Below are 55,005 nucleotides of genomic sequence, written 5' to 3' on the forward strand. Positions count from 1 at the left end.
CAGCTGATGACGCATCCTGTGACAGGGCGGCCGGTGGCTGTCGCTTAAGCTGTATTTTCTCTTGTCGCTGCGATTTGCGCGGCGCTTCTGTCGGCGGTATGACGATTGTTTTAATACTCTGCTAATACCGTATCTTTTTTTCTAAAGACAATCTGCTATGTTTGCTCATTTTATATTTGCCCTTTTACGTGCTGCGCCATCATTACAAGTTAAGCGTGCTTTTTTGTCAGCTTTATCAATCGTCTCGTTTGACTCTCAGTCACGCTCACAGACAGTAATATCACTGACAATAATAACGTTGGTCATGACCATGAGCGGTTGTGATCACGCGCAACCTGTATCCAAGCCGTCATCTGCCGAGTCCAAACCATCTGCTAATAGCCTTAAAGCTGATGCCTCACAGCGGGTAGTCAGTCCGGATTGGGGCAATGCTGCAACCCTGACGGCAATGGGTTATCCTCCTGTAGCGACGGGCGATGTACGTCTATGGGACAGATGGGTCGACACGCCTAGTCTGCCACCAGATATTGTCGATTTAGGTGGCCGCTATCAGCCGAATGCCGAGCTGGTCGCACAGTTGCCAATAGATATGGTGATTGATAATCCATTTTATGTGCATGCGCGCCGTTTGTATGGTGATGTACCTACCGAGTCGGTGATGTTTTCGGCCAGTGGCAAGGTGGCGACGTGGGCGGATTATACTGAGCCGACGCGTACATTGGGCAGATTGATTGGGCAGCCTGCCGCCGCTGAGGCTTATATCAAACAAAGCAAGCAAGACATAGAGCAGGCTGGCGCTCAGCTGCAAGCCCGCTATCCTCACGTAAATAAGTTTGCCGTTGTACAGTTTTCTGATGCCAATAACGTGCGCATGTATGTCAATAACAGTCTGTTTAAGCCTGCATTTGCCGCAATGGGCAAAGAGCTTGTGGTCTTAGGTGAGGGCAATAATTACGGTTTTGTATCTAAGCGGGTCGGTGATTTGGCGGCGCTCGATGATGATGTGTGTTTGCTGATTGTGGATCCATTAAGCCCCATTACCCGCGCTGAGATGAAGGACAGTCTGATTTGGCAGCGCTTGGGCTATGGTCAGACGCGCTGTATAGGAGAGCTGACGCCTATTTGGATCTATGGCGGGATGTCATCGTTGGTCAGTTTGGCCAATCAAATATCAACCGTACAATTACAAGGCGGGGCAGCATCATGAGTACGAGCAGCAAGCGCGCCAGCAGCACTTACACAGAGGTAAGTGACACAACACCTAGCAAACCGCAGCAGATACCGCCCAACCCCGTTAGCACTCATGCGCACTTTGGGCGATTATGGGTGCTGTTTGCAGTTCTATGTGCTTTGGTCATGGCTAGCAGTTGGGCGCTGATTGCGCGTGATTGGCACAGGCCATTGATGGACTTGTTTTTGCCCAGTATGCAGCTGGACATGGGCAGCATGGTGGTACAGTTGACTTTGTTGGCCAGCTCATTGGTCGCGTTATTGGCTGGCGGGCTGTTGGGGGCAGTCAGTATCTTATTACAGCAATTGGTCAAAAACCCGCTGGCGTCAGATACCACCCTCGGCGTCGGTGCCGGTGCGCAGCTGGCGATATTGCTGGTGAGTCTGTTTATACCGAGTCTGGCAATCTACGGCGGCATGTATGTGGCGTTTGTAGGGGCGCTGATTAGCATGGGTTTGGTATTTGCGCTGGCGGCCGCCAGTCGTTTTAATGCGCTGATTTTGGTATTGGCAGGTTTGGTGGTCAATATCTTGTTGGCCGCATTTGCCAATGTCTTATTGTTGTTTTTTGCTGAGCGTAGTAATGGCACATTGTCATGGGCGGCAGGATTTTTGACGCAAAACAGCTGGCATACTACAGCGCTATTGTCCTGGGCGGCAGTGGGGTTTGTGATGGCTTGCTTACCTCTGCTAAAGCCGCTTGGCATGATGAGCTTGGATGACTGGCAAGCCAAGCGATTGGGCGTGCCTGTACAAGGTATTCGCGCGCTGGTGGTGCTACTGGTGGCGCTGGTCACAGCGCTGGTGGTCAGCGAAGTGGGTCTGGTGGGTTTTGTAGGCTTGGGCGCAGCAAGCATCGTCAACGCTTTGGGCATTACTGCTATTGGTAAACGATTGCTCGCAGCTTTTGGCTTTGGGGCACTGTTGTTACTACTGACCAATCATGCCGCGCTCCTGCTTGAACCTATCATAGCAATGCCGATTCCTGCAGGGGCTATGACGGGCATACTGGGTGCACCATTGATTATTTGGCTCATTTTGCGCCAGCGTCATGAGCGGCTCGAGACGGTGTCTGCGCCCATGGTCAATCGCACACAAACCCCTGTGCATCTATGGCGCTGGGTGCTTGGAGTGGTAGGTTTGCTGCTTATCATCTCGCTGGTGGTACAAGATATCAAGGGCTGGACGCTGCTCAGTACGGATTGGGCCATCACTCAGCAATACCGTCTGCCACGCAGTCTCAGTGCGGCTGCGACCGGACTGATGCTGGCGGTGGCGGGGGTGTTGCTGCAAACACTCACGCGTAATCCGATGGCCAGCCCTGAGGTACTCGGTGTCAGCTCAGGCGCCGCACTTGGCGTCATTGGTGGGTTCTTTTGCTTACCGCTGCTGGGGTTGTCAGCAGGTGCAGGTACTCTGCTAGCGGCTGGCCTGATGGGTGCTCTTATAGTACTGTTGCTGGTGATTTGGCTAGCGCGGAAAGTCAGCTCAGGTTATCTGCTCTTGGTGGGGGTCGGTATCGCCGCGATGATGGATGGGGTCATGCACATGGTCAAGCTCTCAGGCGACCCGCGGCTTGAGGCGATGCTCAGCTGGCTGTCAGGGACGACCTATAGTGCCCAGCCCAATACCGTTTGGTATCTGATGGGGATAGCGCTGGTTTTGTTTGTGCTGAGTTTATTGATTATCAAACCGCTTAGAGTCTTGGGGTTGGGGGCTAGCATAGCACGCAATCTAGGTGTGGCAGTCAATCCTGTGACGCTCGCGCTTTTGATATTGGTGGCGGCGCTTAGTACGGCAAGTACGCTTGCGGTCGGGCCACTTAGTTTTGTGGGGCTGATGGTGCCCCATGTCGCGACTTCTCTAGGGGCGGTAAAACTGGAGCATCAATTGCCCTTAGCCGCCATTTTGGGCGCTGGTGTGATGGTGCTAGCTGATTGGTTTGGGCGTTATGTGATATTTCCTTATGAGCTGCCAGCAGGTACGATCGCTGCGCTGATTGGCGGGACGTATTTCTTGTGGCTGATTGGCAAAGTGCCGATGACTGCGCGTTAAGAATACAATTAACCTATTTCAAAATAGGTACAGCTCTACTGGCATTCATGAATTTCTGAGGAAAACTGAATTGAAGACACGCCCTAACACTTTTAAATGTCTTTACTGAGCATTTGTTCCATACGTATACTGAGTTATATTTGCCAAAAACTTTACTAAAGTTGCCCAAATTAACTGTTCCCCGTAAGCACGGGGATTAACCGTACGCTTAGTAGGGTCTTTAGGGTATTACTAGTAAACATCTGATAATCAGAACTGTCTTTAGACAATAAAAAACCCTTATAAGCTTATGCTTGTAAGGGTTTTTCGTTTTTCAATATGTGGTGGGCCCAGTAGGACTTGAACCTACGACCAAAGGATTATGAGTCCACGTATAAACGTATCACTCAGTTTACCGCACCTTACTTTACAATCTTGTTATGTAAGCAACATCAAGGCCTTAGCGGTATCGCTCGCTAAATAGTATCATTTAGTTTATGGCATCTTACCGCATCATTGATTACTATATGATTACTTTTATCAAAATAGATTAGTAATCACATGGAAGCCAAACTCACAACAGCCAAAATCGAAAAACTAGCGCCAGGGGACAAACAATACTTTGTATGGGACACACGCTTTAAGGGTCTTGGTCTGCGCATATCGCCAGGCGGTAGCAAGGCCTTTATCTATCAAGGTAGGGTTGGCGGTGCCGGTACGCCTAAGCGCATCACCTTAGGTAAATTCCCAGTCATGTCACTGCAAGACGCTATCGACAAAGCATCTGATATCAGTAAGCAGCTAGCGGCCGGCATTGATCCCAATCGTACCAAAGCAGACAATATTGCAAAGAATAAAGCGTTTGCGCGGGACCAGGTACGCAAGCAATTAACATTTGGTGATCTCTTTACGCGCTACATTGATGTGCATAAATCTGAGTGGTCAAAGACTTATCTTAATGATCATTATGCTGCAGCGCGGCCGTATCTAACAGACAAGCCGTATATGGCTCAGCCAATTGGTAATATATGGGATGTGTCGCTTGCTGAGCTTACGCCTGATTTTGTAGAGTCGTGGATCAGAAAAGAGAATGAGACGCGCGCAACCACTATGGCCAAAAACTTTCGTATGTTCAAAGCGTGTGCGAATTGGGCGGAGGACACAGACAAGTATGCTGAGCTGATACCTCATAAGACTTATAACAGCCGTAAGGTTAATAAGTCGGTGCAAAGTGTGCGCGCGCATAAAGGCGCACTGCAGAAGCAACAGCTTAAAACGTGGTTTGATGTCGTTGATCAGATTGATGATGTGCAAAGAGCGGCACTTATCTGCATGTTGATGAATGGATCTCGGCCAGGTGAGATGCTGCAGCTTAAATGGACTGATATAGATTTTGAGTGGGACACAATCAAAATTATCGATAAAGTGGACCAGTGGGAGCGCGTCATACCGCTGACGCCGTACACCAAGCAGACTATTAAAAGCTTGCCGCGTGTGAATGAATTTGTTTTTGGAAATAAAGTAAGGCAGGAAGGGTATATTGAAATAACTAAGAAGTATCGCACGCTATTAATAGAGAACGGCCTGCCAAGCTTGCCGCCTAAAGCGATGCGTAAATCATTTAGGACACTATCCGAGTGGGTAGATGTACCGCGGGGAGTAGTAAATCAAGTGATGGGCCATCGTCCAAGTGCCATTGACGAAAAGCACTATGTTGACCGTCCGATTGACTTATTAAGAATGTGGCATGGAAGGATTGAGCAGTTCATACTAAAAGAGGCCGGCATAAATACCGACCATCTTTATGATTAAAGGTCCAACAAGTTGCGTATATCGCGCATACGCCAGTAAGGTTTGCCGCTAATGTACTTTGGCGCCAGTGGCCCCGTGCTTTGACTGCACCAGTTGCGCACGGTTGCTGCGCTGTAACCTAACATACTGGCGCAGCGGATATGGTCAACATGCGGGGCGCCGGCATAAATAGCGGTATGCACCAGTTTTTCACCATCGTAGCGTAGATTGTCATAAGCCCACTTGACGAGCTCACGACCGCGTTTACCTGATGCGTCTAATGCTTCGATATCGATGTCGGTTTCAATCGTTGCCATGGCTTCCAATCTCCTTAAAGTCATTACGCGGGTAAACGAGATACTTGCAGTCTAATGTCTCAAAAATTTCATCTTCGCCTACAAAATGAATAGATGTTTTTTGAGCCCCCGCTCTAAGCCATTTGCATAATTCAGACTTAGAGCTTACAGAACTTGGAACAGATCTATTTTGAGTGGATTTATCCATCTTATAGCCACCGTGTAGCTTTCGTCTGAGACCTGTAGATCTGTACATTTTTTGACGGCCTTTACGTGTTGGCTGTTTACTTTCTGAGTGATTAAGAATTTCAATAAATATATCTAGATCATTAGGTGAGTCACTGCCTTTAGCGACACTACCAAACACCCATACGCGTTTAATCTTTAAAAATTCTTCATTGCACAGTGGTGTAGGATAAATTCCATTAACACTGCGAACTTTATTAATAATATTATTTAGATTTTTTATTGCTGTTGCACGTTTCACTTTTCAGCCCCCTCTCAATTTCCGCATAGACATCAGTCATATTTACCGGCATCCAATACAGTACGTCATCGTAAAATCTTTCACCATCATCTAAATCGCCAAAGCCTTTAGTTATCCGTCCTGCATAGTATTGTGACTGGTACACACGGCACTGACCGTCAACTAATCTGCAAATAATACAGTCTTGTTCGTGCGTTGGTAAGTGATCGCTTGGCTTAGTCCAGCCATTTAGCAATTGATGCTCAGCGCCTATTCTAAAAATCTTCATTGCGAACAAGTATAGCGCTCTCATGCTCATTGGATTAACCGCATAATCATCTGCTATTTCAATAACTCGTTTTTCGGTAATCACAATTAATCCTCCAACTTATGGCCACACGTAGGACATACGCTTGGCAATCCCAAATCAATTTCTAGCAGCTCAGCGGCTAGGGCGGTCATTTCTTCTTCGGTGTATTTCATGATTATTCCTTAAGCTATTTCAAACAAATCAGGCTGAGCCATGATTGCTGGTTTATTTTTTGGCTTGGCACTTACAGCCGATAGTTCAGGGCAGAACGTCTTGCGGCAATACTCAAACGTTTCTTCAATTGATAAGCGACTGCCGATGAGCGTTAGTAATTGTTCACTTGTAATCTGTACTATGCCCACCGCGCATTCGCCATTAATATAGACACTTAGAAACAGATGACGACTGCCCAAATGAATCGCTACTCTTTCGATTTGGTATTTACTAATCTTACGAGTTAGCCAGCATGATTTTTCATGCTCATTACCTATATTGCTGAAATACCCTTTGGTGATTTGGCACTCATAAACAACACCGCCTGGCATCGTCATTTGTTTTTCAAAAGAGCTTTTCATGGTTACTCCTTAATATTAGGTGTTTGAACAAGTAGCTATCCTCTCAAGCTGTCCCTGTGTCGTCGCCTTGGTGCGCCCGTACTCGGACACGTATTTTATGAGCCATCACCTCACCAACTAGCTGATACAGGTTTGTTCAAACGATTGATGGTTGGTCGGTATTAACCCTGCGCTCCAATTTCTTCAGCGACCACATCCAGCGTATCGTTAAGCATTTTGATATCGCCTTGGTCAAAGTCTTGCTGCTTATCAGCTATCAGACCACGCATACGCTCAACATCATCCAGTGACTCACACGCTTTGACGTGCTTCATGATGCTGTCGTATTCATCTGCTAAGATGATCGACTGCTTTTGATCAGCCAGTGCTTGGCGTAGCTCGTTAACGTCTTCATCTCTGATGTTGATGGTTTCGTTGTTAACCATTGCCGCAATCTCTGCTCCGATTGGCTTAACCTGCTTAACATCAGTTATTTGCTCAATCGTGGCTAACAGCTCGCTGGTGTCGTAATACTCAATCACTGGCGCGGTGGCGGTTGGCTGTTTTTTGACGCGGTTGAGTAGGGCGGATGCTCCGGCGTTTTTCGCTTTAGGTGTGACATTGCGCGGTGCTTCTTCACGCGCTGCTAGCTCGTCAGGGGTATAAACACCTAATATCACATCAGGACAGTACAGACGGCTAAAGCGCTTAGCTGCAAGGTAGGCAAGCTGTTGGCGCGGGTCAGCAGCCCACAGCGGTGAGTTGCGGACATGGCCCACTTGCGCCATGGTTAGTGATAATTCGGTCGGCTCGTCATCACCGATGAATGTGGCGCGGCAGATGACGCCAACGTCAGTAGATTTGTCATCTTTGCCTTTGACCTTTGACCAGTCACCAAAATAATCAAACTTGATGCGGTCGGTGATCGGTGCTCGGTTATTGATAACAGCGATAACCAGCTGCGCCTCATAGCCTAGCGTACCGTTAACCAAGTGCGTCTTTTGTGCTACTGCGTATGGGTCCATACCCCAGCGTAGCGACTGACCGACGATAGCAAAGCAGTCACCTACATTGCCTTTTAGGTGTTTTGGCACAGTGCAACTACCGCTTGCCATGACTTCCGCTAAGCGGTGGCACTTATTAAACAGCGAGTCGTCTAGCGTGATTTGCTGCGGTGAGTATTGCTGATCTTCCATTACTGCGATTTCTTGAGTGTTCATAGTGTTATCCCTTGTTTAAAAAATTAATTATTTGACTCGCATCACGCGGCTTTCGCTTTGCTTGGTGTAGCGCTCAGCAAGCTCTGGCATGTCTGTTTTAAAAGACTTGCTATCAAAGCGGTTACTTACCTGCGTCTTGTAGGTAGCGACCACTTCACCGTCGATGGCCAATGTCTCGTTATTCTGAATCTGACAAATCAGGTCGGTCTGGGCGGCAGTGATAGCGGCTTTCAGCTCTTTTTCTTGCGCCTTTAGTGACTCGTAGTGCTCAAACACCTTGGCGGTCTCGCTGTCAGGCTCGACATCAAGCGTCGTATCAGGGTCATGGCGCGGGTATTTGTCCTTGGCGTTTTGCAGCGTGGTAGCGTCAGGCTCAACTCCAGCTAGTACATTGTTGTGCCAAAAGTCGTGCGCGGTTTCAAACAACACGTCGATCAGCTCTTGATTGCGCTCAATGCGGTATTGGCGATATTTGTTGCCGCCGATCAGCACAGCCATGTGGCAGACTTGGGTGTCGGTCACGCCCATGTACCACTGAGCCTGGCACTGATACTGGTCCGGTACCTCATCGCTATCTTCATCGCCCCAGTTTTTACCGACGTACTCAGATGCGGTCTTAATCTCGACAATCTGATCAGTGGTCAGTTTGCCGTCCTTGTAGCGGACATTGCCTGCTATATCACGATTGACCACGGCGCGGTCGATGTTGGCCACAGCGAATGTATGGACCGGATGGCGCATCATAAAATTGACGTTTTGCACCTTAAGGCCGCTGCGCTTGGCAAACTCACGCGCTACCACGTCCTCAAGCACCGTGCCCCAGTAAGCAAACTCGTTGCTATCCTCGCTCACTGGCTGCGTCTTGGACTGGTACACGTCGTAAGCGGTGGCGTAGGGCGATACGCCCAAAATGGCGGCGATGTCGCTACCGCCGATGCCTGATTGACGTAGCTCAAGCCATTCATCGCGCGATAGATTGCTGGTCTTGATCGCGTTGCCGTCTGGCTGTTCAAATTTGATTGCGGTTCCCATGACTATTCCCCTGAAAAGTTATTGATTATGTCGTCACGCAAATTAATCATTTCGTCATTGCGGTTGAGCGAGTGAACATAAATGTATGGCTCCCTCAAGTTATGACCATTGGATTCAAGGTAGGCATCTGCACCAGCGCGAGTGAGGCAGGCGGTCTGAAAAACAGGTATCAGTCCTATTAGTTTGCGCTCATAGTTGTACTTAATCCCATCAACTATCACCGTGACCTCAGCATAACCCTGAGATATTTCAGATATAGCATCAGAAAGACCTTCATCTTCTACCTCTGCGCAATCATCAACATCAATCCATGTTGTCTGAACCTCAATGCCGTTGTAACAATCATCATCAACCGGAATAGGGCGTTTTGAATAGACGCAATACAACGGGTGATTGGTGCCTGCGTTGTCTTGCGTTTTAAGGTTATTCGCCAGCTCAGATAAATTTAACTTGCTCATTACTCTCTCCCGTATGCTTTTGCGATAAATTGGTTGGCGTGTTTTGCCATTTGGTATTCTTCAGACGCGTAATAAGCGTCATTCTTGTATTGCTGATCAGTAGCAAGCGAAACTTCCAGTTTGTGCAGAGCAATAGCGTTCTTATCGTTTTTTACATCAACGTCAAGTGCACAGCCTGTTATTGATGCTAGGAGTACAATTATTAGAAACTTATTCATAAACCAGTACCTCCCTATGCATGGTCGTTGTGATAGGATTCAGCCATTGCAGCTTCAGCCCAACCAAAGGTGTTATGCTTGTTAAAAATTTCTATAACCAAGTCTTCTAAATCCATGCTCGACGTATCAATCAAGTTGCCATCGGCGTCGGAATATTCAGCATTGATGTTTTCAATTTCGACTTCATCGCGCACACCATCCCAACCTAGTTCAACATTCAACTCCAAATAGTCATCGTTGATATAAACTGTTAGGCTGACATCACGACCGCCGTAGCTGATGCTTGGCTTTGAGCTGTTGTAACTTTCTATCTTTGTTTTTGCAGTAATCTGTGCCATAATCCTTTCACTCCTTGTTGAGTAAAGCCCTGCGTTCTTGGTTGGATGTTCAGGGCTTTTTGTTGCCTAAAATTTGGTAATTCGACTAACTCGGTATTAGCTGATGAATTAATATTACTACCAAAAGTAGTATTATGCAACTAAAAATAGTATATATAACTACCTAAAGTAGTGAATACTTTTAATTCAAAGGTTTGCAAGCACAAAAAAACCCGCTCTAGGCGGGTTAGATAGTGATTGATAAAAGTAGTGCCTGGTGCTATCGTTAAATTTACTCTACTCAATTATTAAGGTGGTAGCCTATGAAGCTTTGGTCAGCACTTCTTATCTCTATGTTTATGATGGCACCAATGATGGAGGCGAATGCTCGCAACTATCCTTGCTCTAAAAGCATGGGCGGTGTATCGCACTGTAAAGATGGTAAGTTCGTTTGTAAGAATGGCAAGATTAGTCAGTCTAAGAAGGTTTGTAGTGGTTAAGAGGAGCTTAGATATCATGCTAGAAAAATTATGCTGGGTCATGTTATATGGCGTTCGTGGTTCTATTTATGCAATACCTTTGATGTTGCTCTCGCTTGCGTTTACTTTTATCAATAATAATCTGCTATCACCTACTGAGGGCAGCTATTTTGTATTTATAACTAATTACCTATCGAATGGTCTGATGTATCTTTCATTAAGCGCGTTGGCTGCCGCAGCCATAGTATGGATAGCGACTTGGATACGGGATTATTGGACAGGGTATTTACCAAATTGGATCAGAAGAGAGTTGTATTGAAGAGAAACTCGTTAAGGACGGGTTGGGTGTAGGGTAGGTAATGAAAAACCCACCGTGGGGTGGGTTCTAGTTTTTACTACACTGAAATCTCAGTACACTCTTCTACTGAAATCTCTCGTAATCTACTAATAGCACTGTCATATACTTTGTCATCATCTCTTTTATCAACAGCCCATACGATTAGGACAACGGTTTGGCATCGCACCTCATAAACTAAACGATAGCCTGCACGTCTTAATTTAATCTTATAACAATTGAATAGCTTGCCGCGCAGTCTATTGCTATCAATAACTGGATTAAGAACTATACTGCTAAGCTTTCTTTGAAAAATTCTCCGAATACTATGATCTATTTTGTTCCATTCTTTAAGAGATTCTTTAGTTAGTAAAACCTTATAGACTTGATTACGTTCTCGGTCTTCACACATGCAGTTCTTCTCCATTCACCTCAGGAGTTAGATTGCTTGCCATGCGAGCCTCAACAAGCTCAATCAAATCATCATCATTTTCTTCATAGTAGACAAAATCTTCAGGAATATTGCTTATAGGAATGTTTATGCAAAAGACCTCAATATCGTCTGCTGCTATTTGGAAGTCTATGTCATCATGATCTAAAATAGCATTGTTGATCTCTTTATTTAACTCTATCGTTTCTTCAAGTGTCCAATGTTTGTTTGAAATTATAAGTTGTAGAGATTTAGTTCTAAACTCAATATCTAACGGTAAGGAGTATTTAAGCTTAATTGTTTTGACAACAAGCTCTAAGACTTTTTGATAAACAGATAGGTCGCCATTTTGTTTGAGGTACCAATCTATTCGCGACTGAATATTAGAGTAAATAAAATCACGCTCTTTAATATCATAGAAATCAAGAACTTTTATAAAGTCGCCACTGTTATCAAGATACATAGTACTATCTTCTATATACCGTAAAACATCTTCTTTACTTATTTTAAACTCTTTTCTCAGCAACAATTTTTCAGAATACTGCTTTAACAAAGGCCATCTACCAATTGATTTAGCAGCTCTAACCTGTGTTTGCCCAAACATTTGGTTGTAACCATTTTGTTTAATAGCTTTATCTAGAGTGATAAAAGCAAGCTCAAGTTGATTAGTATAAATATAATAGTCAGCGCGCGCGGCAGCCCCCTGTGAAGGGTCATTGCGTTCTAATGCTTTGACGGCTCTATCAAGTCTTTTTAATTTGAATACATCAAAGGTTTTTTTACCCTCTTGGGCAAACATAGTGTTAATAAACTCTACGTCACTTTGCGGCTGCAAGCTCATATTGCTTCCTATAGCTAAGTATTTCTTAATACTTCATATGATATATAAATAAGCAGTTGACAGCAATCGTTTATAAGTAAGCAGTTAGTACCTTCATACTTCACTACACGCCCTCAACCCAGCCTCTACAGCCTCGCTCAAATCAGCACCTTCCTTAATGCTATAAGGCACATTCGGCTCCATACCATCGCGCTTCAGAGCGTCGGCAGCGGCTTTATTGAGCGGTGTACCGATAGATGAGTCTTTACTGTAGCCCGCAGGCTCAAAGTACACCTCAATACCGGTAGGGTAATAGACACACGATATCTCGCCTGATGTCGTAAACGGGTATGGCGTATCATGATCAGCACCCCAAAATACCTCGTGCACCACAGTATGGCCCGAGACAAACTTGTCACTATCTTCTTGGGCGGGAGTGCAAGCGACTATAAATACTGCAGCGGCACCAATTAACCACCTGGACAAATCGATTCGCATGGCACACCATCCTTGTCACGATCTAGTCTAGTGTTGCCGCATTTAAGGGCTTGTTTGGCTTGCTCACAACTAGTCATCTGCCCACAGGTGCGCGGTAGGCTCTTGCACTGCGAACCACCAGAGCCTTTAGCAAATAGCGGATGGTCAACCTCTACAGGCTCTTTTAGAACATTATTGCCCTGGAATGGGTTATCGACAGTATTGACGGCCGCATTGGATGAAAGCGCGAAGATAGATAATGCTGCAGTTAGTAATAATTTTTTCATGGTTACTTCCTTGTGTTATAAATTATAAACCACCACTAGAACGGGTTTATAATGTTATGATATAACATATATGATTTATTAAAGGTTAGTGTTATGCCAGTAGAAAATAAAGCCGATGCTGTTGCATTACCAAAAATTCAACTTGAAATCATTAATGAAATCGCTGAAACGCTTGCTATGCTAGGAGCACCTAGCGGCTTAATAGCCTGTATTGGATCTTGGGGTGATACTTTACCCCAAGATGAAATACTAGAGATGTGGCGTGACTGGAACCGACTTGCCAAACAAAAAGAGTGGGTTATTGAACCCGCTGTTTTTGCTTAATACCTTACTTCTACATCAATTGTATCTACGCAGGATTGCGCGGTGCTATGGCTATTTACTGTATGCCAGCCTTTGTCTATGAGTTTCACATCACTCAACTCATTAATAGGCATACAGCGCCAATTTGATTTAGCATTTGGTATTATCGCGCCTGAACTACTCTCGCCTCCAAATTGATAAAATAAGGCTTGTTTCCTACCGTTTTTTGTACCAATAACGTGAGGACTCATTTCACGATGATAGCCTTGATACGTGGCAGATATCGATGATTTACCGATAATCGCCTGCTTAATAACTTCGTAATCATTACTCACTATTACTCTCCTTGTCAGCCAGTCTCAAGCGTGCTGGCTTTACGCATAAAAACAGGTGAATCAATGAAGCTAAACACTATGGTCTTCGTGAAAGACAGACTCTATGAAAACTCTACCCAGCTTTATTTAGAAGACTTCAGCTTTGATGGCGATGAGTTTTTCGTACCAATGGGCAACCGCAAACAACCAATAGGTTATTTAAGATTCAAACTTACTGAGAAAGCAAAATGCTTTGAATTACAATCATTAGAGAGCCTAGATTATCCCAACCCGAATCCACAACTTTCGTTATCAGGTGTCGCATACTCTCGGCAGGCAGCTCTCGAAGCGCATCAAGCATTGTCTGCTTACGCTCGTTAGGTAAGTCAGACGATAGGATTATCGACTCTAAAAGCACTTTAAACTGCTCAGTTTCGAACTTTACAGTTACCGTACCCAGTATGGCGGACAAGCCGCCATCATCTGCAAGAAAGTCCATACCGATATGGGTTATAGAAGATCGGCTAGGTTGAGCGGAATGATCTCCAATCGACCTAGAAACCAAAACACTCTTTTCAGAAATCAACTTATGCGCCTCAAGGTAGGCTAAGTTAGCGATAAACTTACGATAAATATCCGTTCCGAACTCGTACCTTCCATCCATCTCTACGGATGCAGGGTACACCTCACTAAGTTCCGTCAAAATCGCTAACTGCATTTCTCTATCTAAAAGCATAACTACATCCTTGTATCAATCCCAATCCAGCGCCTCAGAATACACGCACCAACCAACGGGCAGGGTAGTTACCGGCTTGGTGTGTTTTATGAAATGGAGGATCCAGTAGTATTCGCAAGGTTTCATAAGCGCCTCTGATTCCGATTTCTATAACGAACATACTTGCTATCAACTATCCCTACCAGCTGGCACTCGCTCATCGGTATTATTTTCTGATCGGGCCATTCAGGGTTAAGCGGTTTTAAGTACATTTCTTCAGGACTGTCACCAAGCACAAGCTGCTTAAACGTGGCTTGTTTATCGTCATTACAGTGGATAACGATTAAGTCGCCATCCACCAATTCCCATGGTGTTATCTCTGGCTCAACGTAAATAATCTCATCGGGCTTAAACTCAGGCCACATACTACGTCCCTGGATAATCAATCCAAACGCCTTATCAGACAGGTGCGTAGGCCTAGGGATCCATTCAAGAACATCATCTAACGTTGTAGGCAGAACGTCACAAAAACTACCAGCGGCCACCCAACTGATTACTGGCAACATTCCATTCATACCATAATCAACTGAAACTCTTTGTGTATCTTTGGGGTCGCTAGAGTTGGGAACTTCTGTGCTTCTGCCACTTTGCATGGCCCTTATTTCGGCTTTTAACTCATTGACGATAGAGTTATTTTTTGAAAGCTCGCCATATTCAAGATAAGCCGCTGTTACTCCAAGAGCTTCACTAATTTTTTGCATTCCTTTATTTCTAGGTTTAGCAAAACCTTCACAGTATCTACGAATCATTTCGTAGCTGATTTTTGTTTTACTACTTAACCCATTCTTGTCCAGACTCTTGGCATTCATCAAATCTGTGAGTCTTTTTGCAAACTCAGGATGTTTAATCTCTAATTCACTCATTTTATTCCTACCCCTAGTAGTAATTTACATTCTAGGTCATATATCTCCTTGCGTCATCACTATTAAAAGTAGTATATTACTACTTAAAGTAGTAATGGGAAAAAGATATGACTTCAAAAACAGCTTTAGAAAAGGCATTCGATATCCTGGGAAATCCTGCCCAGCTTGCTTATGCGCTAAATATTACCCCCTGGGCCGTTTACAAATGGAATGTCAGTCGTCCGCCTAAAGAACGATGCCTAGATATTCAAGAACTTACCGATAACCAAGTAACTGCTGAGCAGTTACGTCCTGATGTTAATTGGGATTATGAGCGCGCGCAGCGGGAAACAAAACAACAACCAGAGGAAGCATAACCATGATAACCAAATCTATATGTCAATTATCAGACGAACAGCTTGCATGGTCACGCAATATGCAAACGCAGGTCTTGCAAGCCATTGATAAGAATGGTCAGTCAGAACTTGCAAAAGCAATTGGAATTGACAGTAGCACTGTGTCACGCCTTAAAGAGCACCACCTTGCAAACCTTTGCAAGATGCTTGCATCGCTTGGGCTCAAGGTTGTACCTGCAAATATGAAGTGCTATGACGCGGCCAAGATCGACATCTTATTTCGTTTGGCCAAAGACAACTTTCAGCGTTTAGAAGAAGTTGATGATTTCTTTCATGATGATGCCAAGGCTCAGATTGCAGAGGGCACTTATCGCCCAAGAGGTGCTCTATGACCTGCGACGACTGCCCAAACCAAACAGACGGCAAGTGCTGTCATCAATCAATCAGACCCATCCCAGCCTTGATATTTAGCGATGCAACCATGGCAACGCTTAAGGCTCAGTACAACCAGTATTACGGACAAGGAGTAAGTAATGCGAAGTGAACACGCAGCACACTTATCGCTGATTCAAGAGACAGCGGAAGAAAAACGAAGAAGAGTGAGGGAGAGAAACATGAAAACCATCGAGGAAGAAAATCAGCGCAAACGTGATATCAACGCTCAGTTTTGGCACAGCATGAAAGAAATCATTTTTATGATCACATGCGCGGCCATCGCCATTTACACACTAATCCATTTTGCGGGGTAGGTCATGAAAACAGAAATGCACTTTACCAACCTGAGCCGCTACCCAAAAACATGCGGTACGCCAGACGACATCATCGAAGCGGTTAAACGCGAGCGCGGATTTATCGACTTAGACGACCCAGAGCAGCGCCGCAAGTACAGCTCATTAGACTCTCGGATCGGCTTTAACCCCAGAGCCAGCATCGAGCGCACAGAGGGCATCAAGAGAGCCAAGATTGAGCACAAACAGGCGCTAAAAAACCTCAAGCAAGGCACTACCAAGACGCGGGTCAAAAAAACCGTAGGCAGACCGAAAACAGCTACAGAGATGCCGACTGCTAAAGGCCAAAAGGTTTTAGAGATATTGCGAGATAAGGGTTTTTACGATGTGTCTGATTGGAGTCTATCGCAAGTCTATCTAAGCAACATTATCGGTCAGGTGCGTGAGCTGGGTCACAAGGTAGATGTGATTACAGGCAAGAACAGAAGGGCTGTCCGCTACGTGATGGACGAGCAATAAAAAACCCCAATCAGTTGCACCTGATCGGGGTTTCAACAAACTTAACAAGAAATTGGAGTATAGCAATATGGGAAACGCAGCGCAAGAAAATCAGAGGCACGCAATGAATGAAACGGGCTTTACGCAGGTAGACAACAAGATATTCGACGCACAGCCGTATTTATCCCCTGCGGCTTTCGGTGTGCTTATGCGGGTGGTCAGAATGATTGAGGGTTACAGAGGCAATGAGGAAGCAGCCTTATCAAACACTTTTCTTCAAAAAAACTGTCGTATGAGCAAAAACACCGTGTCAAAAGCAGTGTCCGAATTGGTGGAATTTGGTTTTTTAAACCAAGACGCTCAGCAAAGAAAGACCGCTATTTACTCTTTGAACTATAAGAATATCGCTAAATTTGATGCCAAAAAACTGGGTCAAAATTTAGCATCCCAAAATTTAGCATCCCAAAATTTGACCATTAGATTCCCAAAATCTGACCTAGTTAGCTCCCAAAATTTGGGAAGTAATAAAGAAAACATAAAGAAAACTTCTTTAAAGAAAACTATAGAAAAAAATAAACCAAAAAAAGCAGTGTCTAAATTTTACTCACCTGAAAAACCTAAATCGGTATCTGATCAGATTTGGAGCGATCTATTAGCTCACAGAGCAGCTAAAAAAACCTCGAGCACCAAGACAGCTTGGACAACAATTTTTAATGCTTTGGAAAAAGCTCAACAAGCAACCGGTCACAGTCTAGATCAAATCATTACTTACTGGATCAGCAGAGACTGGAAGGGGTTTAACGCCGATTGGTATTTAAACGCACAGCCAAACCAAAATCAGACACAGCAAACAAATTATCAGGGGAATAACAATGCAAACCATCAATCAGCTAACAGCCAGCATCAGCAATTCGACACAAGCACCACATCAGGCTATGCAGCCAAGCTCGATGCAGATGCAGCAGCCTACTATGCAGAGCAAGCAGCAAGAGCCCAGCAGTCAGCTGACGGAAGCACTGAGAATGCTTTTTAAGCAGTGGAAAGCTTGGTTCAAAAACAAAATGAAAACCCGTGATGATGATTTTGATTGGTCATTCGATATGGTTTTAGTTTGGGCTCGTTACCTCACCAAGAAAAAAATTACCCAGTCTGAATTCAACAGAGCCAGTGAATTATCGTTTGATCAAGACTGGGTGCCAAGCAATGCCAAAGAGTTTTTGGCCTTGGTACGGACACAGCAAACCAGTGAATACCCCTCAGCACAGGAAGCATTTGATAACGCTTGCTGCCAATGCGGACTCATCGAAGACCAGTATGTCAAACGCAAATGGGCCCATGCAGTCGTGTTAGAGGTGGCAAACCGTATCGGCTGGGGAAAGCTTAAAAACGCTAATGAGTATTTTCTAAAGACATTCACGAGTGTGTATGAGCAAGTAATCAGCGAGCATCAAAACGGCGCCATGTTTGTTATTCCTGAGTCGCACCAGGTCGAATACAGCCACACGGCATTACAGCCTGATAGCCCAATGGCAGCCAAGGTCGATAATTTTTTAAAACAGTTTAAGCGCAAGCATGGGGAGGCGATATGAGACAGATCACAATGTGCACAGAAAAAGACGGCAAGCTGTCCGGCGAGGTCTTAGATGACGGCACGTACTGGCAGATACCAGCGTTTGAGTATAGCGGCAAGCACAAAGAGGCTGCGCTGCTAGAAAGGCTAGATATCGTACAGATTGAAGCGCAGATGGAAGCAGAGATGGCAAGGGGTGAGGTATGAATAAGAACGTACAAGCGCTAGGTCGCATGAAGTCAGGGAAGATGAACAACACTGAGAAAGCCTATGCTCAGCACTTGGAGCTACTCAAGCGAGCGGGTGAGGTCTCTTATTACTCATTCGACGGCATCAATTTACGATTGGCTGATAACACGTTTTATAAACCTGATTTTTTAGTGATGCGCTCAGATGGTCAGCTAGAGATACATGAGGTCAAAGGGTTTTGGACTGATGACGCGCTTGTGAAGATCAAGGTTGCTGCTGACAAATTCCCATTTAAGTTTATCGCAGTCATGAAGCAGACAAAAAAGAATGGCGGTGGTTGGGATATTCGAGAGTTTTAAATATATAAAAAAGTATATCGATAAATTAAATTGAGGACTCAAAATGACCAAACTATTAGCTAAAAGATTCGGCACCAGTCCACGCTTAGAATTACTCAGCGGTGAATGGCTGAAGCAAGGCATGGGTGCCAAGACCGTGAAATTTGATATTGGGCAGGGTGGATTGCCTCCTGAAGTGAACTGGGAGGATAAGGCCGCAGCTATTGCATTGATTAAAAGCAAAACAGGTAAGGCGTTAGCTTCACTCTTAGTATGGGGCGATAACGAACGGTACGACTGGTCAGAGTCGTTTGATGATGTGGTTAACCACTTAGCAGCCAACATGATTAAATACTGCGTAGAGGACGGCAGAGACGCACCAAAGAGCAAGTACACGCTTAATGAGCTGGCATACAAGATGGCACGCATGACACTTCACTTTGAACTATACAATTTATGGCCATTATATTCAGTCGAGGGGCGATTGCTTTTTAGTGGTATTGATATGTCAGCGAGCTCATACAGTCAGATTTGGTCAAAGTATCAGGACAAGATGCTGCATGATATTGAGTATCTTATGAGGTTTATTAACAACGATGTGGCTAATTATCGTTATAACTTAAACGACAAAGAATTAAGTGAGTAAATATTATGCAGATTTATAAAATACAAGAGCAGACCGATGCCGCTAAATCCTTAATATTTGGAAGAAATAAAGAAGCATAACTATAGTTGGTTTTCTCTATATGTTATTATAGTGTTTTTTTATGTTAAGGGATTGTTTGTGAAAAAGATACCTCTTTTAATCGTCGCTTTACTAGTCATAGTAGCTGGCTATTTATACGCATCACCTTATTTAGCACTTAATAGTATAAAAAATGCTGCTCAAGAACGAGATGCTGATAAAATTTCGAGTTACATTGATTTTCCAAGTGTGAAGCAAGGGGTTAAAGATCAGCTCAAAGCTAAGGTTGCCAGAGAGATGATTACATCAGATAGTAATGATGGTTTCGAAGCGCTAGGGTCAATGTTCGCCACAGCAATGATAGACCCAATAGTTGATGGCTGGGTCACCCCGGATGGAATAGCGGCCATCATGGTTGAGGATGAAAAAAACAGCTCTAAAAATGCTACTAGCGGAAAAGACAAATCTAATGATGTGGAGTATGAAACTAGTTACGATTCTTTTAATGTTTTTCATGTCGATATCGGTGAGATAGAAAAAAATGACGGCATAAGAGTTACTATGCATCGTGATGGTTTGAGCTGGAAGGTAACCGGTATAGATTTACCAATGGACGATTTCTAACATGTTTTATAGATACTTGACCCTTGATAACAGTTAGTGCTATATTTACTAAACTGGCGTTTGTAGTATTTAATGCCAACCCATTCAGGCGATTAGTTGATACTAACCGCCTTTTTTATTGCCTGAGATTTGCCCTTGAATTATGCATGTTTTGACTTCATATATGGCATGCATTTTAATTTTAAACAAGGAGCAGTGAATGAGTATTGAAATTAGCGGTACAGCTAAAGTAATGATTGATGATAAAGTGTTTGAGGTAATTGATTTCGACGTTGAGACCGATGTTCATGACCCTGATAGATCTATGGGTCCAGAATTTGTCCATATTTTTACTGGGTATGCTGATGGGAATGAAGTTGAATGGCATGTGTATGAATACCCAGTAGGTGATGTAAATCATGTAGAGTATCAAGGTGATTATGAGCTAGTTGAGGCACCTGAATTTATATCAGTAGTAGAATAAGAATACTTTAGTAAAAAAATAAATTTTGCAAAAGCCGCTTATTAAATAGGCGGCTTTTTTATTGCCTACGATTTGCCCATTATGATTTTTCGTGACGGGCTTTTTTACATCCAAAATTTAGCAGGGATGCTATGTGCGATCTAACCAACCAGCAAGCCTATGATTATTATCATGAGGTCACAGAGTCGTGCGCCAAAGCTTATTGGCTACAGTTTCTACGAGACAGAGCTAATAGAGGCGTGGAAGGTGCTCAAGGTTTTGTAGATAAGATTGAATTTTGTCTAGCATCTTGTAATAACAAATATTGACTCAAAATAAGTAAAACCAATAATGTAAATGAGGATTTATAATGATTTTGATACAAGAAGAGTTTGACACAATGGCCCTACAGCTTGCTGAATACTTAGCAGCCTATTATTCAAAAGCGATGGGCAAAAATCATCATCGTAATGTCATAAAAGATGCTAACAAGTGGTCTGTAGCTTGGTATCAAGATGAAATTAATCGTCAGAGCGACTTATGTGATCTTATTAATAATAAGAAAGTCTCGCAGGAAGATTTTGACGAAATCGTTTTAAGATTTTTTAAAGCTTTAATTCCTAATTTTAACAATCAAAACGAAACAAAAGACAAAAAATTAACTCTAACTTCAAGCTCTTGTTCAAGAGTTTTGGAACATGCTAGAGGTCTTGCTGTAGCTTGGTATCAATATGAAGACGAACGCCAAACTAGTTTTCAAGATTTATTAGCTCAGCTAGATGGAGAAGTTGAACTAGCCGAGCCGAAGAAACAAAGCTATGGCAGTGCTCTTCCAAGAACTTTCTAATAGAATAAATAACTTATACGAATGAGAAGCCCACTATTTGGTGGGTTTTTTATTGTTCAGAATAAGTGCCTATAGCTCAGCGGTTAGAGCAGAGAACTCATAATTCTTTGGTCGTAGGTTCAAGTCCTGCTAGGCGCACCATATTTTATTAACCCCTTTTGCCTCCCTTGATTGGACGAGGCATTTTTTAATTAAGACTGGCAGTGAGACGCGCTGTCGCCAATTGCAGAGGTTTACATGTAGATAAGCAAAGGCTTTGACATGCGCCTAAATACAAGCACTCACGTTGACCCCAAGCTTGGAAATATGAAGCGGCTTATTCCCGTCCCAAGCTTATATAAACCCGTCAAGATGGCGGGTTTACTTTATTTTATACACGCTACTCGCAAAAGCGCTAAGCGCACTTATCACGCTCGACCAGAGCTCATAGTAGGTCTATCGGTCATGTGTGAACCCAATAGGAGTGCGCGCTTCATCTGGATCATGCTTTGGCACTGCCTGTAATAAAAAGTTTAGTTGGTTGCAGTGCTGAATTAGACGTGTTGAACCACCAGTTTCAGTTGTCCCATGAAAGATGATTAGGTTTGGTCTGTTGAACTCAATAGCGCTGACATAGAAGGTTACTGAGCTGCCAAATGATGCGGCTAGAATCATAACCTCCTGCTCATCATCAAGACTAGACTCAAAATCTTTTACATGGCGAATAATAGAGTCTTCAATCTGAATTACTGGATTATTAGCGCGATGTGCATCTTCTCGAACTTTTGCAGTAACCTGATTCATTCTAGCGTTACTAGCTCTAAGTGTATCGTTAAATTCATCATAGTTAATCATAGGTTTGTCTTTTAAGTGATGGGTTGAGTGTATATTTTATAGCGAACGGAGAGAGAGGTTAAAGGATATATTATGTCACAACAAAGACCGGTACCTCCTAATGATATGCCTTCTTTTTTAGCAGCCCCAGAGATACACGAATGGCTACATGCCACCATACTTAACCCTGATCATGAGTGGTTTAACGAAGATCATCGGCACCTAATGGAATATTCAGTAACTGAAATAGCGTTTATGTGGGCCCAAGGCGAGTACATCAAAGCTGGTAAGCAGATATTAGGCCAGTGCGAAAAAGTAATGATGATGGCGGGCGGTTGGAAAAAGACACGTCAGGAAATGTGGTTTGAAGACACGTTGGGTGATGTGCCTGAGTACCTAGTCACGCTTGATGCCAATTATTGCCGTGATTGTACAGACGCTGAGTTTGCCGCACTGGTTGAGCATGAGATTTACCACATGAGACATAAACCAGATATGTTTGGTGACCCATCATTCAAAGCGGACGGTAGACCACAGCTCGAATTGATTGCTCACGATGTTGAGGAATTTTTCGGAGTCGTCAGACGATATGGCGGTGATGAAGCGGTAAGACGAATGGCTAAACTGCAAGATTGTGAGCCGCAAATAAAATACTAATTACCTTTACTTAGCGATACGAGAGAGCATTTATGGCGACCCTTAACAATAAGGTTAAGGCCTTTATTGTACAAGGGCTTGCTACCTATATGACCCCATCCGAAGTAGTGGAAGCTGTCAATCAAGAATTTGACGGGCTGAAAGTTACAAGACAGCAGGTATCAAACTACGATCCGAGTAAAGCAGCTGCAGTTAATTTGTCCCAAAAGTGGCGGGACCTATTCAAGCAATTCCGCGATGACTTTAATAACGATATTCAGGCGATACCGATTGCTAATAAAGCGTATCGATTGAATATGCTTGACCGTATGGCACGTGATGCTGAGAAGTCAAAGAATAGGCCATTAGCAGCGGCACTAGCAGAGCAGGCAGCCAAAGAAATGGGCGAAGTGTTTACCAATAAGCAGAAATTGGATCATCAGTCGAGTGACAAAAGCATGACGCCGACAATCAACAACTTCAACGGTGACGCTCAAGCAGCAAGCCAAGCGTATCAGGATATTATGGGTGGTAAATAATGCCTATCCCTTTTGCATTTGATTTTAAAAATCCTGATTACGCGCAAGTATTCGAGTGGCGCATTGAGCGATTACAGCGCATTAGACAGCAGCCCGACCAAATACCAGCGCTCAAAGCGTTTTATCGTGACAATCCCGCGCAATTTATTATTGATTGGGGCGTGACTTATGACCCGCGCAACATTGAGCGCGGCTTACCATCATATATACCGTTTCTGTTGTTCCCAAAGCAAGAAGAGTGGATTCATTGGCTGATGGACGGTTGGAGGTTGCAAAAACCGTCAATTACGGAGAAAACGCGGGATATGGGTATGTCATGGCTCATGATGGGATTGTCGTGCTCACTAGGCTTACATAATCACGGCTTATCAGTCGGTGTTGGTAGCCGTAAAGAAGAATACGTTGACCTTATCGGCAGTCCTAAAGCTTTGTTTGAGAAAGGCCGTATGTTTTTGAGTGGTCTGCCTCCTGAATTTCGCGGCGGCTGGATTAGAGAAAAACACAGCCCCTTTAAGCGCATCATATTTCCCGAAACTGGCAGTGTGATTACTGGCGAGGCAGGTGATGGCATTGGTCGTGGTGATAGGGCGTCATTGTATTTTGTTGATGAGGCCGCTTTCTTAGAGCGCCCGCATTTAGTTGATGCTTCATTGTCTGCAACGACAAACAGCCGTAACGACATATCAACACCCAACGGTATGAGCAATTCATTTGCACAGCGTAGGCATAGCGGCAAAATCCGCGTGTTTACGTTTCATTGGCGCGACGACCCACGCAAAGATGACGAATGGTACGACAAGCAGCTTGATGAGCTAGACGCGGTAACAGTCGCTCAGGAGATTGATATTGATTACGCTGCATCGGTTGAGGGAGTGTTGATACCGTCTGCATGGGTGCAATCTGCTATTGATGCTCATAAAAAGCTGGGTATTACTATCAGTGGTAGCAAAATAATGGCGCTCGATGTGGCAGACGAAGGCATTGATAAAAATTCTATTGCTGGTCGTCATGGCGTATTGCTCAATTACTTAGATACTTGGAGCGGTAAAGGCTCAGATATTTTTGCCACGTCTAAAAAGGCAGTCGAGGCGACCGCTGACAGTCAATCGGAATACTTTTTGTATGATGCTGACGGACTGGGTGCGGGTGTGAAAGGTGATGCTAGGGTGGTTAATGAGCAGCGCACAGGACTGCCTGATGTTGACGCGCACCCCTTTAGGGGTTCGGCAGGTATCTATAAGCCTGAGCGTGAAGATATTGTTGGCAAAAAGAACAGTGACGCTTTTGATAACTTCAAAGCTCAAGCGGGGTGGGCATTACGCAAGCGCTTCTTATTGACACATAGGGCGGTCGCTGAAGGTATGGATTTTGAGCCAAGCGATATCATCAGTATTGATAGCACGCTTGAGGAGTTATCGACTTTGACTACCGAGCTATCACAGCCAACCTACTCAAAAAATAATGCGGGCAAAATACTGATCAACAAAAAACCAAAGGGCACGCCTTCACCGAACCGATTTGATGCGGTGATGATGGTGTTTGCCGACAATATGGTTGAGAAGAAATCCAATAAACGACATAGAGCCACTGCTGGCAAACGGACGTATAGATGAACGATATAACTGAAAAGCCGCGTTACCGTGTCACAGCAGGTAAGGCGCTAAGCCAAGAGCAAGCAACAGACCTACGCGGCAAGACTTTTTACCGCTACCTGATTCGTACTGATACTGACGAGATTCTTAAAAAGGCCGGTATCAGTCGTCATGCGCTTAAGACGTTGCTGACTGATCCGGATATTGATCAAGCGATTGATAGACGCGAGGAAGAGTTAAGCAATGCTACTTATACGATTACACCGAGCGAGGGTAGTGTTGCTGAGTTTATATATGGCCAACTAGACCTACACCTTGGAACAATCTTGCAAGGCTCATCTCTTAGCAAGTGGTATGGCTATGATGTGATTGAAATGTTGTGGGGTAACGATAGTAAGGGGCGTAATGCGGTCACCTCGATGATGTCAAAACCCATTCAGTGGTTTGAGCCATTATCAGGCGGTGCACTGCAATGGTTTCCGAACGATGGGAGTCAGCCGGTCATGATTAGCGATCAGGCTGACTTTTACTATCGTTATCTATACCAGCAGCATAAGCCGACCTATCTAAACCCTAAAGGTAAATCGTTATTAAGCCGTGTTTACTGGCTGCATTACTTCAAAACCAATGGTTGGCGCTTTTGGTCTAAGTTCTTGGAACGTTTCGGTTCACCTTTGCTGATTGGTAAGACTGATGCAAGCAGTAAAGAAGATGCGCAGGACTTTGCTAATGCGCTATTAGCAGCACATAACTCAGGTGTCGTCACTGTCGGCATTGATGAAGATGTAAAACCAGTTACAGGTGGCAGTAACGGCGAGGCGTTTGTTAGCTACGATAACGTTGTTAAGCAAAGCATTACTACTTACTTGTTAGGTCAGACGCTTACCAGTGGTACGGACAAGGGCGGTACTTACGGTCAAGGTGTTGTGCATCAAGAACAGCAAGAGATTATCTTTAGCAGCGACCGTAAGCACGCGCTTAAAGCTGTCCAACGGTTTATCGATGTTATCTGTACCGCTAACGGTTTCGAAGCGCCTGAGTTCAAATGGGTGGCTAAGAAGTTTATTAATCAGGAGCAGTTAGACGCGGACAAGAAAGCGCATGACATGGGTGTTCGTTTTACCAAGTCGTACTTTGTTGATGAGCACGGATATGACGAGCAGCATATCTCACACATGGATTATGGTGATGGTCAAGGCGCTATTAAGTTGCCAGCATCCTCACAAGCCAATCGTTATACGTCAATGGCTAGCAAAACATGGCTGCCATTTAAGGCAGCTGATGGCGACAGTGGATTTACTGATGAACAGCAAGAGCTTGAAAAAGTCGCAGATGATGCGCTTGAATTGAGCGTACAGCCGTTTGATACTGATGCGGTACTATCTGCTATAAGCAACGCTACTGACGCTGATAGCTTACGTGAGTCGCTATTTAACCTATGTGGCGAGGGATTGGCTGATAGTGCTTTTACTCAGCTGGTTAATACTTCGTTAGCGGTCGCTGATTTACATGGTTTTGCTGATGAGTCGAGTGAGGAGTGATATGGCTGATTACAAGATAGGCGATTTATTAGTAGGTAGGTATAACCCTGATTTTAAGGCTGTGGTCGTAGGTTTTAATAGTGAGGGGTTGGTTCGCATATCACTCAGGCTATTGGATGCACAGAGGTGCATGGAGCACACAGAAAGAGAGATTGACCTTCTTTATGCTGTAGTACCGAGCGAGGTATAAACATGACCGTAACAGCAGCATTTGACGTAAAGTTTATCGAAGCCATTGCTTACGCGCTTAATCGTAACGTGGTCTTACCAGATGAATACTACGACCGCATGACACCTGTACAGCGTCAGCAAGCGGTATCTATCGCAGGGCTAGGGCAGACTGAGCAGATTAAGCATGTTATGGGCTTAGTTAATGACCAACTCGACAGTGGCGGCACGTTTGCAGACTTTCAAAAGGCAGTCAAAGACGGTGACATTGATATTAATCTTCCAAGACATCGGCTCGATAATATCTTTAGAACGAATATCCAAGGCGCTTATGGGCGTGGTCGATGGTATCAGCAGCAACAGAATAAAGATGAACGCCCGTATTTGATGCGTGACGGTATCAATGATATTAGACAGCGCCCAGCCCACAAGGTACTAGATGGCGTGATCAGACATATTGATGATCCGTTCTGGCAACAGCACTATGCGCCTGACGGTTATCGCTGCCGGTGCATAATGCGTTCGCTTACTGAATCTCAGGCCCAAGCAAAAGGTATAACGACTGATGAGGATTTGCCAAACGTACCAAATGATAAAGACTGGATTGGTGGCACACCAGCACAATACGCCAATCGCATGAATAAGCTAGTCAACGATAAGATAGCTGAACTCGCTATCACGTACTACAAGCAATCAGATGCGATATTGGCAGCGAGACAGCGTATTGAGGCGGCTATTACGGTGATGTTGGCACAGCCGGTACCAGAGCTTGCTTTGATGATTGATGAAGCTAAAGAGCTGATTGAGGAAGAGAATGCGTAGAGCACTCCTAACTTAAACTTTAGTAACCTCAAGTTTAAGTTATAATAAAACTTAAATTTAAATTATTCAGGTGAACTATGTACCGTTATACGATTAGAGATGGTTTTATTAAGATTGGGAAAGATTTAGAGAAGTCTATTGAAGCTTATTACGATATTGAAAAATATGAGAGCCTTGCTGATTCAATTGGTTATTCTACATTACAAGATTCTTTCGTAATTGATGACTCGTCTGAGCATCATGATCAGGACTACTCTATTGCTATTAATAAATTTACTGGTAATGCAAACTCAAAAGAAATTCATCTAACATTTGAGTCAGATTATGTAGTTGAAATTCAAGCTTATGATGATGTGAAGATAATCTTTGTAGATGACGTAATCACAGTTTACAAGCTTCTAGGTGAGCTGCTACCTACGCAGAATCTCATTAAAGCTAGACACGATAATCTAGATATATAATTTTAGAAAACACATCTAACAGAAATAAAAACCGCCCATTGAGGCGGTTTTTTAATGGGTGAAATATGAACTTACAAGCAAAGATTAAGCGCGATATTGATAGTCATGCGCTCATGAGCTGCACAGGGCTTGAGCATCAGCTTGCGTCTATCGACTTCAAGGCGCTATCACGCTATGACGACGACGACAGCGAAGCGGCTTACACAGTCGAAAACGGCGTAGCGACTATCGATGTGCGCGGTCTGCTAGTACCTGAAACCTCAAGCGACTATCGCTCATGGGGTGTGACAGGCTATGCAAACTTAGCGGACTACATACAGCAAGCCAATGATGACTACACAGTGACTAGCATTGTCTTAGACATTGATAGTGGCGGTGGCTATGTCGCAGGCCTTGACGGTATCACTGAGACTATCTACCAGTCTGCAAAACCAATTGAAACGTTTGTTAGTGGTGATATGTATTCAGCCGCTTACTGGTTAGGTGCTAGCACAAGCAAGGTTACAGCGTCTAAGCAATCAGGCATTGGTAGCATCGGTGTTTATGTGGTCCACACTGAAGAGAGTGGATGGCTTGAACGCTATGGCGAAAAGGTTTCGTTGTTCCGATCAGGCAAGTGGAAGGCAGCGTTCAACTCATTCATGCCACTGACAGACGATGAAAAGCAGCGCCTACAAGAAGGCGTCGATGAATCAGCCAGTATCTTTTTTAATCATGTAGCAGCACAGCGCAATGTTGATGCTAAAACAATCAAGGGCTGGGAAGGGGATGTATTCACCGCCACGAAAGCCAAAGAACTAGGTCTAATTGATGCGATTGCCGATAGCGTAGCAGTGTCAAGCAGTACCAATCAGAGCAATACAAATCCAAAAACCGAGGGGGAATCAATGGATTTACAAGAGGCGCAAGCCAAAATTAAAGAGCTAGAGGCATCCGAAGCTCAAGCCAAGCAAGAAGCTGCTGACGCAAAAGCCGAGGCGCAGGCCGCTAAGGACGCACTAGCAGAATCGCAAGCATCAACACGCCAAGCAGCTATCGACAAGTTAGCCGCCGATACTGGTCGTGAGTTTACTGATGAGCAAGTAACCGCGTTTAAAGCGATGGACGATGCACAGTTTGCTGTTGCAGAGTTTATGGCTCAACCAGTTACGCCCAAAGCACCTAAGCTACCTGACGGTCTTGATAAGGCCCAAGCAACAAATGGCCGTGAAGGTGGCGAGAGTAAAATTCTAGCAGCTGTTGAAGCAGCTAAAGCACAAGGAGTTAAATAATGGCCGCAACCACATTTACAACCCAGCATCCTTTACCAGTGGACATCATGCCAACGACTGACAGTGTTGTGCCGACAGCTGCCACCGCTTATAAAAAAGGCGATCTACTTGTAGTTGCTGCGGATACTAACGTCGCAACACATAGCGCGACTGGCGCAGATTGGCACGTTATCTGCCTTGCTGACGTGACAGCTGAGCAGGCCACTGAAAAGTTATCAATGGGCGTAGAAATGCCCGTATATGTCGCAGGTAAATTTGATGTGTCACAAGTCAAAATTGATGGCACAGCGCTTGATGCAACGCAAACATTGACTGCACGAGCTTACGCTAACCGAAACACTAAAATTACGCTTAGCGTAGTCAAATAAGGAGATTTATAGATGGCAACATTTACATTTGATAATGGCGATACGATTGATACCGCCAGTTTTGAGGAATTGGCTGCGGTCTACGACTTTAGCAATCCAGTAAGTAGCTTTTTTCGTGACCGTTACTTTCCAGATGCGGTCTACCTGAACAACGAAGACAAAGTGCCTGTAGGCGATATCAAGACCTACGTTCCGCTAGCCCCTGCGGTTGTGCCGACTGCACAAGGCCGCGTTATCAAAGATAAAGTACAGGCCAAGGTGGATTATATCCCAGCGCCTTACTTTAAGCCTGCGATGACGGTTGAGCCACTGAGCAAGATTGATGCCAAACTACAAAAATTGCTGCAAAATATGCGCGTCATTGCTGCCAATGCGGCAGGTGTGCCGCCAACCATGCAAGACGAGTGGGAAATGGCGGCGGCTCACTCTTACTTTACTATCCGCAAGTCTTTAAATGCCCGTATTGCTTTGATGTGCCGTGATGCGTTGCTATACGGCAAGGTGGTGGTGCAAGGTGATGATAACGCGGGTGTGACTGTTGATTTTGGCCGTCATGAAGACCTGACCTACAGTCCAACAGTTGCATGGGACCAAACTGGTGCTGATCCATATCAAGACATCAAGAATATGGTTAAGAACCTGCTTGAGCACGGTAAGCGCCGCGCCGTTGATGCTGTCATGCCAAGCCGCGTCTTTGATGCATTGAGCGACAATGATAAGTTTAACGACAAGTTCACTGCTGCTCGTGGCGATAATGCTACTCGCGTATTTGGTGGGACGTTTGGCGGCCGTGAAGAAGCCGTGCTACAGGGTACGGTTGATGGCATCAACTTCTGGACTTACGACGCTGAGTTTGAAAAAGACGACGAAACAAGCGAAATGATGATCCCAGAAGATGGTTTTTGGTTGATTGCTGAAGTCAATAACCCACTGTACTTCTGCATGATTAAACACCGCAAAAACCCTGCTAAATTGGCAATGGAGCTAATGCCGTACCATGTATTTAGCGATGATCCATCGGTCGATAAGTTTATTGCCGATTCAAGCCCATTGCCAGTGACCATCAACAAAAATGGCGCTTGCGGCGGTACTGGTTTTATCACTCTTTAATGCCAACTAACTTTAATAACCCTGTCTAATCGCAGGGTTTTTTTTGGAGCAAATTATGTCTAAGTATATTGCAAAACAATCGATAGGCCGTTTTAAAACTGGCGAAGTGGTTGAAGGTTTGACCGAGGATCGTGCCGAATTTTTATTAGGTAAAGGCGCCATCGTAGAAGCTGAAGCCGTTGAAGGCGAAGATATTGATACTGGCGAAGGTGGTGAAATCGTCGAGCTAGAAAAGCTAACTAAAGCCGAACTCACAGCTTTACTCGATGAAGAAAAAATCGAGTACAACGACTCAGATACCAAAGCTGAGCTAATCGCACGCTTTCCAAAGGAGTAACCCATGTACGCGACTCATGACGATTTAATAAGCCGCTTTGGTGCGCTTGCTATAGCTGAGCTTGAGTCGATGCATAACGACGGCTTGCTTGCAGTCACCAATGCGCTATCAGACGCATCAGAAAAGATGAATAGTTACTTATCGATACGCTATCAAACGCCACTCAATAAAACTGAGCATCTAAAGCTAGTCTGCGCTGATATTGCTCGCTATCTGCTTTATATGAACGAGCCGACCGATGAAGTTGAGGCACGTTACAAAGAAGCGCTTAAGTGGCTGCAAGACGTGGGCGCAGGCCGTGCTAATGTCACTTTCGCTGAGCCGTTGACAGCCGAGGAGCAGCAAAGCACTTACGTTAAGCCAGCAGTGCCTATCGGTGACAGTTATCGCGGTCAAGTGTTTGGTGATGACGTGTTTGCCAGAATGCCTAGCATTAAGTGAGGTGAGTCATGTTTGATGCAGAGCTATCAGGCGGTGATGAGATAATCAGACGGCTAGGTGATTTGCATTTTGATAGTGCCAAGATGCAAAAGTTTAGCCGTTTGGCTGGCGCTGAGATGGTCTATCAAACTGAGGAGCGTTTTGCTAATCAGCATGATCTACAGCGTCAGCCGTGGATACCATCACAAAGGGCTATTGCGGACAACGGTAAAACACTGCGTGATACTGGTCGGCTTATGGGGTCGCTGACCTATGTTGCGTTACCTGATGGCGTGACGTGGGGCACAAACGTGGTTTACGCTCGCATGATGCACTATGGCGGTACTAAGGCGCTATTTCCTCACCTGTGGGGTGATATAACTGCTAGACCGTACTTAGGTATGAATGCGGACGATAAAGCCAGTGTGTTGAACATTATCAATCGAATTATGGACGAGGACTTATGAGTAATTATTTTGCAGTAGGTCTTGGCCTAATCGAGCATTTAGAAGCAAAAGCCGATGAGTGGGGTGTTAAGCACATTGGTACAGTCGCTAGTATCAACAAGATTAATAAAAACATCACACCTGCGCTTTATGTCGTCAATACTGGCAACAACCCTATGCCAAACGCGCACATAGATAGCCGTGACGTGCAGCAGTGGACGGTTGTTGTCGCTGTTAGCAATCAAGCAGCACAAGATGACGTTAAAGCACTCATGGAGTCGTCAGGCGAGCTTGTGAGCAAAGTTATCAATCATGTGCAGGGTTATCAGCTAGACGACTATCACGACGCACTAGAGCGCACTAGCACAAGCGGACGGCCTGATTACTTTAGTACGTTTGCACTATATCCACTCACTTTTCAAACCACTATTACGCCATAGGAGATATGAGTCATGGCAGATAAACAACAATCACACGCTTTTGTCGGCAACGGCAAAGTGTATTTTACCGCCGTAAAAAATGGCGTAGAAGGCAAGCCCTTTTGGGTTGGTGTCGCAAACGCTGCATCATTCTCGCACTCAGTCGAAAATGAGAGCGAGCTTAAAGAGTACCACTCAGGCAAAAACCAAACTTGGGATAAACTTGACGGTGACAAATCAACCACGTTTAGCGTTACGCTAAATGAGCGCCGCCAGGCAGCCATGCAAGCAGCACTGCAAGCGACCGTTACCGAAGTCACTACTGGTACGGCAACAGGCGAAGAACACGCCGTTTCAGAAGTTGGCGATATTATCTTTTTGAAACATAAAAACGTGACTGAGATCACATCGTTTAAAGATAGCACAACAGACACGGCGCTCGATTTGGTCGAAGGTATCGACTACACGATTGATAAAAAATACGGCACGATTGAGCTGCTAGAAAAACAGACGCTCACATCGCCGCTAATCGTGACATATAGCTACGGCACTGCTACGGTTATGAAGCCGATGACTGATGATGTTGATTACTATCGCATTCGTGTTGATGGTCTAAACAAGGTCGGCCAAAAAGATAAGCAGGTCGTGACGGCGTACCGCGCTAAGCTATCACCTGCTGATACACTTGATCTAATCAGCGACGACTTTAGCGAGATGACGCTTGAAGCTGATTTGCTGTACGACGAAGCCGAAGAAGCGACGTATGAGATTGTGAAGCTGTAACGTATGGGTCGGTCGGAAATCCGACTGACCTATTTTTATTTAATTAAGCGACTGCTAGGCGGTTGCTTACTCAAATAAAAAGGATTGATTATGCGTGCTAATACACAAACCAAGCTGACAAATACAGCGACCAATGAGGTCATCGTCTTATCTGATAGCCTTTATCCCGAGGGTGAACACGACTGGTCGGCTATTGTATCAAACACCAAGTATGCGCTTGACGGTACGATGATTGTCGAGCAGTCAGTAAGGCAAGCTGGCAGACCGTATGTGATGCAAGCGCCTGATGGTCATGGCGTACTCAGTCGAGAAACGGTTAATGCGCTTAAATCTGAGCGTGACAAGCTAGGCGCTACGTTTTGGCTAGATTATCTAGCAGATGGGGCGGTAAAGCGTGTAAAAGTGATATTTGACACGACAGCGGAGGCGATTGAGGCGAGACCAATCAAAGGCAGCACAAGCCCAAAACTGACTGATTATTATAACGTAACGCTGAGATTTTTAGAGATACCGAATACATAATATTAAGACTTTATTCAGCCCTATATTTAGGGCTTTTTTAATGCCTAAAATTTGACGGATGACGACATGGCAATTACTCAAAATGATTTAGAAATCCTCAAATCCGAGGTGATGAATGACACAGACGAAGGCGGCGGCCTGCCGACTGCTGAAGCGGTAATTGATGGCGTGTCAAACAACCTATTTCCCGATGTGTCAGACATTGACCGCCTGCTGGGGCGTGTGCGTCTGCGTAAAGTGTCGCTCGCAGTCAAGACGGCCAATGCTGAGCTATTGCAAGCCACTCGTATGCTGTTTACTGAGCTGCCGGATAACGAAAATATTAGCGTGTTTGCGTTTAAAGCCACTGATTTTGCAGATAGACGCTCAGATGCTCAAAACAAAATTGAGTCATATCTAGCGTTTGGCACCAAATGGGCGGGGCATTTACTAGAGACGCAGCTCGCAGGTCAGCGCGTGATCCAAATCTCATTGGACGCAAAAGACCCGATACCATCTGTCAGTCAGCCGCTTGTGCTTGTACAAAACGAGGGGCAATCAGACGAGTTTTATCAGTATATTAGGCCACTAAAAATCGAGACGACTGAACGCCGTTTTCAGCGCAATGCAGACACGACTGTAACACGTACAGTAGCGACTATTGAGTTTGGTGATACGCTAAACAAAACATTTAACGGTCTGACTGTGCAAGAGTTTTACCAAAACGCTAGCACAAGTCGCCGCGCCATTCTGCGCGAGGCTCGTGTTGCTGATGCTGCTAAATACTACAGTGCTAGTAAGCTCGCTGAGCCAGTAACGGCAATGACCAGCCGTCAGGTGCGACTAAATAGCATCTATACGCAGGTTGTGCCAAGTACGCAGGTTGAGACGCCCATTTTGCAGCGTGACCCTGCTAATCAGGTAGCAACCCAGGCGCGTGGTGACGGTGTTATTAGCATCAATCAGTCGGTCAGTGTGGCACCAAACACAGCATTTAGCCTGCCAAGTGGAATATCAGTCGGCACTTTAAGTCTAACAGTAGGTGGGCTGACACTGACCGACCGTGACGGAGAGCTGGTAAACACTCAGGGGGAAGCATACGCATCTATCAAATACGGTATCGGCCAAATCACATGGTATGACAACGCACCGAGCGGCCAGTACGCAATCACAGGTAGCTATAAACCTGCTAGTGAGTTTGTGCGAGTAGCGCAGACCGATTATCAAGTTGTCGATGACAATGCAGGCTATAACTATGTGCGAGAGCTAGGCGCTGAGCCAGTGCCAAACAGCCTAAAAATCACTTATACAGTAGGCGGTAATAACTATCTCGTACATGACGATGGACGCGGCAATCTAATCGACGATGACGGCAATGGTCGCGGTACGGTACAAGGCAAAACAGTATTGCTGACGACTGCGGCAATCCCTGATGCGGCTAGTTATATTATCTATAGTTTTGGCGTTGACCTAGACACAGTTAAGTATGGCGAGCAAGCGCTGGCACCTGCTTATCACGCGGCTATTATCGAAGACGAGGTGGTCGGCGATATTACTATCACATGGGGCGAAAATAAAACCGCAACCATGAGTGATGGTGTTATCACAGGCGACGCTACAGGCACGTATGATGGTCGAGAGATACATATCGCACCTAATGAAACAGTCGCTAAAGATACAGTGTTCACAGTGACTTATAACAAACTGCTTGACTCTATGGCATCGCCTATTAATGCCATTTATCAGCCGAACTCTGCTGACGGCACATTTACCGCCACTATTGACATGGGCGGTGCTATAGACGGTGATATTTGGCTTAGAGCAGAGCTTTATGACGGCAGTAACGCTCAGGTCGCCTTTAATATTTCTAGTATGGGCACTGCTTTGGAATTGCTGAGGTTAGGCAGTGTTGCTTATCCCACATACACAACCATCATGCACAGAAGCGGAAATATGATAACGCCTAAGACAGGACTGTCTTGGTACGATGCCGATAACGGCGCAGGTGGCCGCTGGAAGGTATTTTTAGTGAGCAGTAACTTGGATAAAGCGGCAGGTATAGCTACGTTTACCATCAAAGTATCACGAAGAAAAACGGTTACCGATGTTGTCATGGCAGGCGGTTTAAATAAAAAACCACTATTTACAACCACGAGCCAAGACGAAAACCTAAATATCAGCACTGCGCAGATTTACGGTAGCGCCAAGGTTGGATCGACCACGGAAGCTGCCACCTTTGACATGACTGCTGATAAATTATTGATAGCGCCACCGATTGAGTCAAAAACACCAGTTGTCAGTGGATCGGTGTTTGTCGATGCGCTCGGCTATAGTTTGCATGATGACAACGGTAGAGTAAAAGACGGCGATGATGTTGTCGGTGATATTAACTTAGAGTCAGGCGTTATTGAGCTGACGACATGGCAAGCAGGGCAAGTTAATACCGTCAATCTCAAATCAATGCTACGCGAAAACGACCCTGTACCGCTTGCTAATCTGATTTTTAGAACGCCAGTGGCACCACTAAAAGAAGCATCGCTACAGATCAGTGCCGAGCTAGCAGATGGTACGCCTATATCACTATCGACTGACGAGCAGGGCGCTATCACCGGTCATGCGTTTGCTCATGGCGAGGTTGATTTTAAGGCAGGTGTTGTCGCGCTGTACTTTTATGAAAAACTAAGAGTCAGTGACAACCCCGATGTAGTTAATGAGCCGTGGTATGACATTAATAATATATATACTGAGTCAGCGACAGGTAACACGCAATTTATCAACCGTCCAGTCTATGTCAAACCCGACTCTATCCGCTATAACGCGATTGCTTACAGCTACTTACCACTTGATAAAGAGCTAATCGGTCTTGATCCAGTACGCTTGCCAAGCGATGGTCGCGTGCCGTTTGTCCGCAAAGGCGACAGTATTGCGATTACTGAGCTAAAAACAATGGAGCTGCCAACCAATGCGCCTAATGATAGCTTTGATTTAGGTTTTGAGCGCTTATCTGATGTATCGGTCGTTGACACCAACGGCTTAAAAGTGGATAGCGACTACCTCAATGTCGATTTAGATGCAGGTACTTTGCAGCTCAACGATATGTTTGATATGTCGTTTTATACCGCGCCATTAACCGCTAAATATCGCATCATGGATATTGCGCTGGTCATTGAAACTGATATATCAGGTCGTGTCACGTTATCAACGCCCATCACGCATGATTACAGTACATCAGCCGTCTTTAGCTCGATGCTATTAGCTGGCGATATGCAAGCGCGAGCGTATAACGTGTTCGGTCAAAAGTCATGGGGTGGTGTTTGGAGTGATAGCTTAATAGGCAATGCTACAACATCACAGCTACAGATTACTAATAATCCTATCGTGGTGACTAACCGTGATGCGATTGAGGAGCGTTGGGCGCTCGTGTTTACGAGTAGCACAACATTCCGCATTATTGGTGAGACTGTTGGCGAGATTGGTAGTGGCGATGTTAATGCACTGACTACACCGATTAACCCGATGACAAGCCAGCCCTATTTTACTATCCCGATTGCAGCATGGGGGCTTGGCTGGTCGGCTAATAACGTCGTGCGATTTAATACTGCGGCTGCCAAATACCCTATATGGATAGGTAACGCGATACAGCAGCACCAAGGCAGCAGTAAAGACAATTACGACTTTACCATTGGTTATCATGCCAACATTGACCGCGACAGAGGTGAGCAATGATATACGAGTCAGAGGCGCTAAACGCGATGGCGCACGGCATCGCAGCGCGATTGAATGAGGGCGCTAACTCAACACTTGCGATTTATGCAGGTGACATTTTAGCGGCTGAGATTGTGCTAACAAATCCTGCTGAGCAGTCCATTGTGGGAGGAGTGATTACATTTAAAGTCCCGCCGCAGGTCATTGCGGTGGCGTCAGGCGTGCCAACGACCGCTAAGATTTTGACAGCAGCAGGCGCAACGATAGCTACGCTTGATGCAGCAACCGAGCTTGTGCTTGATAAAGATAAAATCTATATGGGCGGCTACGTTGGGTTAACATCTATGACATTGCAGGTGACGGCATGACAGAGCGTTTGGCTTTTTGTACTCCGTTTTGGGGTCGATATGGAGAGGGGCGTAAGGAAATTATATCCGACCTCGCTGTTAGTAGTAACAACACGTTGTTTTTCGAGACAACAGGGGGCGCGGTCTATGACAGTTATCTACTAGCAAAAACCGGAGATAACACTAGATTTTTGGACGCAAAAAATTTAACAGAGTTTGGTTCGGAGTCTTTTTGCGTCGAAGGCTGGTTTTCTTCAAACGCACCTGCTACGAGTGGTTTTGTACGATATTTTTTTCGCATTGCGGATAAAAGCATAAATAATTATCTCGTGGGCTTGGTAGTAGGCGTAAACTCAAACGGCCTATTTTTGGCTTACGGAACAGGCAGTGCTGACGTCACCAGTCAGACTGCCGTAAAAATGCCACATACAGACGTATGGTTTCATGTGGCGGTAACATACGACTCAAGTAGTAAGACTATTAATTTTTACAAAGACGGTGTCCTAATTAGTACGAGGGGAAGCGTCAGTATGCGTGTTTTCGATGCGTCAGTTTATATCGGACACGACCCATTGAATACTGTGCGGAGCTGGCTTGGCGGTATCCAAGATATTTGCGTAACGACAGGAACGAGTAAATACACTGGAGACTTTACGCCGCCGCCTGCTCAAGCTGCAACCGCCGAGGGCACTGTCTTGCGCGCAGATAATGGCAATCCCCCAGCGAGTGTCTTTTTACGCAATCAAAGCAGTCTTGTGACAAGAAGGGTTGAAGCAAACGCAACTGGGGAATGGGGTGCGGTTGTGCTCAAGGGTGTTTATGATATTAGTTATATAGCGGACGGCCTAAAACCCGAAATACACAGCCCATACATATTAGAATAGAGGTGCAACTTGTACACGCCGCCGTCATTATTGCAAACTGTAACACTTGAGTCTCAAACATCACCACCAGACTTGTCTATCAGTGTAATACTAGGGCAGTTATCAGATAGTGTTGAAATAGACATCGCAGCGACCGCAAGCGTTAGCGGCATTATCGCAGTAAGTATAGCTGTGGTTGAGCCTTTGCCCGTTGATATAGCAGTAAACGCAAGCGGCAAGGCGCGCGGGAATGTGTCAGCAGTAGGCACAGCGCAGGAGTATGTCACTGGCGTAACCGCGGCTGCTACGGCGAGCGTGGGCGGTGCCGTTAGTGTAAGCGGTTACTATGATGCCAATGTGTTTCGCGGTGCGATGCAGCACGTATCGAGCAGTGTGCAGCAATCAAAGCTAGGTGGCGTGAGTGCAAGCGGTGGCTTTGAGAGCGTAAGCATCACAAGCATACCGAGCGCTGTTGAGCGTGAGAGCGCAAAGCTGCAAGGCATAGCGCAAACACACAGATTTGAAGCAGACGCGCAGTTACAATCTAGCGCAACCACAAAAGCTGAAGCAGCGCAGTTTGTCTATACTAAAAACAAACAAGCCTTTGAAAACAAAAGGTTTATTGGAAATAATCGGTCGCTTAAAAACGAGCAATCAAAACTGGTTGGCGAACGTGACTGGCTCGGTTTTGAGGCGATGGCGTATCGTCAGATTGAGCGCGCGTTATCAAGCGATTACTCAAAGCTTATCGCTGATAAAGCATCAGAGTTGTTTGAGCAAGGCAGATTTGCTGAGATCGTACTGCAATCACTGGCTGAGACTGCAAGGCTGCCAAGAACTCTAGCAACCTGCTACCCACCACCTTTAGCCGAACCAATTATACTACGAGCGCAAACAACCCCACCGTTGTTTGATGTTATCCTGCAAGTACCGACTTGTAGTGAGCGCGACATAACCAAAATCACAATAGCGGCCAGTGGTAGTGTTAGTGGTGTCATTAACGCGCAAGTAACCGCTGCTGAGGGCAGCAATGGCGACTATACAAAAGGAGTTATATTTGTGACGAACAGTGTGTCATTAACGCGCACCGATGATGGGCGTGAGGTTAAGCTACTTGGCTTTAGCGTAGGTATTGATAGTAATAGCTATACATGGTCATTTAGCGCTACTGTACCGCTGTCTGAGCTATCAAAAGTCGATACGGCACACGAGCAGCGCATAGGCGTGGACTTTACGTGTAACGGCAATCTGTGGCGATTTATACTAGACAGTTGCGAGGACTCTATCCAGTTTGGTGAGAGTAGCTTAACGATCAAAGGTAAGTCACGCGCCATGCTGTTAGCGCACCCATACGCGACACAGCGCGGATTTAAGTTTGACACTGCTATGAGCGCAAGACAGATAGCTGATGCTGAATTAAACCGCAATGGCGTAGCGTCAGGCTTTACATTGGATTGGCAGCTCGCAGGTGTCAATGGGTGGCAAGTACCAGCCAACACTTACAGCTACTCAAATCGCACGCCTATCAACTCATTACAATGGATAGCCGAGGCAGCCGGCGGCTTTATCAATGCTGATATGAGTGCTGATATATTGCACGTATTAGCGCAATATCCAGTGCCAAGTTGGGAATGGGCAGCACAAGCGCCTAGCGTTGAATTACCCATATCACTAATCACCAGTCGCAGTCGTGGACGTATTAATAAACCTGCATACAATGGCGTGACTATCTACGGTGAGAATGATAATGGTATCGGCGCTTTAATCAAGCGTACAGGCACAAGCGGAGGTTATCAGCCGCCGATGGTCACAAGCGACTTAATGACCGATACAGCAGCCGCTATTAGTCGCGGCAAGATGATACTGAGCGACACAGGTGATATTGGCAACATTGGTATCTCAATGCCGCTAGTTGCCGATATTGGCGTATTGAAACCATCAACGCTAATCGGCGTTAATGATGGTGAGCAATGGGTCGGTATGGTTAGAGGCACGACAATCACCGGTCGTCTATCTAGCAATCGAGCGTTAGAGATTGACCAGAGTATCGATGTTGAAAGGCATTTTGATAAGGAGATTGTGTGATGGCAAGCGGCAACCTATGGCAATTATTTAAAGGCATCACTGAGCAAGGTGCAAAACAGCTTGCAACTGTCATTGATAGGCAAGGCTCAAACTATACCGTCACCATGCAGGGTGGTGGAAATACGATTGTGCAATCAAACGCGGCTTACGAGCTGCAATCCAAGGTCTTTATCAGGGACGGTCAGATTGTAGCGCAAGCACCTAATTTAACTTATACAGAGATTGACGTATGACAGACATTAAAAAAGACGATAGCGTTAAAACCATCAAAGTAGCAGGGCAAGAGATTGCAATCAATCGCGTAAAGGTTAAAAACCTACATGAAGTAACGCGAGCATTTACGCCTTTTGTTGCTGAGTTTGAGCGCATTGTAAAAGCCAAAAAGGGTATGCCAGAGAGCGAATTAATGGCGCTTATCGGTACGTTCACAGATGAAACGGTTATCTTAGCCTCAACACTGACAGACCAACCGCCGAGCTTTTATAGAGAGCTTGAGCCGTTAGAGATGCTGCAAGTGATGCAGGAGGTCGTCGCCCACAGTGGCGATTTTTTTATGCGTCAGATTTTCATGCCCCTAAAACAACTGGGGGCGCAACTGGCATTACTTGGTACGACAGCTTACTACCATTCTACCGCCTCGGACTCCGAGAAGCCGACGTCTTAGATATGGCGTTTGGCGAATGGTGGGGCTTATCTAAAGCGCTGGCTAAAGATAAGCAGCAAAGCATCAAAGATATGGCCATTGCTATGCGAGTGGCGCAAGCAGATGCGAAAGGCTGGAAAGAGTTTATGAAAGACTAGCGTAACAATGGCTAATCAACTAAAATTGAGTAAATATAATTTTGGTGATTGGTTATGAAAAAGCTATTAGCGGTAGGTTTGGCCTTGGCGCTGGGCGGTTGTGGCGGCGGTTATGACAGTTTACCGCCACAGGTGAGCGACGGCAATGGTGGTACGATCGGCGCGGGCGGCACCTTTCCTACAGATAAAGGCGACTGGAAGTATCGTAGCGTTAGTAATGAGGATGGTGTTTTTTCATTATCTGCCCGTATTTATGCTACTAATACCTATACTGTGCCAAAATACCCAAATCTTAAACAGCGCTCATGGATTGAGTTAGAAAAACGAAAAATGGCTGATGATACGATATCAAAAAGATTCACTATTTTTGCGCCTGAGCAAGTTAAATGTACGCCAAGCTGCGACATTAGAATCAGGTTTGATGGTGGGATATCAACTTACAGTTTTGAGCAAAGAGTTGATGGAGTGCTAAGCCCAATCAATGAGCAGTTATCAGCTGAGCTATTTGACAAAACTACGCAATCTAATAGAGCTACTGTTTATCTGCCTATTGTGGGGTTATCAGATGAAGTAGAGTCTGAGTTTAACCTGAGAGGTTATGACGAAGATAAAATGAAATTTACTGACGAGTAGTGAATTAAACAAACTTAATTAAATACCCTTGCTAGAAATAGTGAGGGTTTTTTTATACCCACAATTTGAGGTGCGCCACATGGCAGGAGATTTAGATTTTAGCGTACAGCTACGCGTGCTCAATGAGCAATTTAACAACGGCATCAATCAGGCGCGTGACAGATTTACGCAATACGCGCAGTCGGTGCAGCGCAATGTAGCTCAGATGAATACTGATACAGAACGCGCATCTACTATGCTCGCAGGCCTCAACAATGTCAGCTCTGACAGATTGACGGCTGAGATACGTGCAACGGCCGACCAGCTCAGACAAATGGGCGCAGGTGCTAACTTGTCAGGCGAGCAGGTCGAGGCCGCTATGCAGGCATCGGCTCTGCAGGTCACGCGATTAGGCAGGCAGTTAGAGGTTGCGCGGTCTGAGGCGTTACGATTAAGTCAGACCAACGCAAGCCCCGCTGATATTGAGTCGGCGGCAGCCAATGTCGATAGACTAGAGCAAGAGTTAAATCAGGCTCGCAGCGCAAGTGTCAGCCTAGCCAATGAGCTGTCAGGCGCGATGAATAGAGCGTCTAATACAGCAGATGGGGCGCGTAACTCAATCTATCGCATGGCTAACGTGCGAGTGCCTGAAACGATACGCGGTGAGATTAACCAGCTCAACCGAGCCTTAACTGATTTTACTAACAACAGTGGCCGTCCTGCTGCTGAGATTGAGCGCGTTACACGGGCAACACAAGAGCAGATCAGACGGCTTGAGGCTGAGCTAAACGGTCTTGATGACACTCAGGATAGAGTAAACCAAGGCTCGCAGCGCTTTACTGGCGGCATCAATGGCGTGCGTAGTGCCATGGGTAGCTTGCAAGGTATGCTTGCAGCGGCTGGTCTTGGTATTGGTGTTGCTGAAATCATCGAAACATCGGACGCATTTAAAACGCTTGAGGCACGTATTAAGCTCGCCACAGGTGAGGGTGCCGCGTTTATCACAGGCTTTGATGGCGTTAAGCAGATTGCTAACGAGACCTTTAGTAGCGTGGAAAACACGGGCGAATTGTTTGCACGTATCACGCAGTCTGCTGAGGCGCTGGGGCTTGCTCAATCCGAGGTGCTAGGTGTCACAAAAACCATTAACGAGGCTATTAAGCTATCAGGCGGTAGTGCTGACGCGGCTGACGCTGCTATTACTCAGCTCATACAAGGGCTGCAATCCGGAGTCGTCAGAGGCGAGGAATTTAACAGTATTATGGAGCAGGCGCCGCGCTTAGCTCAGGCTATGGCAGATGGTTTGGGTGTGACTCGTGGCGAGCTGCGAGCGTTAGCAGGCGAAGGCAAGCTGACATCAGAGGTTGTCATTAATGCGATACAGTCGCAAGGCGAGGCTATCGGCAAGGAGTTTGCGACACTACCAAACACAGTCGGTAACGCGCTGCAAGAAGCAAAAAACAAGATATTTTTATTTATCGGTGAGATGGATAAATCCGTCAATCAGTCGTCAAAACTGGCCGAGGCCATAAACTTGATAGGCGATAGTCTGGACAACCTTGATACAGCTACGGTCGATGCAGTCAATCAAGTGTTTAACCAGCTTATGACCACGCTCGGCATACTGTGGGAGCGCATTGTCAACACTTATACAGGCATAAACGACTGGATAGGTGTGCTGACCAACACGACAGGCGAAGTGACCGAGCAAGTCGGTATCATCACGCGCACATTGCAAGGCGTGAGTATCGTACTAGGTGCTATCAATGATGGGTTTAAAACAATCGCTATCGCGGGAGACTTGGTGCAAAGCGTGACTGCAACATGGCTTGCAATGATGATGCGTGGACTATCTAAACTCACGTTTGGCGAACTGGCGCAATCACTGACCGATTTTGCAGATAGATTAGACAGTCAAGCAACAAAAGCATTTGATAATGCCACCAATGCTGCGATGAGCTTTGAATCGTCGGCAAAAGCTGCGCTAGATAATGCAGCAATGACAGCGCAGGATAGACTGGGAGCGACAGCAAAAGCCGCCACCGATGCTTACGACTCAATGAAAAACGATGCTAATGCATCCGCAGAGGCGCAAGAGGGCGCGTTTGCTGAGATGGCAACGGCTCAAATAGCAGCGTATGGCGAGTCAGCACTAGCAGCGCTACAAGTCGAAGCGGCAGAGCGCGGTCTTAAAGTCGCTATTGACGAGACTGGCAAAGCGATCATTGAGAAAATGAGTAGCGAAGAACAGGCATCGACAGCCGCAGAGCAAAACGCTAAAGCGCTTGATAAAACGTATCGAGAGCTGGCTGATACGCTAGGTGTGGGCATTACGCAGGGTTATGCTGATGCTAAAGCGTCTGTGATGGAGTTATCAGATAGTTTTGATGTGCTCACCGACTCAGGCTATCAAACTGGCGATGTGTTAAAAGCAGCGCTCACTAAGATGACCGAGCAAGCCAAAAACACCACAGAATTACAAGACATCATTGCTATGTGGGAGGATTTAGGCGAGCAAGGGCAGCTAACAGGTGAGGATTTGGCCGCAGGGCTTGATTTGGCTAATGAGCGACTGGACGCGCTGACAGACGGCGTAAACTCAGTCAATGAGGCTTACAAGGTTTTAGGTCTAACGACACGCGCCGAGGCTGCCAAGCAAGCTGAGGCTTACACGCAGGCTTATGGCATCATTGTCAAAGACGGTGAAGCGACAACAGGTCAGCTAATCGACGGCTTTAAAAAATACGCTAAAGCAGCGGTGGCAGCCAACGGCGATGTGGTAACAGCGCAACTTAAAGCAGAGGCGGCGCAGCGCGGCTTGACTATCGCAGTTGATGAAACAGGCCGTGTGACATTTAAGAGTATGAGCGAGGCAAAGGAGTCTAACGACCGTGTTACTCGCTCAGTCCACGGCATCAGAACAGCTTATGATGGCATATCATCAAGCGCAGGCAGTGCAGGCAGTGCGATGGTACGCGCAGCAGTTGAGGCATCATCTGCTTACGATAAACTGCAAGCCAAGATTAAGGCTGTCAAAGAAGCGCAAGCGGTCGCTGATGCTGACGAAACGCTGAAAAACTTGCGGGTCTATGGGCAGGAGAAAGCGCCAGTCGAAGGTAATCAGTTTGGCACGCGCTTAGCGGTTGAAAACTTTTTGAAATCGCAGGGTCTGTCAGAGGCGGCCGCAATCGAGGAGGCGCGTAAGCTATATGCCAAGCAAGGTACGAGTGGTGGCGCATTAAACTTTGGCAAGCTACAAGGCTTTGATGATGGTCAGATGATGACGCCCGCCGATCTCAATCGCTTTAAGTCGGCATCAATGTATCTAGCTGAGATTGCAGAAAAAGCACGTCAGAATGAGCGACAGCGTGATGACTATGAAGCAGCAAGGACAGCAACGGCTAGAATTACGACGCAAGAATACAAACGCTTTGATAGCCAGCCGTCCGCGTCAAAAACGATTGATGTTAATTTAAGACTCGGCGGTACATCAGTACCGGTGCAAGTCGCAGAAAATCAAGAAGCGTCTTTAATGGCGCTACTGCAACAACTACAAGACAGTAAAGCAATAGCAGGTTACTAGCCGTCCGTTTGGGCGGTTTTTTATTATCTAAAATTTGAGGAAAGGCGATGAAATCTAAACAAAAACAGGTGGGTGGATTATGCTCAAAAAACTATGGGCTTTGATATGGCGGCTATTTATATTACTTAGCTACCCATTTTTAATCACCATGCGTAACGCCAATGCAGCACAGGCACAAGCAGCAGATCAGCCAGTCGTTGTAACGGACTTTATCGAAAAGCTGGCACAAACACACCAGACATCATTGATTATCGGCGCTTGCATTGCGTGTTGGTGGCTCGGCTCTATCATTGGCGCTCTATACCCTACGCCTGATGATTTAAAGAGCGCTGAGATTAGACCGTGGTTAAGGCTGCTTATCTGCTTGGCAGGTGGCTTTGCTGCGTTTCTTTGGGTGCTGCATGACGAGGGTGCACTCAATCTATTAACGCCGCTATGGGTTGGTGGAGTGGCTTTTGTTGCGCCGCATTTAATTCAAATCATACCCACTATCGTTAAAGCTCGCTTTGGGCTAGGGGGTAAGACATGATTATTTGGGCGGTAATTGGGTTATTGATGGTCGTTATTAACTTTGTGTCAAATAACATTGTTAATACTAATTGCCGCTACGTCTACAGCGGCACCATGCTTGTCATTGTTGGCTGCTTAGTCGGCATGTCAGGCAGACCAGTCATGGCAGCGTCTATATTGTTTTTTGGTTGTGTCGTGTCGATTTACGGCTCGATACTGCTCGTCAAAAGACATAGGCGGATATTGAAATAACACGCCCCTTTTTGGGGGTTTTTTTGGGGTGGAATATGGCGAAAGCACACGTAGTACAAGCGCAGACAGCGTTGGCAAATGCAGGGTTTTACCACGGCAAGATTGATGGGGACTTTGGCGGCGGTTCGCTGCGAGCTGTTAAGAGTATCATTGCCAATACAGGCAAGGCGGTTGATGTTTTAACTAAGCCTAATGTTTGCACAAAAGACAAGCCAAAATTAGGACGTGCTGACATTATCATTGCAGCAAAAGGTCTGGGCGTAGAGCCTGCAACACTAAAAGCGGTAATCGATATTGAAGCTCGCTCAAGTGGATTTGACGACCAAGGTAGACCAACCATCTTGTTTGAACGTCACAAAATGTGGAAGTATCTGGGCGAGGCGAATTACTTTACCAAGCGCGACCAGCTTAACGCACTATTCCCTGATATTTGCAGTGATAAAGCGGGTGGCTACAACGTGCGGCCACAGTACGAAAAACTGGCTATTGCTGAATCATTACACTGGGAAGCAGCGCATATGTCAGCCTCGTGGGGTTTGGGGCAGATAATGGGCTTCAACTACGAAAGCCTAGGTTATCCGTCGCTAAAGGCATTTATCGATGCAATGTATGAAAGCGAGGCAAAGCAGCTTGATGCCATGTGCCGATACATAAAGGTAAATTACTTAGTTGATGAACTGCAGCGTCATGATTGGGCTGGATTTGCCAAAGGCTACAACGGCATTAATTACGCCATCAACAAGTACGATCAAAAACTGGCGGCTGCTTATGCGAAAGCTAAAAAAGAAGGTTGGTAGCTGTATTTAGCTAAATTTAGCTGCTTAAGCCCTGTCATTAATTTGGCGGGGCGTTTTTTTGTGTCTGCGATTTAGTTTGATCTACCTTAAATATCTCAACAACGATTACTATTTGATTACTTTTTTCACACCGATAGAAAATAGAACAAAACAGCAGGCAATAAAAAACCCTTACAAGTCAATGCCTGTAAGGGTTTGAATATGGTGGGCCCAGTAGGACTTGAACCTACGACCAAAGGATTATGAGTCCTCTGCTCTAACCAACTGAGCTATGGGCCCTAACGTTAGACGCATAATGATACCTGATTTTTTTTAATTTTCAAGTAAAAGATAGCCTGTCAGACAGATATTATTCAAAATCAGCTGTTTTTTTGATCAAACACTACCACCTGCCAAAGTCAAATGGCGTCCACCATCGATGGTGATAATCTCGCCTGTGACATAGCTGGCCTGTGCTAGATACAGCACGCTATGGGCTATCTCATCAGGGCGACCAATACGCTGCATCGGTATAGAGCTGAGGATGTTTTTTTGTTCATCATCATTGAGGGCCTGATCACTATCAGCGTCGGGCAATATATTGACGCCTGGCGCGACGCCATTGACTCGTACACTAGGTGCCATCTCAAGCGCCAAGGACTGCACCATCATACGATGCGCTGCCTTCGCCATATTATAAGCGCTATAGCCTTTAAATGGCTTATCATGAGCATGGATATCTAGCAAACTAATGATGCAGCCGTGCTGCGTTTGTAGATGAGGCAAGAATGCTTGACTGAGTAATAACGGCGCTTTGGCATTGGTCAAAAACAGCTCGTCCCACTGCTGAGTATTAATGCTACCAAGGGGGCTAGGATAAAAACGCGAGGCGTTATGCACCAATACATCCAACTGACCAAAACAGGATATGATGTTCGCTACAAAGTCGTTTAGGCGCTTAGGCTCATTGACCAGCTTTAAGTCAGCGACGATCATCGCCGCGCTATCAGGACGGCGGCGATTGAGATCGGCAGTGAGCGCCTTTGCTTGCTGCTCACTGTGACGACAGTGGATAATGACTCGGTAGCCTTGAGTATGCGCCGCTTTAATAATAGCAGCTCCGATACGTTTGGCGCTGCCAGTAACGAGCATGACAGGCGCGCCTGCGTTGGCAGTTGCCGACTGAATAGGGATAACGGCTTGATTCATAGTCTATCTGTATTTTTGGTATAAAGGAGTAAAGTCGCAGCAGTACTATATCTTAGGAGTTATATCAGGACGCACTTTGACGGTTCGGTTATCCTCACTTAAGAGGGGTGCTGAGTGTCCAGATGATCTATGCGCGCTTGCCGTAATGCTGCACCAATTTCTGGTCCTCGAAGTCCGGCTTCGATATCCTCCATACCAATCGCGTGAAAACTATTGAGAGCCAGCATCATTTGCCGATGCTGCTTTGCCAAATGAAAAGTATGACTACATACCAACAGCTGTGAGAGCTTCTCAGGTGCTTTATGAGCGCCGCAGGCTTGTATGAGGTCAATTCTTTCAGCGGCATCCAGCTCATTGATAGCGGCTAGGGTAGAGAGCTGCTGGACAAATAAATTGGCAAATTGAGTATGTACTTTGGGCACTTTGACCATGTTGCCAATTTGGTTGATATTTTTTGTCGCAGAGGCAGTCTCAACGCTAGAGTCTGTGAGAGCATTTGTAAACACATCAGCGCTCAGGCTCGTCATCAGTAGCGCCCAGCGCTGTGATAAATTCAGCTGCATTTGACCAGCAAAATATAGTGCCGTCTGCACCGTCTCTCTTATATGCGTATTATTCCAAGCCCCATGTAATGGCGCAAAATACTCGGTAAGTGCACCGATATCAAACAACTGCTGCCAGTACACATGCGGGGAGAGCTGCATCATCGCGCGGCTCGATTCTTGCCAAATGCGCTCACTACTGAGGTGAGCAAGCTCTCCTGAGTGGACCAGTTGGCGCATCAATGCCAGTGTCTCCTCAGCGATGGTAAAGCCCAAATCATAATAACGCCCATAAAATCGTGCGGTGCGCAGTACCCGTAAAGGGTCTTCACTAAACGCAGGTGAGACATGACGCAAGGTCTTATTCGCAAGATCATCCAATCCGCCGTAGTAGTCGAGCACCTCGCCTGTCAGCGGCGTGTCATCGGTTAGGCTAGTGACTTCTATCGCCATTGCATTGATGGTCAGATCACGGCGCTGCAGGTCTTCTTGCAAAGTAACATCGATGCTGGCATGGATACTAAATCCTTGATAGCCGACGCCTTGTTTGCGCTCAGTACGCGCTAGCGCATACTCTTCATGCGTTTTTGGATGCAAAAACACCGGAAAGTCTGCGCCTACTTGTACAAACCCAGCACTGATCATCTGTGCCACTGTCGCGCCCACGACGACGTAGTCTTTGTCCTTGATAGGTCGTCCTAGTAGCTGGTCGCGGACTGCCCCGCCAACAAGATAAATCTGCATGATAGCCTCGTATTATCGCGCAAGTTAGGACTGATATGTGCCATCAGTCAATGACAATAAAAAACCAGCCATCGCACTGAAATAGCGATGGCTGGTTTTAGTATAACAGAGGAGCGCTATCCATAGAGGTTAGCGTCCTTTACGTTGGTACAATATTTGAAATTTGAAGTAACGAGCGAAGGGATGTCGATGCGACAAACATCATCATGCCATTATTGGTTTTCGTTTTCCAAATCCTGAGCTTCCGTCACGGCAAGTGCTGTCATGTTGACCACACGGCGCGCGGTTGCTGATGGTGTTAGGATATGGATAGGCTTACTGGTACCCAACAAGATAGGGCCGATAGAAGCGCTATTTGTCGCGGTTTTTAGTAAGTTAAAGGCGATGTTTGCTGCATCTAGCGTTGGCAAGATCAGCAGGTTCGCCGAGCCTTTTAGTGGGCTTGATGGCATGTCTTCTAGGCGAATGTTTTCGTTCAACGCCGCATCACCTTGCATCTCACCTTCAAATTCAAAATCGACGTTCATATCGGTCAAGATTTGATAGACTTTGCGCATCTTCACCGCGCTGTCACGGTTTGAGGTACCGAAGTTTGAGTGTGATACGAGAGCGACACGAGGCGTAATACCAAAACGACGTAGCTGCTCAACGGCCAAGATGGTCATCTCAGCCAATTGCTCTGCTGTTGGGTCTTCGTGGATATAAGTGTCCGCGACAAAGATGTTGCGATCTTGCATCAGTACCGCATTCATCGCATAAAAGTCGCTAACGCCTTCTTTTTTATCAATGACACTTTGGACATAGTCTAAGTGCAATTGATAATGACTAAACGTACCACAAATCATGCCATCCGCATCGCCATTGTCTACCAGTAGCGAGCCAATTAGCGTGGTCTTGCGACGTACATCACGGCGGGCAAGCTCGATACTGACGCCGCGGCGTTTGTTTTTCTCGTAGTATCCCTGCCAGTAGTCTTTGTAGCGTGGATCGTCGTCTTGGTTGACGATAGTGATGTTTTCACCATCTTTTAGGCGCAGACCGAGTCTTTTGATATGATCTTCGATGACAGCTGGGCGACCGACCAAGATAGGGTGGGCAAGCGCTTCATCGACCACAACTTGCACTGCCAGTAGGACGTTGTTGTCTTCACCTTCACAGTAGACGATACGCTTTGGTGCCGCTTTGGCACGCGCAAAGACAGGCTTCATCACAAACGCTGAGTTATAGACAAACTCAGATAGGCTCTGACGATAGGCGTTCATGTCAGCGATAGGCAAGGTGGCAACGCCTGAGTCCATGGCGGCTTTGGCAACGGCAGAGGCAATCTCGATGATGAGGTTTGGCTCTAGTGGGCCTGGAATTAAGTAATCACGGCCAAAGCTCTTCATCTGCTCGATGTTTTTGACGTTGCTGGTTGGGGTGGCTTCGACATGTGCCATAGCAGCGATTGCTTTTACACAAGCGATTTTCATCTCTTCGTTGACTGCGGTTGCGCCTACATCTAGAGCGCCGCGGAAGATGTATGGGAAGCAAAGGGCGTTGTTTACTTGGTTTGGATAGTCTGAGCGACCAGTCGCCATGATGACGTCAGGACGGACAGCATGCGCCAGCTCAGGCATGATTTCAGGGGTTGGGTTGGCAAGAGCAAAGACGATTGGGTCTTTTGCCATACGGCGAACCATATCTTCGGTCAAGGTGCCGGGCATTGATAAGCCCAAGAACATATCGACATCGTCCATGACTTCTTCGATAGACGTCGCGGTGATGTCACGAGCATAGCGCTGTTTGGTTTCGTCTAGATTTTCACGGCTGGTACTGATGATACCGCGAGAGTCTGATACGATGATGTTGTTTTTATCGACGCCAAGCGCGCAGATGATATCTAGACAAGAGATGGCAGCGGCACCTGCGCCTGAGCACACCACTTTGATTTCTTCGATTTTTTTGCCAGTGATTAATAAGGCATTGAGCATGGCGGCCGCGACGATGATAGACGTGCCGTGCTGATCGTCATGGAACACCGGAATGTTCATACGCTCGCGCAATTCGCGCTCGATTTTGAAGCATTCTGGGGCTTTGATGTCTTCTAGGTTGATACCACCAAAGGTTGGCTCAAGAGAGGCAACCGCTTCGATAAACTTGTCTGGATCGTTTTGGGCAATCTCGATATCAAAAACATCAATGCCAGCAAATTTTTTGAATAGTACCCCTTTACCTTCCATCACAGGCTTAGATGCCAAAGGCCCAATGTTACCCAGACCTAGGACGGCAGTACCGTTGGTGATGACGCCGACCAAGTTGTTGCGAGCTGTATATTTGGCAGCAAGCTTTGGATCTTTTTCGATTTCAAGACAAGGTACTGCTACCCCTGGCGAATAAGCCAAGGCCAAGTCACGCTGGTTTGCCAGCTGTTTGATAGGGGTGACTGAGATTTTACCTGGGCGCGGAAACTCATGATAGTGCAAGGCAGCTTGTTCAAACTGCTCTTTTTCTGAACTGTGGGTATCCGTATTCAAAGTGGTATCGTCATTCATAATAATTGCCATGGTTGGAATAAATTGGAATAAAGTAAATGGAGATAAAAAAATAACGCCGCCGTCTCAACGCTTATTGAATGATAATAATCAAAGAGAACATCGGCATTAAAAGGGTTATGATCGGCAGTTTAATATCAGGCCAAAAAAGCAATCCAGCGAAAACCGTTATTCTAGCACTATTGGCAATTCACTGCCTAGTCAACTCGGCCCAATTGTGCGAATAATATAATAAAATGATATTCGTTATTTCGCTGGTTGATAATGCCAAAAAACCCCATGACATATCAACCTTAATTTTATAATGTTTCAAAATATTACAGTCTATAAAGGCCAAAGACACTGTTTTGTGTGGTCTGAGGTGTTAAATGGCTAAACCAATTATGAAGAGCAGCTAATCGGCATTTGCGGCGCATGAGGGTCGGGTGGCAGGGTATCGAGCTCTGTTGCGATATCCTGTACCTGATAAGGATGCGCAAGCAAGGTAAAGACGCGTTCCACTTCCTCAAACTGACCTTGTTCTGCAGCCGTAATGGCTCTGTGTGCCATGCTATTACGCAGTACATAGACAGGGTTGTGTGCCTGCATGGTAGCCTGTGCCTCTGCGAGTTTTGAAGACTCGATGAGGCTAATATAACGCGCTGACCAATCTTGCCACACTTGCTGCGCCTCAGGGCTTAACTCAGCAGTCATGGTGGTCAATAATTGATGCTCATATGGATAATCCTCTGGCGCCAGCAAGCCAAGTAGCGCCCGAAAACTGTTGGTGTAGTCGAGTAAGTTGTCCTCTAATAGAGTCAACCACTCAAAAGCCACACTGAGGCTCTCGCTTCGATGCGGCAGTCCAAGCTTCTGACACAGTCCTTGCTGATAGTGCTGCATAAACGTCGCTTCATAAGGCGCTAAGCAATCAGAAAGCGTCTCACGGGTGACGCCGTCTAAACGCATAAAATGTGGCAACCAAACGTTTAGGTTCCAATGACCAATCGCTGGTTGGTTTTGATAGGCGTAGCGTCCCGTATGATCAGAGTGATTATTGATCCAAGCAGGATTAAAGCGCTCCATAAAACCAAACGGACCGAAATCCAAGGTGCTGCCAGTGATGGATAAGTTATCGGTATTCATCACTCCGTGGGCAAAGCCGATCAATTGCCAGTCGGCAATCATTCGTGCCGTCCGCGCAACGACGGCTTGCAAAAATGCGAGCACAGGTATCTCGCTCTTGCGGCACTCTGGATAATAAGTATCAATCATATAGTCGGTAAACTCACCGAGCAGATCAGGGGCAAAGCTTGCGATCCACTCGACATGACCGAGGCGAATATGGCTGTCTGCCACCCGCATCAGTGCAGCGCCAGCCTCCATGCGCTCGCGGCGCACACGTGTATCAGAAACGACAAAGCCCAAGGCATTTGAGGAAGGGATGCCAAGCTGGGTGAGTGCGTGACCGCATAAATACTCGCGAATGGTACTACGAAGGACCGCGCGGCCATCTCCCATACGCGAGTAGGGCGTCAGACCGATACCTTTGAGATGTAAGTCTTGTCGCTGCTCATTATGATCAATGACTTGCGCCATAAGCAGCCCGCGACCATCGCCCAATTGCCCCGCCCACTGACCAAACTGATGACCAGCATAAGCCATGGCCAAAGGTCTAAACTCGGCAGGCACATATTGTCCGCCTAGGATATCTACCCAGCGAGCCATGAGCGTATCATCCTCTGCCCAGCCCAACTGCTGCGCGACTTGAGTATTAAAATGGCCGGCGCGCGGACGCTCTAAAGGCGTCGGCGGCTGTTCGTGATACAGGCGCGTGTCGAGCGTGACATAGGTGTTTTGATAGCGCATACAAGCCCTTCCTACTTTTAGAGTATTGGTTTTTTGATACTATTTTGGTACTAAGTGATGAGTATGGATTGTTTGGTTAAGCGTTCGATTGATAGGCAGCTACGCGCACTATAGCACAGCACGGATAGCGCCGCGTTTCACTCTGTCCATCTCTTGTAATCAAGCATGTTTTTATAAAAGTTATCATCGTATGGTGTGCTGGCAAGCTCGCTTTATTTAAGACAGGTATCGTCCTACTGGTATCAACAAGGGCGCTGTTATGTTGGATGGACTATCGTCGTTTGAATATCACACTGTACGAATGATAAATGAATGATAAAAAAATCCCTCTATCCATGACAGATAGAGGGAAGGAGAAACTTCAGGTGGTTTGATTAATTAAGCTTTCAAGACTGAATCTCGAGGACTAAGTTTTAAAGACCAAGTTTTAAAGACCAAGCTTAGCGATCAAACTCAGTCGCTATGGGGTTAAGCGCAGTTAAGCGGCTTTTTTGCTAAGACCGATTGAGCGAAAAGCAGTCTTTAGGTTGCTATTATGCTCAAGGATTTTTTGTTCAATCTTTGCATAGTCGTGTTTTAGCTTGTCATCTACTTCATGCAAACGATCAGCATATTCAGTCTTTTTCAGCTCAATGGCTTTGGCTTTTAGCGCTTGCCATTCATCAACGGTCTGCATAAAGGCATCGTATTCAAACTTAATGCGATCTTGAAAGTTTTTCATCGCATGAGGAATGTCGATGCCACCTGCCGTCGCCGTCTCGATCTGCTGCTGGGCTTTTTTAAACTGCATTTGCACTTCAGCATGCTTGATGGTCGTGTCATCGACCGTACGCAGCTCACTGGTCAGACCGATCTTTGATAGCCCTGCGATCAGCCATTTGGTTGGGTCATACTGCCACCATTTGACACCATTACGATAGTCGTATTGGAAGAAGTGATGATAGTTATGATAGCCTTCACCCCATGTAAATATCGCCAAAAAGAAGTTATCACGGGCACTGTTGGTATCGGTATACGGGCGCGTACCAAACATATGACACAAGGAGTTGATAAAGAAGGTAAAGTGATGCGTCAATACCAAACGCAGCAGGCCTGCAATGATG

67 protein-coding genes and 2 tRNA genes (2 of these 69 only partly in view) are annotated in these 55,005 nt (G+C 45.9%); 46 read left to right on the forward strand and 23 right to left on the reverse strand.

Annotated elements, in window-relative coordinates; translation table 11 throughout:
* From CAP50_RS05595 to CAP50_RS05610, 4 genes are all read left to right on the forward strand, one after another.
* On the forward strand, window positions 1-48 hold the 3' portion of the coding sequence (locus CAP50_RS05595; protein WP_100749289.1) for an ABC transporter ATP-binding protein. It extends 717 nt beyond the left edge of the window; only the last 48 of its 765 coding nucleotides appear in the window; its start codon lies beyond the left edge, outside the window; its stop codon occupies window positions 46-48.
* Window positions 49-310: 262 nt separating this feature from the next.
* Window positions 311-1,207 (forward strand): ABC transporter substrate-binding protein, encoded by an 897-nt coding sequence (locus CAP50_RS05600; RefSeq protein ID WP_241900664.1) that lies wholly within the window; start codon window positions 311-313, stop codon window positions 1,205-1,207.
* Window positions 1,204-3,285, forward strand: coding sequence for a Fe(3+)-hydroxamate ABC transporter permease FhuB (gene fhuB, locus CAP50_RS05605; RefSeq protein WP_100749290.1), 2,082 nt, complete (start codon window positions 1,204-1,206; stop codon window positions 3,283-3,285). The genes CAP50_RS05600 and fhuB overlap by 4 nt, the downstream gene beginning before the upstream one ends.
* A gap of 540 nt (window positions 3,286-3,825) precedes the next feature.
* Window positions 3,826-5,076 carry a tyrosine-type recombinase/integrase gene (locus CAP50_RS05610; RefSeq protein ID WP_100749291.1) on the forward strand — a complete coding sequence of 417 codons (1,251 nt, stop codon included), beginning with the start codon at window positions 3,826-3,828 and terminating at the stop codon, window positions 5,074-5,076.
* Here CAP50_RS05610 and CAP50_RS05615 read toward each other — a convergent pair.
* The 9 genes from CAP50_RS05615 to CAP50_RS05655 form a co-directional block, all read right to left on the reverse strand.
* A complete protein-coding gene (locus tag CAP50_RS05615) occupies window positions 5,073-5,372 on the reverse strand; it encodes a hypothetical protein (RefSeq protein ID WP_100749292.1) in 300 nt (99 codons plus the stop codon). The genes CAP50_RS05610 and CAP50_RS05615 overlap by 4 nt on opposite strands.
* Entirely contained in the window at window positions 5,359-5,838 is a 480-nt protein-coding gene (locus tag CAP50_RS05620) for a hypothetical protein (RefSeq protein WP_153045426.1), read from the reverse strand. The genes CAP50_RS05615 and CAP50_RS05620 overlap by 14 nt, the downstream gene beginning before the upstream one ends.
* Complete coding sequence (locus tag CAP50_RS05625; RefSeq protein WP_100749294.1) at window positions 5,804-6,190, reverse strand: hypothetical protein; 387 nt, start codon at window positions 6,188-6,190, stop codon at window positions 5,804-5,806. The genes CAP50_RS05620 and CAP50_RS05625 overlap by 35 nt, the downstream gene beginning before the upstream one ends.
* Window positions 6,191-6,309: 119 nt before the next feature.
* The gene (locus CAP50_RS05630) at window positions 6,310-6,702 is read right to left on the reverse strand and encodes a hypothetical protein (protein ID WP_100749295.1); all 393 of its coding nucleotides are present in this window, start codon (window positions 6,700-6,702) and stop codon (window positions 6,310-6,312) included.
* A 161-nt stretch (window positions 6,703-6,863) separates the two neighbouring features.
* Window positions 6,864-7,901, reverse strand: a complete 1,038-nt coding sequence (locus tag CAP50_RS05635; protein WP_241900665.1) for a RecT family recombinase — start codon at window positions 7,899-7,901, stop codon at window positions 6,864-6,866.
* A 27-nt stretch (window positions 7,902-7,928) separates the two neighbouring features.
* Window positions 7,929-8,933: a YqaJ viral recombinase family nuclease gene (locus CAP50_RS05640; protein WP_100749296.1), complete on the reverse strand. Its 1,005-nt coding sequence runs from the start codon at window positions 8,931-8,933 to the stop codon at window positions 7,929-7,931.
* Between the two features lie 2 nt (window positions 8,934-8,935).
* Complete coding sequence (locus CAP50_RS05645) at window positions 8,936-9,391, reverse strand: hypothetical protein (protein ID WP_100749297.1); 456 nt, start codon at window positions 9,389-9,391, stop codon at window positions 8,936-8,938.
* A complete protein-coding gene (locus CAP50_RS05650) occupies window positions 9,391-9,609 on the reverse strand; it encodes a hypothetical protein (protein ID WP_100749298.1) in 219 nt (72 codons plus the stop codon). The genes CAP50_RS05645 and CAP50_RS05650 overlap by 1 nt, the downstream gene beginning before the upstream one ends.
* Window positions 9,610-9,623: 14 nt before the next feature.
* Window positions 9,624-9,947, reverse strand: a complete 324-nt coding sequence (locus CAP50_RS05655; protein ID WP_100749299.1) for a hypothetical protein — start codon at window positions 9,945-9,947, stop codon at window positions 9,624-9,626.
* A 302-nt stretch (window positions 9,948-10,249) separates the two neighbouring features.
* Here CAP50_RS05655 and CAP50_RS12675 point away from each other — a divergent pair, with 302 nt between their 5' ends.
* Together CAP50_RS12675 and CAP50_RS05660 are read left to right on the forward strand one after the other, a co-directional pair.
* Window positions 10,250-10,426, forward strand: coding sequence for a hypothetical protein (locus tag CAP50_RS12675; protein ID WP_172953068.1), 177 nt, complete (start codon window positions 10,250-10,252; stop codon window positions 10,424-10,426).
* A 16-nt stretch (window positions 10,427-10,442) separates the two neighbouring features.
* Window positions 10,443-10,724: a hypothetical protein gene (locus CAP50_RS05660; RefSeq protein WP_100749300.1), complete on the forward strand. Its 282-nt coding sequence runs from the start codon at window positions 10,443-10,445 to the stop codon at window positions 10,722-10,724.
* Window positions 10,725-10,800: 76 nt separating this feature from the next.
* On the opposite strand, the gene CAP50_RS12920 is transcribed toward CAP50_RS05660, so the two are convergent.
* The 4 genes from CAP50_RS12920 to CAP50_RS05680 form a co-directional block, all read right to left on the reverse strand.
* Window positions 10,801-11,166 (reverse strand): type II toxin-antitoxin system RelE family toxin, encoded by a 366-nt coding sequence (locus tag CAP50_RS12920; protein ID WP_446737506.1) that lies wholly within the window; start codon window positions 11,164-11,166, stop codon window positions 10,801-10,803.
* Window positions 11,144-12,010, reverse strand: a complete 867-nt coding sequence (locus tag CAP50_RS05670) for a hypothetical protein (RefSeq protein ID WP_075101703.1) — start codon at window positions 12,008-12,010, stop codon at window positions 11,144-11,146. The genes CAP50_RS12920 and CAP50_RS05670 overlap by 23 nt, the downstream gene beginning before the upstream one ends.
* Before the next feature lie 93 nt (window positions 12,011-12,103).
* Window positions 12,104-12,487 (reverse strand): hypothetical protein, encoded by a 384-nt coding sequence (locus tag CAP50_RS05675; RefSeq protein ID WP_100749301.1) that lies wholly within the window; start codon window positions 12,485-12,487, stop codon window positions 12,104-12,106.
* Complete coding sequence (locus CAP50_RS05680; protein ID WP_100749302.1) at window positions 12,460-12,753, reverse strand: excalibur calcium-binding domain-containing protein; 294 nt, start codon at window positions 12,751-12,753, stop codon at window positions 12,460-12,462. Before CAP50_RS05680 ends, CAP50_RS05675 begins: the two co-directional genes overlap by 28 nt.
* A gap of 93 nt (window positions 12,754-12,846) precedes the next feature.
* Between CAP50_RS05680 and CAP50_RS05685 the strand changes: the two genes are divergently transcribed.
* A complete protein-coding gene (locus CAP50_RS05685) occupies window positions 12,847-13,077 on the forward strand; it encodes a hypothetical protein (protein WP_100749303.1) in 231 nt (76 codons plus the stop codon).
* On the opposite strand, the gene CAP50_RS05690 is transcribed toward CAP50_RS05685, so the two are convergent.
* The 3 genes from CAP50_RS05690 to CAP50_RS05700 all read right to left on the reverse strand — a co-directional run bounded on the left by CAP50_RS05690 (window position 13,074) and on the right by CAP50_RS05700 (window position 15,008).
* Entirely contained in the window at window positions 13,074-13,391 is a 318-nt protein-coding gene (locus tag CAP50_RS05690) for a hypothetical protein (RefSeq protein WP_100749304.1), read from the reverse strand. The two genes, CAP50_RS05685 and CAP50_RS05690, sit on opposite strands and share 4 nt — an antisense overlap.
* Before the next feature lie 211 nt (window positions 13,392-13,602).
* Complete coding sequence (locus CAP50_RS12680; RefSeq protein WP_172953069.1) at window positions 13,603-14,106, reverse strand: hypothetical protein; 504 nt, start codon at window positions 14,104-14,106, stop codon at window positions 13,603-13,605.
* Between the two features lie 122 nt (window positions 14,107-14,228).
* Complete coding sequence (locus CAP50_RS05700) at window positions 14,229-15,008, reverse strand: LexA family protein (protein WP_241900666.1); 780 nt, start codon at window positions 15,006-15,008, stop codon at window positions 14,229-14,231.
* 107 nt (window positions 15,009-15,115) lie between these two features.
* Here CAP50_RS05700 and CAP50_RS05705 point away from each other — a divergent pair, with 107 nt between their 5' ends.
* From CAP50_RS05705 to CAP50_RS05760, 13 genes are all read left to right on the forward strand, one after another.
* A complete protein-coding gene (locus CAP50_RS05705) occupies window positions 15,116-15,364 on the forward strand; it encodes a transcriptional regulator (RefSeq protein ID WP_100749305.1) in 249 nt (82 codons plus the stop codon).
* Window positions 15,365-15,366: 2 nt separating this feature from the next.
* Entirely contained in the window at window positions 15,367-15,735 is a 369-nt protein-coding gene (locus CAP50_RS05710) for a CII family transcriptional regulator (protein WP_100749306.1), read from the forward strand.
* 141 nt (window positions 15,736-15,876) lie between these two features.
* Complete coding sequence (locus tag CAP50_RS05715) at window positions 15,877-16,092, forward strand: hypothetical protein (protein ID WP_100749307.1); 216 nt, start codon at window positions 15,877-15,879, stop codon at window positions 16,090-16,092.
* 3 nt (window positions 16,093-16,095) lie between these two features.
* Window positions 16,096-16,590, forward strand: coding sequence for a hypothetical protein (locus CAP50_RS05720; protein ID WP_153045427.1), 495 nt, complete (start codon window positions 16,096-16,098; stop codon window positions 16,588-16,590).
* Window positions 16,591-16,657: 67 nt separating this feature from the next.
* Window positions 16,658-17,602 (forward strand): replication protein, encoded by a 945-nt coding sequence (locus tag CAP50_RS05725; RefSeq protein WP_100749309.1) that lies wholly within the window; start codon window positions 16,658-16,660, stop codon window positions 17,600-17,602.
* Window positions 17,592-18,158 (forward strand): hypothetical protein, encoded by a 567-nt coding sequence (locus tag CAP50_RS05730; protein WP_100749310.1) that lies wholly within the window; start codon window positions 17,592-17,594, stop codon window positions 18,156-18,158. The genes CAP50_RS05725 and CAP50_RS05730 overlap by 11 nt, the downstream gene beginning before the upstream one ends.
* Window positions 18,155-18,346, forward strand: coding sequence for a hypothetical protein (locus tag CAP50_RS12605; RefSeq protein ID WP_153045428.1), 192 nt, complete (start codon window positions 18,155-18,157; stop codon window positions 18,344-18,346). The genes CAP50_RS05730 and CAP50_RS12605 overlap by 4 nt, the downstream gene beginning before the upstream one ends.
* Window positions 18,343-18,687, forward strand: coding sequence for a DUF1064 domain-containing protein (locus tag CAP50_RS05735; RefSeq protein WP_100749311.1), 345 nt, complete (start codon window positions 18,343-18,345; stop codon window positions 18,685-18,687). The genes CAP50_RS12605 and CAP50_RS05735 overlap by 4 nt, the downstream gene beginning before the upstream one ends.
* A 43-nt stretch (window positions 18,688-18,730) precedes the next feature.
* A complete protein-coding gene (locus CAP50_RS05740; protein WP_100749312.1) occupies window positions 18,731-19,312 on the forward strand; it encodes a hypothetical protein in 582 nt (193 codons plus the stop codon).
* A gap of 138 nt (window positions 19,313-19,450) precedes the next feature.
* A complete protein-coding gene (locus CAP50_RS05745; protein WP_172953070.1) occupies window positions 19,451-19,975 on the forward strand; it encodes a DUF2939 domain-containing protein in 525 nt (174 codons plus the stop codon).
* Window positions 19,976-20,174: 199 nt separating this feature from the next.
* Window positions 20,175-20,438 carry a hypothetical protein gene (locus CAP50_RS05750; RefSeq protein WP_100749314.1) on the forward strand — a complete coding sequence of 88 codons (264 nt, stop codon included), beginning with the start codon at window positions 20,175-20,177 and terminating at the stop codon, window positions 20,436-20,438.
* Window positions 20,439-20,787: 349 nt separating this feature from the next.
* The gene (locus CAP50_RS05755; RefSeq protein WP_100749315.1) at window positions 20,788-21,264 is read left to right on the forward strand and encodes a hypothetical protein; all 477 of its coding nucleotides are present in this window, start codon (window positions 20,788-20,790) and stop codon (window positions 21,262-21,264) included.
* Window positions 21,265-21,329: 65 nt separating this feature from the next.
* Window positions 21,330-21,405, forward strand: a tRNA-Ile gene (locus CAP50_RS05760).
* Between the two features lie 294 nt (window positions 21,406-21,699).
* Here CAP50_RS05760 and CAP50_RS05765 read toward each other — a convergent pair.
* Complete coding sequence (locus CAP50_RS05765) at window positions 21,700-22,098, reverse strand: DUF6173 family protein (protein WP_100749316.1); 399 nt, start codon at window positions 22,096-22,098, stop codon at window positions 21,700-21,702.
* A gap of 72 nt (window positions 22,099-22,170) precedes the next feature.
* Between CAP50_RS05765 and CAP50_RS05770 the strand changes: the two genes are divergently transcribed.
* The 26 genes from CAP50_RS05770 (at window position 22,171) to CAP50_RS05900 (ending at window position 47,046) form a co-directional block, all read left to right on the forward strand.
* On the forward strand, window positions 22,171-22,734 hold the full coding sequence (locus CAP50_RS05770) for a putative metallopeptidase (protein WP_100749317.1): 564 nt from the start codon (window positions 22,171-22,173) through the stop codon (window positions 22,732-22,734).
* 32 nt (window positions 22,735-22,766) lie between these two features.
* Window positions 22,767-23,252, forward strand: a complete 486-nt coding sequence (locus CAP50_RS05775) for a DUF2280 domain-containing protein (protein ID WP_100749318.1) — start codon at window positions 22,767-22,769, stop codon at window positions 23,250-23,252.
* Window positions 23,252-24,865 (forward strand): TerL protein, encoded by a 1,614-nt coding sequence (locus CAP50_RS05780; RefSeq protein ID WP_100749319.1) that lies wholly within the window; start codon window positions 23,252-23,254, stop codon window positions 24,863-24,865. Before CAP50_RS05775 ends, CAP50_RS05780 begins: the two co-directional genes overlap by 1 nt.
* On the forward strand, window positions 24,862-26,385 hold the full coding sequence (locus tag CAP50_RS05785) for a phage portal protein family protein (RefSeq protein WP_100749320.1): 1,524 nt from the start codon (window positions 24,862-24,864) through the stop codon (window positions 26,383-26,385). The genes CAP50_RS05780 and CAP50_RS05785 overlap by 4 nt, the downstream gene beginning before the upstream one ends.
* 192 nt (window positions 26,386-26,577) lie before the next feature.
* Window positions 26,578-27,375 (forward strand): phage head morphogenesis protein, encoded by a 798-nt coding sequence (locus CAP50_RS05795; RefSeq protein WP_100749322.1) that lies wholly within the window; start codon window positions 26,578-26,580, stop codon window positions 27,373-27,375.
* 77 nt (window positions 27,376-27,452) lie between these two features.
* The gene (locus CAP50_RS05800) at window positions 27,453-27,836 is read left to right on the forward strand and encodes a DUF1947 domain-containing protein (protein WP_100749323.1); all 384 of its coding nucleotides are present in this window, start codon (window positions 27,453-27,455) and stop codon (window positions 27,834-27,836) included.
* Between the two features lie 65 nt (window positions 27,837-27,901).
* The gene (locus tag CAP50_RS05805) at window positions 27,902-29,107 is read left to right on the forward strand and encodes a S49 family peptidase (RefSeq protein WP_100749324.1); all 1,206 of its coding nucleotides are present in this window, start codon (window positions 27,902-27,904) and stop codon (window positions 29,105-29,107) included.
* Window positions 29,107-29,475, forward strand: coding sequence for a hypothetical protein (locus CAP50_RS05810; protein WP_100749325.1), 369 nt, complete (start codon window positions 29,107-29,109; stop codon window positions 29,473-29,475). Before CAP50_RS05805 ends, CAP50_RS05810 begins: the two co-directional genes overlap by 1 nt.
* 12 nt (window positions 29,476-29,487) lie before the next feature.
* The gene (locus CAP50_RS05815) at window positions 29,488-30,585 is read left to right on the forward strand and encodes a major capsid protein (RefSeq protein WP_100749326.1); all 1,098 of its coding nucleotides are present in this window, start codon (window positions 29,488-29,490) and stop codon (window positions 30,583-30,585) included.
* A 55-nt stretch (window positions 30,586-30,640) separates the two neighbouring features.
* Complete coding sequence (locus CAP50_RS05820) at window positions 30,641-30,922, forward strand: hypothetical protein (protein ID WP_100749327.1); 282 nt, start codon at window positions 30,641-30,643, stop codon at window positions 30,920-30,922.
* Window positions 30,923-30,925: 3 nt separating this feature from the next.
* Window positions 30,926-31,363: a DUF1320 domain-containing protein gene (locus CAP50_RS05825; RefSeq protein ID WP_100749328.1), complete on the forward strand. Its 438-nt coding sequence runs from the start codon at window positions 30,926-30,928 to the stop codon at window positions 31,361-31,363.
* 8 nt (window positions 31,364-31,371) lie between these two features.
* Window positions 31,372-31,809, forward strand: a complete 438-nt coding sequence (locus tag CAP50_RS05830; protein ID WP_100749329.1) for a phage virion morphogenesis protein — start codon at window positions 31,372-31,374, stop codon at window positions 31,807-31,809.
* Window positions 31,806-32,228, forward strand: a complete 423-nt coding sequence (locus tag CAP50_RS05835; protein WP_100749330.1) for a phage tail terminator protein — start codon at window positions 31,806-31,808, stop codon at window positions 32,226-32,228. The genes CAP50_RS05830 and CAP50_RS05835 overlap by 4 nt, the downstream gene beginning before the upstream one ends.
* Before the next feature lie 12 nt (window positions 32,229-32,240).
* Window positions 32,241-32,990, forward strand: a complete 750-nt coding sequence (locus CAP50_RS05840; protein WP_100749331.1) for a phage tail tube protein — start codon at window positions 32,241-32,243, stop codon at window positions 32,988-32,990.
* 90 nt (window positions 32,991-33,080) lie between these two features.
* Entirely contained in the window at window positions 33,081-33,512 is a 432-nt protein-coding gene (locus CAP50_RS05845) for a hypothetical protein (RefSeq protein WP_100749332.1), read from the forward strand.
* 66 nt (window positions 33,513-33,578) lie between these two features.
* Window positions 33,579-37,217, forward strand: coding sequence for a hypothetical protein (locus tag CAP50_RS05850; protein WP_100749333.1), 3,639 nt, complete (start codon window positions 33,579-33,581; stop codon window positions 37,215-37,217).
* Window positions 37,214-37,564: a hypothetical protein gene (locus tag CAP50_RS05855; RefSeq protein WP_100749334.1), complete on the forward strand. Its 351-nt coding sequence runs from the start codon at window positions 37,214-37,216 to the stop codon at window positions 37,562-37,564. Before CAP50_RS05850 ends, CAP50_RS05855 begins: the two co-directional genes overlap by 4 nt.
* Window positions 37,561-38,427 carry a LamG-like jellyroll fold domain-containing protein gene (locus CAP50_RS05860; RefSeq protein WP_100749335.1) on the forward strand — a complete coding sequence of 289 codons (867 nt, stop codon included), beginning with the start codon at window positions 37,561-37,563 and terminating at the stop codon, window positions 38,425-38,427. The genes CAP50_RS05855 and CAP50_RS05860 overlap by 4 nt, the downstream gene beginning before the upstream one ends.
* 231 nt (window positions 38,428-38,658) lie before the next feature.
* On the forward strand, window positions 38,659-40,491 hold the full coding sequence (locus CAP50_RS05865) for a hypothetical protein (RefSeq protein WP_153045429.1): 1,833 nt from the start codon (window positions 38,659-38,661) through the stop codon (window positions 40,489-40,491).
* A complete protein-coding gene (locus CAP50_RS05870; RefSeq protein WP_100749337.1) occupies window positions 40,491-40,724 on the forward strand; it encodes a hypothetical protein in 234 nt (77 codons plus the stop codon). Before CAP50_RS05865 ends, CAP50_RS05870 begins: the two co-directional genes overlap by 1 nt.
* Window positions 40,721-41,155, forward strand: coding sequence for a hypothetical protein (locus CAP50_RS05875; protein ID WP_100749338.1), 435 nt, complete (start codon window positions 40,721-40,723; stop codon window positions 41,153-41,155). Before CAP50_RS05870 ends, CAP50_RS05875 begins: the two co-directional genes overlap by 4 nt.
* Before the next feature lie 2 nt (window positions 41,156-41,157).
* The gene (locus tag CAP50_RS12870; protein ID WP_274539907.1) at window positions 41,158-41,292 is read left to right on the forward strand and encodes a hypothetical protein; all 135 of its coding nucleotides are present in this window, start codon (window positions 41,158-41,160) and stop codon (window positions 41,290-41,292) included.
* Between the two features lie 54 nt (window positions 41,293-41,346).
* Complete coding sequence (locus CAP50_RS05880) at window positions 41,347-41,925, forward strand: hypothetical protein (protein ID WP_100749339.1); 579 nt, start codon at window positions 41,347-41,349, stop codon at window positions 41,923-41,925.
* A gap of 79 nt (window positions 41,926-42,004) precedes the next feature.
* Window positions 42,005-45,487, forward strand: coding sequence for a tape measure protein (locus tag CAP50_RS05885; protein WP_100749340.1), 3,483 nt, complete (start codon window positions 42,005-42,007; stop codon window positions 45,485-45,487).
* A gap of 79 nt (window positions 45,488-45,566) precedes the next feature.
* Entirely contained in the window at window positions 45,567-46,016 is a 450-nt protein-coding gene (locus CAP50_RS05890; RefSeq protein ID WP_100749341.1) for a hypothetical protein, read from the forward strand.
* A 268-nt stretch (window positions 46,017-46,284) separates the two neighbouring features.
* Entirely contained in the window at window positions 46,285-47,046 is a 762-nt protein-coding gene (locus tag CAP50_RS05900; protein ID WP_100749343.1) for an N-acetylmuramidase domain-containing protein, read from the forward strand.
* Window positions 47,047-47,248: 202 nt separating this feature from the next.
* On the opposite strand, the gene CAP50_RS05905 is transcribed toward CAP50_RS05900, so the two are convergent.
* From CAP50_RS05905 to CAP50_RS05930, 6 genes are all read right to left on the reverse strand, one after another.
* Window positions 47,249-47,325 (reverse strand) — tRNA-Ile (locus tag CAP50_RS05905).
* Window positions 47,326-47,421: 96 nt separating this feature from the next.
* Entirely contained in the window at window positions 47,422-48,234 is an 813-nt protein-coding gene (locus CAP50_RS05910) for a pteridine reductase (RefSeq protein ID WP_100749344.1), read from the reverse strand.
* Window positions 48,235-48,332: 98 nt separating this feature from the next.
* Window positions 48,333-49,520, reverse strand: a complete 1,188-nt coding sequence (locus CAP50_RS05915) for a tRNA nucleotidyltransferase (RefSeq protein WP_100749345.1) — start codon at window positions 49,518-49,520, stop codon at window positions 48,333-48,335.
* A gap of 212 nt (window positions 49,521-49,732) precedes the next feature.
* Complete coding sequence (locus CAP50_RS05920) at window positions 49,733-52,054, reverse strand: NADP-dependent malic enzyme (protein WP_075100997.1); 2,322 nt, start codon at window positions 52,052-52,054, stop codon at window positions 49,733-49,735.
* 381 nt (window positions 52,055-52,435) lie between these two features.
* Window positions 52,436-53,902, reverse strand: a complete 1,467-nt coding sequence (locus CAP50_RS05925) for a protein adenylyltransferase SelO (protein WP_100749346.1) — start codon at window positions 53,900-53,902, stop codon at window positions 52,436-52,438.
* Window positions 53,903-54,380: 478 nt separating this feature from the next.
* On the reverse strand, window positions 54,381-55,005 hold the 3' portion of the coding sequence (locus CAP50_RS05930; RefSeq protein ID WP_193833354.1) for an acyl-CoA desaturase. 554 nt of this gene lie beyond the right edge of the window; only the last 625 of its 1,179 coding nucleotides appear in the window; its start codon lies beyond the right edge, outside the window; its stop codon occupies window positions 54,381-54,383.

Origin of the sequence: Psychrobacter sp. L7 (assembly GCF_002810365.1) — a bacterium.
GTDB lineage: Bacteria > Pseudomonadota > Gammaproteobacteria > Pseudomonadales > Moraxellaceae > Psychrobacter > Psychrobacter celer.

What these genes read in the sequence shown, in the direction of transcription:
- CAP50_RS05600 (WP_241900664.1), top strand. Translation starts at nt 311, where the DNA reads ATGAGCGGTTGTGATCACGCGCAACCTGTATCCAAGCCGTCATCTGCC.
- fhuB (WP_100749290.1), top strand. Translation starts at nt 1,204, where the DNA reads ATGAGTACGAGCAGCAAGCGCGCCAGCAGCACTTACACAGAGGTAAGT.
- CAP50_RS05610 (WP_100749291.1), top strand. Translation starts at nt 3,826, where the DNA reads ATGGAAGCCAAACTCACAACAGCCAAAATCGAAAAACTAGCGCCAGGG.
- CAP50_RS05615 (WP_100749292.1), bottom strand. Translation starts at nt 5,372, where the DNA reads ATGGCAACGATTGAAACCGACATCGATATCGAAGCATTAGACGCATCA.
- CAP50_RS05630 (WP_100749295.1), bottom strand. Translation starts at nt 6,702, where the DNA reads ATGAAAAGCTCTTTTGAAAAACAAATGACGATGCCAGGCGGTGTTGTT.
- CAP50_RS05635 (WP_241900665.1), bottom strand. Translation starts at nt 7,901, where the DNA reads ATGAACACTCAAGAAATCGCAGTAATGGAAGATCAGCAATACTCACCG.
- CAP50_RS05640 (WP_100749296.1), bottom strand. Translation starts at nt 8,933, where the DNA reads ATGGGAACCGCAATCAAATTTGAACAGCCAGACGGCAACGCGATCAAG.
- CAP50_RS05645 (WP_100749297.1), bottom strand. Translation starts at nt 9,391, where the DNA reads ATGAGCAAGTTAAATTTATCTGAGCTGGCGAATAACCTTAAAACGCAA.
- CAP50_RS05650 (WP_100749298.1), bottom strand. Translation starts at nt 9,609, where the DNA reads ATGAATAAGTTTCTAATAATTGTACTCCTAGCATCAATAACAGGCTGT.
- CAP50_RS05655 (WP_100749299.1), bottom strand. Translation starts at nt 9,947, where the DNA reads ATGGCACAGATTACTGCAAAAACAAAGATAGAAAGTTACAACAGCTCA.
- CAP50_RS12675 (WP_172953068.1), top strand. Translation starts at nt 10,250, where the DNA reads ATGAAGCTTTGGTCAGCACTTCTTATCTCTATGTTTATGATGGCACCA.
- CAP50_RS05660 (WP_100749300.1), top strand. Translation starts at nt 10,443, where the DNA reads ATGCTAGAAAAATTATGCTGGGTCATGTTATATGGCGTTCGTGGTTCT.
- CAP50_RS12920 (WP_446737506.1), bottom strand. Translation starts at nt 11,166, where the DNA reads ATGGAGAAGAACTGCATGTGTGAAGACCGAGAACGTAATCAAGTCTAT.
- CAP50_RS05670 (WP_075101703.1), bottom strand. Translation starts at nt 12,010, where the DNA reads ATGAGCTTGCAGCCGCAAAGTGACGTAGAGTTTATTAACACTATGTTT.
- CAP50_RS05675 (WP_100749301.1), bottom strand. Translation starts at nt 12,487, where the DNA reads ATGCGAATCGATTTGTCCAGGTGGTTAATTGGTGCCGCTGCAGTATTT.
- CAP50_RS05680 (WP_100749302.1), bottom strand. Translation starts at nt 12,753, where the DNA reads ATGAAAAAATTATTACTAACTGCAGCATTATCTATCTTCGCGCTTTCA.
- CAP50_RS05685 (WP_100749303.1), top strand. Translation starts at nt 12,847, where the DNA reads ATGCCAGTAGAAAATAAAGCCGATGCTGTTGCATTACCAAAAATTCAA.
- CAP50_RS12680 (WP_172953069.1), bottom strand. Translation starts at nt 14,106, where the DNA reads ATGCTTTTAGATAGAGAAATGCAGTTAGCGATTTTGACGGAACTTAGT.
- CAP50_RS05700 (WP_241900666.1), bottom strand. Translation starts at nt 15,008, where the DNA reads ATGAGTGAATTAGAGATTAAACATCCTGAGTTTGCAAAAAGACTCACA.
- CAP50_RS05705 (WP_100749305.1), top strand. Translation starts at nt 15,116, where the DNA reads ATGACTTCAAAAACAGCTTTAGAAAAGGCATTCGATATCCTGGGAAAT.
- CAP50_RS05710 (WP_100749306.1), top strand. Translation starts at nt 15,367, where the DNA reads ATGATAACCAAATCTATATGTCAATTATCAGACGAACAGCTTGCATGG.
- CAP50_RS05715 (WP_100749307.1), top strand. Translation starts at nt 15,877, where the DNA reads ATGCGAAGTGAACACGCAGCACACTTATCGCTGATTCAAGAGACAGCG.
- CAP50_RS05720 (WP_153045427.1), top strand. Translation starts at nt 16,096, where the DNA reads ATGAAAACAGAAATGCACTTTACCAACCTGAGCCGCTACCCAAAAACA.
- CAP50_RS05725 (WP_100749309.1), top strand. Translation starts at nt 16,658, where the DNA reads ATGGGAAACGCAGCGCAAGAAAATCAGAGGCACGCAATGAATGAAACG.
- CAP50_RS05730 (WP_100749310.1), top strand. Translation starts at nt 17,592, where the DNA reads ATGCTTTTTAAGCAGTGGAAAGCTTGGTTCAAAAACAAAATGAAAACC.
- CAP50_RS12605 (WP_153045428.1), top strand. Translation starts at nt 18,155, where the DNA reads ATGAGACAGATCACAATGTGCACAGAAAAAGACGGCAAGCTGTCCGGC.
- CAP50_RS05735 (WP_100749311.1), top strand. Translation starts at nt 18,343, where the DNA reads ATGAATAAGAACGTACAAGCGCTAGGTCGCATGAAGTCAGGGAAGATG.
- CAP50_RS05740 (WP_100749312.1), top strand. Translation starts at nt 18,731, where the DNA reads ATGACCAAACTATTAGCTAAAAGATTCGGCACCAGTCCACGCTTAGAA.
- CAP50_RS05750 (WP_100749314.1), top strand. Translation starts at nt 20,175, where the DNA reads ATGAGTATTGAAATTAGCGGTACAGCTAAAGTAATGATTGATGATAAA.
- CAP50_RS05755 (WP_100749315.1), top strand. Translation starts at nt 20,788, where the DNA reads ATGATTTTGATACAAGAAGAGTTTGACACAATGGCCCTACAGCTTGCT.
- CAP50_RS05765 (WP_100749316.1), bottom strand. Translation starts at nt 22,098, where the DNA reads ATGATTAACTATGATGAATTTAACGATACACTTAGAGCTAGTAACGCT.
- CAP50_RS05770 (WP_100749317.1), top strand. Translation starts at nt 22,171, where the DNA reads ATGTCACAACAAAGACCGGTACCTCCTAATGATATGCCTTCTTTTTTA.
- CAP50_RS05775 (WP_100749318.1), top strand. Translation starts at nt 22,767, where the DNA reads ATGGCGACCCTTAACAATAAGGTTAAGGCCTTTATTGTACAAGGGCTT.
- CAP50_RS05780 (WP_100749319.1), top strand. Translation starts at nt 23,252, where the DNA reads ATGCCTATCCCTTTTGCATTTGATTTTAAAAATCCTGATTACGCGCAA.
- CAP50_RS05785 (WP_100749320.1), top strand. Translation starts at nt 24,862, where the DNA reads ATGAACGATATAACTGAAAAGCCGCGTTACCGTGTCACAGCAGGTAAG.
- CAP50_RS05795 (WP_100749322.1), top strand. Translation starts at nt 26,578, where the DNA reads ATGACCGTAACAGCAGCATTTGACGTAAAGTTTATCGAAGCCATTGCT.
- CAP50_RS05800 (WP_100749323.1), top strand. Translation starts at nt 27,453, where the DNA reads ATGTACCGTTATACGATTAGAGATGGTTTTATTAAGATTGGGAAAGAT.
- CAP50_RS05805 (WP_100749324.1), top strand. Translation starts at nt 27,902, where the DNA reads ATGAACTTACAAGCAAAGATTAAGCGCGATATTGATAGTCATGCGCTC.
- CAP50_RS05810 (WP_100749325.1), top strand. Translation starts at nt 29,107, where the DNA reads ATGGCCGCAACCACATTTACAACCCAGCATCCTTTACCAGTGGACATC.
- CAP50_RS05815 (WP_100749326.1), top strand. Translation starts at nt 29,488, where the DNA reads ATGGCAACATTTACATTTGATAATGGCGATACGATTGATACCGCCAGT.
- CAP50_RS05820 (WP_100749327.1), top strand. Translation starts at nt 30,641, where the DNA reads ATGTCTAAGTATATTGCAAAACAATCGATAGGCCGTTTTAAAACTGGC.
- CAP50_RS05825 (WP_100749328.1), top strand. Translation starts at nt 30,926, where the DNA reads ATGTACGCGACTCATGACGATTTAATAAGCCGCTTTGGTGCGCTTGCT.
- CAP50_RS05830 (WP_100749329.1), top strand. Translation starts at nt 31,372, where the DNA reads ATGTTTGATGCAGAGCTATCAGGCGGTGATGAGATAATCAGACGGCTA.
- CAP50_RS05835 (WP_100749330.1), top strand. Translation starts at nt 31,806, where the DNA reads ATGAGTAATTATTTTGCAGTAGGTCTTGGCCTAATCGAGCATTTAGAA.
- CAP50_RS05840 (WP_100749331.1), top strand. Translation starts at nt 32,241, where the DNA reads ATGGCAGATAAACAACAATCACACGCTTTTGTCGGCAACGGCAAAGTG.
- CAP50_RS05845 (WP_100749332.1), top strand. Translation starts at nt 33,081, where the DNA reads ATGCGTGCTAATACACAAACCAAGCTGACAAATACAGCGACCAATGAG.
- CAP50_RS05850 (WP_100749333.1), top strand. Translation starts at nt 33,579, where the DNA reads ATGGCAATTACTCAAAATGATTTAGAAATCCTCAAATCCGAGGTGATG.
- CAP50_RS05855 (WP_100749334.1), top strand. Translation starts at nt 37,214, where the DNA reads ATGATATACGAGTCAGAGGCGCTAAACGCGATGGCGCACGGCATCGCA.
- CAP50_RS05860 (WP_100749335.1), top strand. Translation starts at nt 37,561, where the DNA reads ATGACAGAGCGTTTGGCTTTTTGTACTCCGTTTTGGGGTCGATATGGA.
- CAP50_RS05870 (WP_100749337.1), top strand. Translation starts at nt 40,491, where the DNA reads ATGGCAAGCGGCAACCTATGGCAATTATTTAAAGGCATCACTGAGCAA.
- CAP50_RS05875 (WP_100749338.1), top strand. Translation starts at nt 40,721, where the DNA reads ATGACAGACATTAAAAAAGACGATAGCGTTAAAACCATCAAAGTAGCA.
- CAP50_RS12870 (WP_274539907.1), top strand. Translation starts at nt 41,158, where the DNA reads ATGGCGTTTGGCGAATGGTGGGGCTTATCTAAAGCGCTGGCTAAAGAT.
- CAP50_RS05880 (WP_100749339.1), top strand. Translation starts at nt 41,347, where the DNA reads ATGAAAAAGCTATTAGCGGTAGGTTTGGCCTTGGCGCTGGGCGGTTGT.
- CAP50_RS05885 (WP_100749340.1), top strand. Translation starts at nt 42,005, where the DNA reads ATGGCAGGAGATTTAGATTTTAGCGTACAGCTACGCGTGCTCAATGAG.
- CAP50_RS05890 (WP_100749341.1), top strand. Translation starts at nt 45,567, where the DNA reads ATGCTCAAAAAACTATGGGCTTTGATATGGCGGCTATTTATATTACTT.
- CAP50_RS05900 (WP_100749343.1), top strand. Translation starts at nt 46,285, where the DNA reads ATGGCGAAAGCACACGTAGTACAAGCGCAGACAGCGTTGGCAAATGCA.
- CAP50_RS05910 (WP_100749344.1), bottom strand. Translation starts at nt 48,234, where the DNA reads ATGAATCAAGCCGTTATCCCTATTCAGTCGGCAACTGCCAACGCAGGC.
- CAP50_RS05915 (WP_100749345.1), bottom strand. Translation starts at nt 49,520, where the DNA reads ATGCAGATTTATCTTGTTGGCGGGGCAGTCCGCGACCAGCTACTAGGA.
- CAP50_RS05920 (WP_075100997.1), bottom strand. Translation starts at nt 52,054, where the DNA reads ATGAATGACGATACCACTTTGAATACGGATACCCACAGTTCAGAAAAA.
- CAP50_RS05925 (WP_100749346.1), bottom strand. Translation starts at nt 53,902, where the DNA reads ATGCGCTATCAAAACACCTATGTCACGCTCGACACGCGCCTGTATCAC.